This is a genomic window from Vibrio pectenicida (genome assembly GCA_024347015.1).
Lineage (GTDB): Bacteria > Pseudomonadota > Gammaproteobacteria > Enterobacterales > Vibrionaceae > Vibrio > Vibrio pectenicida.
Genome location: AP024889.1, coordinates 173,015 through 230,685, shown reverse-complemented (window position 1 = coordinate 230,685; position 57,671 = coordinate 173,015). Strand labels below are relative to the sequence as shown.

Sequence of the window (57,671 nt, the reverse complement as noted above, 5' to 3'; positions counted from 1 at the left end):
GGAGCTAAAATCATTTCCTCATTAAATGAAGTTCTCTTAATTCAACTTCACTTTTCTTCTGGGCATGATTTTGAACGACTAAAACAAGAAACATTGACAAGCCTTAAGCGTGCTCAACTCGACCCTCTTACCTATGAAGCCCAAGATGATCAACAAACACTGCGCCTAGCCTATACCTCAGAGATTGCTGGTGGCGCTCTAGAGTACCTACAAGATGCGGCTATCGAAGCTGAAATAAAGCTCAAAGAAGGCTTCTCTTTAGTCGCAGCGGTTGGCGCGGGGGTGACAAAAAATGCTAACCATTGCTACGGCTTCTATCAAAAACTCAAATCGGCACCTGTTGAATTTATCGCTGAGTCCCCATCAGGGCTGAGCCTTGTGGCTATATTGCGTAGCACCAACACATCAAACCTAGTCAAAGCCATTCATGGCCAACTCTTCCAAGCACATAAGCGAGTAGGTATAGCCCTGTGTGGCAAAGGAAATATTGGTTCAAGTTGGCTTGATCTATTTGCGAAACAAAAACATAAATTAGAAAAGCGCCATGGTATTAATTTTGAGCTGATTGCCATAGTAGGTAGTCAAAATTACTGGCTCAGCCCAGAAGGCATTGATCCCGCCGATGTCAGTCATCATTATGAAGAGGAAGCAATTGAATATCAGGAAGATGAATGGATTAAAAAACTCGGTGCTATACAAGGTTATGATGACGTAGTCGTACTAGATGTTACCGCAAGTCAGCAGCTTGCACAGTGCTATACTTATATTGCCGAACAAGGGATGCATCTCATATCAGCTAATAAAGTCGCAGGCTCTGCTTCAAGTCAATACTATCATCAAGTTCAAAGTGCATTTGCCAAGATTAATCGTCACTGGTTCTACAATGCAACTGTGGGTGCTGGTCTACCAATTAATCACACCGTCAAAGATCTTCGTGAGAGTGGTGATGATATTCATGCATTATCCGGTATCTTTTCCGGTACGTTATCATGGTTGTTCCAGCAATATGATGGCAGTGTTCCCTTTGCAGAGCTCGTTGATCTTGCTTGGCAGCAAGGCTTAACAGAGCCTGACCCTCGCCATGATCTCGATGGTTCAGATGTGATGCGCAAGCTCGTTATTCTGGCTCGTGAAGCGGGGCTAGAGCTTGAACCTGAGTCAGTCAACGTCGAGAGCCTAGTTCCAGAAGATCTGGCAAGATTAACACTTGATGACTTTCTCGATAGAGGCCAGCTATTAAGTGAAATAATGGCTGAACGGTTAGCAAAGGCACAAAACGAAGATAAAGTACTTCGCTATGTGGCTCGACTGGAGAAAAATGGCTTAGCGACTGTAGGTGTTGAAGCGTTGGATAAAAATCATGCGCTGGCCAATTTATTACCATGCGACAATATCTTTGCTATAGAAAGTAAATGGTATAAAGATAACCCTTTGGTCATTCGAGGACCTGGGGCAGGTAGAGAAGTGACAGCTGGAGCGATACAATCCGATCTCAACTTACTCGCAAGTTTACTTTAATCTTTTAGCGCAGCCATTGGCTGCGCTTTTATTATTCCATTTAGGGGGGGGTGCCGATTTAGATAAAAGCCAGCGGCCTATAATTGAAAAAGACTAATATCTGACTTGAAGAAAATTCATGATCTCATGGTTGACTTTAAATCGTATTCATCACATTCTTTAGACATATAGACGTCTAAACGTCAATTTGAAATTTAGCATTTTGTGGTCATGCTAAACCACACGGAGAAAGTAAAATGGGATACACACACGCTGGCCATATCGATGCCTTAAACCAGAACGTCGCGGAGCTTTCTGACAATATCAATGTGTCATTTGAGTTTTTTCCACCTAGCAGCAAAAAGATGGAAGAGACACTATGGAACTCAGTTCAAAGATTAAAGACGCTACAGCCAAAGTTTGTCTCAGTAACATACGGAGCCAACTCAGGAGAGCGCGACCGTACTCACTCCATAATTAAAGAAATTAAAACTCAAACAGGCTTAGTCGCTGCACCTCACTTAACATGTATCGATGCCTCCAGAGAAGAGCTGATTCACATTGCGGAAGATTACTGGGCCAATGGTATTCAAAGTATCGTCGCTCTGCGAGGTGATATACCACCAGGCGGTGGAAAACCTGATATGTATGCTTGCGATCTCGTTACTCTACTTAAAGAGCGTCATGACTTTGATATCTCTGTCGCAGCATTTCCAGAAGTTCACCCTGAAGCAAAAAGTGCTCAAGCTGATCTTCTAAATTTAAAACGCAAAGTAGAAGCAGGTGCAAATCGCGCAATTACTCAGTTTTTCTTTGATGTCGAAAGCTATTTAAGATTTCGTGATCGGTGTGTCGCAGCAGGAATTGATGTAGAAATCGTGCCGGGAATCCTGCCAGTCTCTAACTTTAAGCAAGCCTCTCGCTTTGCTGCGCAAAACAACGTAAAAGTACCAAGCTGGATGGCTAAACAGTTTGAAGGCTTAGATGATGACCCAACCACCAGGCAGTTAGTAGGCGCAAGCCAAGCAATAGATATGATTCGGATTTTAAGCCGTGAAGGCGTCAAAGATTTTCACTTTTACACACTCAACCGCGCCGAGATGACTTATGCACTTTGTCATACATTAGGTGTAAGGCCTAAGGTATAAGAGAATCAATAGCAATACACAATATTAAGTCATCAATAACGTACATAATAAAAAGGGTTGACCATGGTCAACCCTTTTTATTATACATTCGTCACTATTCGACTTCGTCCATTTTACCTAACAGGTTACGAATACGATCCTGCCAAGCAGAGTGCTCTTGTTGCATTTGTTCCGTCTTCTCTTCCATCTCTTCACGACTCGAACGCAACTCATCAGCCTCTACAGCAAGCTTCTGCTTTTCTTCTTTTAGCTCTTCGACTTCCATCTGCAGAAGTGCAATAGTATCAACTGCGGTTTGTATTTTTGTTTCTAGTTTTTCTAGTACTTCAAAAGACATCTTGGCCTACCTTGTATTATCCGATTATCGTGAAGCGCTATACTCCACCTTATGCTCTCATTCTACTCAGGCAGAGGGTGAGAAACACGCTCTATATTGTATTTTTTACACCATTCGATTAAAAAAACAGCATACCTTGACAATACACTGACGGAGAAGGACTCACCGCACATTTTTTATGTGTTTTTATCATACTTTTATGAAGTTAGATCTAGCTAACTTGCCAATAGTACAACTATACGGGTGAATTACAATATCGGTAAAAGTCAGCTTTATTGAGGTATAAACGGTTAAAACTTCATTTATGTTATAAGGTTCTTAGTACCTGCTGGTTTAATATCCTCATTCAGTCTACTTTTGCAAAGGCTTACATAAACCATGGAAAAGTACATTGGCCGCTAGACTGCCAGTAAAAATATTAACTAACACCAATAATACTTGCGTCAGGCTATGCAGGATATCTCGTGAGAAATGTTGGTTAGACAACCTCATGAACATTTCGATCGCTTCATTACTAGCAAGTAAAATATCTACAGAAGCAAATGTGCCAAGAAAAATTAACCCTAGCGCAGTGGCAATACATTCGCTTCTTTTTTTAGCAAGAGTTAAAGCCCACAGTAATCCACCAATTAGGCTGCTGTAGGCAAACAAAGCAAAAAACGGAAAGAACAAATAAACATCAAACAAGTATGCAGAGCAGAACAACACCACAAAAAGTAAAGCTGTGAAGATAAAAACCTGGCGAAATTGAAATTTTTCCATCACAAAACCTATCTCGATAAATATTACATTCTAAGACTAATTTAAATATCAGTCATTTGCACGCCACAACAAACAGGCAAGGGTTAACAATAGGGTTAGTCTAACATTTCTAGTTTGTGGGGTAATTTCAACTCTTATCTGACATTTTTAGCGCTTTTTTTACCAGATCCAACTATGCTAAAATTCGCTCAGATTACCCTTTTCTGCCCTACTTTTATTTGGAGCAAATATGAAACGTGATTTAGCGATGGCTTTTTCTCGCGTAACAGAAGGCGCAGCCTTAGCTGGTTACAAATGGTTGGGACGCGGTGATAAAAATGCTGCCGATGGTGCAGCCGTTGAAGCCATGCGCATTTTGTTAAACCAAACTGAAATAAATGGTCAGATAGTGATCGGAGAAGGGGAAATCGATGATGCACCCATGCTGTACATCGGCGAAACAGTGGGGCTAGGTGGCGAAGAGATTGATATTGCTGTCGATCCAATTGAAGGCACCCGAATGACAGCAATGGGGCAATCGAATGCATTAGCTGTGTTGGCCGCAGGAGAAAAAGGAAGCTTTCTCAAGGCACCTGATATGTACATGGAAAAACTGGTTGTTGGCCCCGGGGCTAAAGGCTGTATAGACCTCAATAAACCCCTTAAAGAAAATCTGGAAAATGTAGCACAAGCATTACACAAAACTCTCGATAGCTTGGTTGTTATTACCTTAGCCAAACCACGTCACGCAGAGGTTATTGATCAGATGCAATCTATGGGTGTGCGGGTTTTTGCTATACCGGATGGTGATGTTGCAGCATCGATTTTAACCTGTATGCCAGAGAGTGAAGTCGATGTCATGTATGGCATTGGCGGCGCTCCAGAAGGTGTCATTTCTGCCGCTGTGATTCGCTCTCTCGATGGAGATATGCACGGACGTTTACTACCCCGTCATCATGTGAAAGGTGATAGCGAAGAAAACCGCATTTACGGTGCCGATGAGCTAAATCGCTGCAAAGAAATGGGCGTTGAGGCTAACGTAGTCCTGGCTATGGAGGACATGGCTAAAAGTGATAATGTTATTTTTTCCGCCACAGGTATTACTAAGGGAGATCTACTGGAAGGGATCACTCGACAGGGCAATATGGCGACTACAGAAACACTGCTCATAAGAGGAAGATGTCGTACAATCAGGCGCATCAAATCGACCCACTACCTTGAACGAAAAGACCCACAATTAAGAGAAATTGTTTTATAAACAAAAAGATTTCATCTTAGGGTAATGGCTATATTTATAGATTTAATATGTTTATAGATTTACCATGTTTAAAGATATAAAAAAACGGAGACTCAGGTCTCCGTTTTTCATTCAGCTAAGTGATGAGGGCTTACATCATGCCGCCCATACCACCCATTCCGCCCATGCCGCCCATATCAGGCATCGCTGGTGCATCTTTTTGTGGCTTATCAGTCACCATAGCTTCTGTGGTGATCATAAGACCCGCGATAGATGCTGCGAATTGAAGCGCAGAGCGAGTCACTTTAGTTGGGTCTAGGATACCCATCTCTAGCATGTCTCCATATTCACCTGTTGCAGCATTATAACCGTAGCTACCCTCACCGCCTTTGACGTTATTCGCAACGACAGACTCTTCATCACCTGCATTTTGCGTGATTTGGCGAATTGGAGATTCCATTGCACGCAATGCAACACGAATTCCGACATTTTGCTCTTCATTGTCACCTTCAAGGTCAACAATTTTAGAAGCAGCGCGGATAAGTGCTACACCACCACCAGCAACAACACCTTCTTCAACAGCTGCGCGAGTCGCATGCAATGCATCCTCAACGCGGTCTTTCTTCTCTTTCATTTCAACTTCAGTCGCAGCGCCTACTTTGATCACAGCAACACCACCGGCAAGCTTAGCAACACGCTCTTGCAGCTTCTCTTTGTCGTAGTCAGAAGTTGCTTCTTCAACCTGCTGGCGAATTTGAGCAACACGACCTTGGATCATAGCTTCTTCACCTAGACCATCGATGATAGTGGTGTTTTCTTTAGTAATCGCAACACGCTTCGCTTGACCAAGATCTTCTAATACCACTTTCTCTAACTCAAGACCTACTTCTTCAGAGATAACCGTACCGCCAGTTAGGGTAGCGATATCTTGTAGCATAGCTTTACGACGATCACCAAAACCAGGCGCTTTAACTGCAGCAACTTTAACAATACCACGCATGTTGTTGACAACGAGTGTTGCTAACGCTTCACCTTCTACATCTTCCGCAATAATCAGAAGAGGGCGAGAGGCTTTCGCGACTGCTTCAAGAGTAGGAAGCAACTCACGGATGTTTGATATTTTCTTATCAATCAGCAAGATAAATGGATTTTCCAGCTCAACAGAACCAGATTCTTGATTGTTGATGAAGTACGGAGATAGATAACCACGATCGAACTGCATGCCTTCTACTACATCGAGTTCATCTTGAAGAGCTTGGCCTTCTTCAACAGTGATCACGCCATCTAGGCCAACTCGTTCCATTGCTTCAGCAATAATTTTACCTACGCTAGTATCTGAGTTTGCAGAAATAGTACCTACCTGCTCGATTTCTTTGCTGCCTTTACAGTCAACAGAAAGCTCACCAAGCGCTTTCACTGCCGCAATAACAGCTTTATCAATACCACGCTTAAGATCCATTGGGTTCATGCCTGCTGCAACCGCTTTCAAGCCTTCGTTAACAATGGATTGGGCAAGAACCGTCGCAGTAGTAGTACCGTCGCCAGCAGCATCATTTGCTTGAGAAGCGACTTCTTTAACCATTTGTGCACCCATGTTTTGGAACTTATCTTCAAGTTCAATTTCACGAGCTACCGATACACCATCTTTAGTAATAGTTGGTGCACCAAAAGATTTGTCTAGAACAACGTTACGGCCTTTAGGGCCTAGAGTTACTTTTACTGCGTCAGCTAGGACATTGACGCCCTCTAGCATTTTAATACGCGCATCATTACCAAATTTAACGTCTTTAGCAGCCATCTTTAGTTTCCTTTTCTAAAATTCTTTAGTTTTATTCGATTAACAGTTGAATCTGAGTAAAATTACTCAATGATTGCTAGTTTATTGCTCAACGATAGCCATGATGTCACTTTCAGACATAACTAGAACTTCTTTACCGTCGATTTTTTCAGTTTTCGTACCGTAACCCTCAGCGAAAATCACTGTGTCACCTACGTTAACATCGAGAGGCATAACTGTGCCATTCTCTAGAATGCGGCCTTTACCAATAGCCAAAATCACACCGCGAGTTGATTTCTCTGCAGCAGAACCAGTCAAAACAATACCACCTGCTGATTTTGACTCAACTTCTTGGCGTTCTACGATAACTCGGTCGTGTAATGGACGAATGTTCATCGGTCGTCTCTCCTGAGATTTTTATGTTGTTGGATAAATACCTAGTGCGATAACACAAGGCGTCAAAGTCTTGTGTTATCTATATGTGGGATGTCTTGAAGAAATCCAAGGTGGTGAAATAAAAAAATTGTGACTTAGGTTGGATTTAGAGGAAAGAAATGTATCAGTTTAGAAGGTGAGAGGCTGACTTAGAGTGACAACCTCTCTTGATTAACGCTAGCCAATTATTGGGTTTCTTCTTCACTGCGAAACGCAAAACGAACAAGAACGATGGCAATACCAAGCATGCCGCCCAGTAGCGCACCTAACACTGCGATCAACACACGTTTCGGTTTATCACGAGAGAGTGACTTTTCAACATTGTCTAGGAAGCGAAAAGTTTTGAACTGGATAGAGCGATCGACTTCTAACGTTTCTAGCATCGAGAGCTTAGCATTGATTTGTTGGAGACGCGGCTCAACAACATTGAGGTTTTTCACCGACTCTAACGCTTTTATTTTGGCGGCAAGCGCTTTTGCTCCGAAGCCAATACTAAAAATCTCATTGTTATTGATCTGTATAGGCTGATTCACGTCCGCCGCTTTAGCTATATCTAATGCATACTTTGCACGCTCAATTTCAACCATAATCTTATAGGCCGCTTGCGTTTCCAAGATTCTTTTCTGCTGGATTAACTCATCTCGTTTACCACCAACAATGGCTTGCAAATTATTCAGTGATTCTTGCTGTACTTGTTTAGCGATGATGTCAATATAGGCGTTTAACAAGCTAAAGCTACTATCTTTGGTTGCCGCTTGAAAACTTACCTCGTAAGCTGAATTTATTCCTTTCTTGTTTAAAAGTTGTGCTTTCACTTTTCCAAACCAGTCTACATATAAGCGGGACGTGGCGTCATCATCGTCATTGTCATTGTCATTCAACTTAGCTTTAAACGCTTGAAACTCTTGACTCGAATCTAAAAAAACCCTCTTATTGTTGCTCGAATTGAATGCATCAATAAAGCGACTGAAGAGCACCTCGGTATCCACTAGGTCATTCAGTTCTTTGCTAACTAGAACAGTGCCATCTTCTTGATAGATATCAAAAGCAGACTGGAACTGCTTTACTTGCTGCTGGTAAGCTGCAACATCATGAGGTTGAGCCTGAGATATGGTTCCCTCGGATGACCACCACTCTTGGGCAGTTAATGCATAAATTACTGCACTAGCCACAAAGGCAAGCGTTACCACGGCAATAGTAACCTTACCATCCCATAATGCTTTAAACAGCTCCCTCAAATCGATGCTATCACTGTTTTGAAGATGTACAGGAATTTGACGTATAGATGCTTCATTTATTGATGGTTGGTTTATCCCGCTCACACTGAATCCTTTTTCTAAGCCCCGTAAAAATGTGTATTTTAAAGCTCTTAAATTAAGGTTCGCAGTCTACCATAGCTTATGGTGTTGACCAACTTTATAAAGCTAGCAAATCTAATGTGCTCAAGCTAACGCCAATCTGCAAGAGGGATAATTTGTGCACAACTGATCTCTTCAGTTTCAACCGGGTCACCTTCAAGTACATCTTGAAACTTAACCATCTGAGAAACCAGCTCACGCATCAATACCACATTGGCATGATTGGGGTTTTTGCAGTTATCAACCACTCTATCTATATGACTTTGCTGGGCCCAGAGCCTACCCTGCATTTCTTCAGATGCAGACATAATCATCTCTTTACACATTTCATGTTTAAATTGAGCAAAGCCCTCAGGGTTGCTCTCTGCAAGATCGATAAGCTCATCGAAAGAAGGAAGAGTCTGATTAATTAGTGGTGAGTTCATAACGTCCCCAAGAAAATAACAAATCTATCAATTAAAATATAGACGGTATGCTTAGATTGTGCGAACTCGGATTATAGCGAATGGAAGATGATTTTTATGGGGTCAACATAGATAAAACTCTGGGTTAAAAAAAGAGCAATATGTGAACGAGTTACGTCATTCAAAGATAAATATATAGACTAAAGCCATTCTTTGCTTCGAGTTTAGGACTGAATATTTTTCATTATAATAAGAATCATCTACAATCTTTAATATATTTTTAACTATCCATGAAAAAGATATAGGACGACAAAAAAGTACGCTACCGACCTCGGATTAAGATCCCCCAAAAGGCTTATACTCTTACTAGTTTTCATTCATCATATATGTGATAAATTCTTATTATTCAGTTTCATATCTAATTATATAGATTGTCATATAATTAGAATAGATAAATAGTATCTATTTATCACTCATATAAGCATAGTTGTAATATCCATAATCGGAAGAGGCCCTCTTCTCAACAGCATTGAAAATCACTCCTTTCACATTGATCCCTGAATGCTCGAAGCGACTTCTAGCTGCTTCAATCTCTTTGACTGTATTCATGCCAAACCTTGTTACCATTAAAGTAGTACCCGCATGCATACCTACAATGCTTGGATCCGTTACGGCAAGAACCGGAGGCGTGTCTATAATGACTAGATCGTAGTTCTGAGATGCCCAATCAATTAATTCTTTAAACCTCTGATGCATCAGAAGCTCAGAAGGATTTGGTGGTATCCTACCCCGGGTAATAATATCAAGATTATCAAGATGTGTATTTTTTACTATTGACGAGCACTCCAGTGCACCTATCAAGTAATCAGACATACCATTTTCAGCTTTTAAACCAAATGGCAACTGTATGTATCCTTTGCGCATATCTGCATCGACTAATAATACTTTCTGGCCTGTTTTAGCCACAACCACCGCGAAGTTAGTCGATATAAAAGTTTTACCAACATTAGGAGCAGGACCTGAGATCATGAATACATTATTTTTCGCCTCAAGCATTGCGAAGTGCAAACTAGTCCGTAGCCCTCGTAAAGCCTCGATTGATAGATCTAGGGGATTACTTTCCGCTAGGAGCGTTTTTTCTGAAGTATCTTTACTTTTATACTTTCTGGTTTGTTTAGTAATGAAATCTGCTTTCAGTAAGGACTTTGGAATGCTTGCATATACAGACAGTCCAATATTTTCAATATCACTTGGGTTTTCAACACCCCGATCAAACACAGCTTTGAGTAAAATATAAGCAAAGCTTAACATTCCACCGAGTAGTGTTGCCATAACAACAATTAACGCTTTTTGGGGCTTTATGGCTTGCTCAAATGTTTGAGCTTTATCTAATACCCTAACGTTACCTACAGTACCTGCCTTAATAAGGCTTAACTCTTGAACTTTATTTAAAAGCTGAATATACATTTGTTGATTGACCTCAACATCACGAGTCATGCGAAGAATCTCCCGCTGAGTTCTAGGCAGTTTTTGCACTTGACTATTTAAACGCTGCTCTTCTTCAAGTAAAACTTGGCGCTGAACCAAAAGTGATTTGTAGGTAGGGTGATCTGTCGTAAATCGTTGACTAATCTCACTTTCTTTAAATGTCAGCTCATTAAGCTGCGCTTCAAGCTTTACCATCACCTCTAATGTTGATTTAGCTTCCAAACTTAGATCGATTGACTCATTCTCTTGGCGGTAAGTATTTAACTGATTTTCAGCGCTAATCAAGTCACTCTTGATTGAAGGCAGGTGACCTTTTATAAATGCCAAACTTTTCTCAGCTTCTGCAGAATTTCGTTGCACATTTTGCAAAAAGTAATTTTGGCTAATATCATTCAGTAGTGCTTGAATTTTCGATCTATTTTCACCGACAAATGACAGTTCGATGATACCTGTTTGCTTGCCTCGTTCGCTAACAGATAAACCACTTTTTAGCCATGCAATTGCTTCTAACGGACTTGTTTTGCCAGTATGGAAAGTAGTATTATTCATTGCATCTAATTCAGATATAAGCAGCTTATACTCGCCTGATTTAGCCACTTCGCCAACACGGCCCGAGAGAATGATACGGCCATCTTCACTAAATAATTGGTAAGACTGTTTATCAATATCAGTTACCACTATTCGATAAGAAAGTGCTTGATTGTGCTTTGGCACCTCAAACTGACTGACTTCAATACTAGGTTGAAACCCCATCAGGCGAGAAAAACCTTTGCCCACTACAGGAAAATACTCGGGCTTAACAACAGTGGTTAAGTTAAATTTATCAACAGTATTAATCAGTATCATTCGAGACTTGATGATCTCAATCTCAGTGGTCGCTGAGGAATCTTGTGCAAAAAAGTCTCCCATATCGCCAACCATGGCCGAAACACCACCTGAGCTTTTTTGCTCAATTTGAATAAGCGCATCTGCTTTGTAGATAGGTGTGGATAAAAGAGCAAATGCTACACCTGCAATCGCAAAGCTTATAGTTACAAATAGCACTATCCACTTACCATCAATAAGAAGGCCGAATAACTTGCTTAAATCAATCTCATCAGGAGCGGCATCCATGCGCTGCTTAGTCTGCTGTGTGGTCATTATCGATACCGCCCTAAAACCTACATGGAAGTTGAATTACTATAATTTTTTTGCCCAAGCTTGCGCAGCTTGTTCAATAAGCTGATAAGTATAATCAAATACTTCTTTACTTTTTCTATAAGGATCTGGGACATCTTTTTTACCTATCCACTGCCCAAACAGCATGGTCTTTCCACGTACTTCTGGTGCAATAGAAGTCATTAGTTCAATGTGCACTTTTTCCATCACCAATATCAAATCAAATTCAGCGCATACTGCCGAGCTTAACTGCTGTGAGCGATGGCTTGATAAATCTATACCATTTTCTTCGGCCACTAAAATAGCCTTATCATCAGCTGGCTTGCCAACCAGTCGACTCTTTTCTGCCGCCAATCCTGCTGATAAAACATTTGTACTTGGCAATAGCTTCTGCAAAGCTGCCTCACCGATTGGTGAACGACATATGTTTCCAACACACACAACAAGAATATTATTAAACATAAGTATTTATCATCTAAAACATAGAGGCTAAAATTAGCCTCTATAAAGGGTCACATTAATTTCTACGGCCAATTACGTATACGTAATACACCTTCGCTCAAATTATTAAAGCCGTTGATCGTTGGCAAGAACTGCCCTAACACACGATTCCATCGGCTAACTGGAGCTGCTGTAACATAAACGATATCATATGGATTAAGATCAAACTCTGTTCCCACCACTAATGCAGATGCATCTTGCATATTAAGTTGATATACATCAGCCATGCGTTCTGATTTATCATCAGAACTACGAATGACGAACACGCCTGTTGCATCAGCGGACAACTCACTTATCCCACCAGCGCTGCTCAAGGCTTCGGTAAGCGTCATACCAGCTCGATCCATTTTAAGTAGTTTCGGCTCATTGACTTCACCCATAACAAACACTTTTTGATTATCGTTGCGAGGGACATGAATGATATCGCCAGGTTGTAATAATTTATTTTGCATGAGATCCCCTTTCTGCATCAGCCCATACAGGGAAATGTGTTCTTCTACACCTTTTCTAGTCAAGGACACATTGCGCCAATCTGCATTTTCAGAAAGTCCACCTGAAAGATTTATCGCATCGAGCAAAGTCAGTGGGATGTTTGTGATCGGCTGCTGACCCGGCTTTGAAACTTCACCCGTGATATAGGTTTTTTTTGAGCGAAACGTGGCAACATTAACATCCACTTGTGGGCTTTCAATATATTTAGCTAACCGATTAGCAACATCTAAACGAATCTCACCAACTGTTTTGCCTACTACTTCTACAACGCCTATATATGGATAGAAAATCGTACCATCCGCATGAACCCAATTACCCGCCTCTGATGCACTGCGATAAGAACCCGCTGGTATTGTAAGCTCTGGATGATCCCAGATAGTGATGTTTAAAATATCTCCCACACCCACTTGATATTGATATTTGGCTATTTCTACATCAAGATCTGGATTAGATCGAGGGACCAAAATATCCTTTGTCTGATAGCTAGACACCGTTTGAGCAGTGAGCGGGTATAGATTCACGACGTCAGAGATCTCACCACTTTGATTATCAACAGAGTGAGATACTAGATTTTTTTTGCTGGTTGACAAATGAGAGCCAGGAATAGCACAACCAGTTAATAAAGCTGGGATCAACACAATTAAACAACGGTACATTTTAATCTTCATTGCGAACCAAATCGTATAAATAAGAACATGCTGTAAGATTTAGGTGCATTACTAATAGAACACAATGCCATACCAGTTAAGTTAGCAACCGACAACCAGTAACTCAATATAAACTACAGCACACCTTTAGATCTTACTGACATCTATTTTTATTGCACTAAAATAAGATAAAAACTTGAATCGCGCATACTATCTTTATTTATCTTAAATAACAAATAATATATCGGTCATTAAAAGCACTCAATTAATTTAAGCTTAAGTTAAATAATAAAAAATTTAATGTCAATAACATTATTTAGATTACAAATAAAATATCAAAAATGAGAAATAAGATAAAAAAAACCACAATAAACCTAATCTTTCATCACCAGAAGAAAGTAAAAAGCATAAAAAACAGACATATAACAAAAATCCGGGCAAGGGAAATCAAGGTACACTCATACATACATACACACTCAATAATAATGCAAATAAATTAAAAAAATGACATGATTTACCATCAGATCAATTGTTAGTGATGTTTAAAAATACAAAAACAGTCAAGTTAATTGTACTACGAATTCATTATCAACCTTTATTTTGCTAACATTAAATTTATAAACGTAATTCTTTTTACATCTTTGTAAGTATCTCATAGAATTATACTGAGTGTATTCATCAATACATATCACACATTCTTTTATATTTACTTTGGAGGGAATTCACAATGAGAAATGCCGCTCTAGCAATTATTTTTGCTCTTGGTATGTCTACAGATGTATTGGCTGCAGGCGAAGAAGCCACTACTTCATCTAGCTCAACTGGCGGCGCTGCAGGTGCTTCGGCAGCAACGACTGCGGCAACGGGCACAGTAACTGCTACGGCTGTCACTGTTGGTGCTGTAGCAATTACAGCTGTTGCTGTTGCTGCTGCTAACGGCAATGATGGTACTAGCAGTACAGACGGAACAGCAAAATAACCTCTTAGTCTAAAAAATACCCTGATCATATATCTCAGGGTATTTTATTCCCTCCAATAAGACTCACATTATATTTGAGTACAAAACAGTGCAGTTGCTATGAAGCATTTTCGTTTTCTAATTATTTTCCTTTTGACTATTGCTTCCGGCTGTAGCCAATACATAAAAGATACAGGCTCCACAATAAAAGAAGCCTTTACAGGCTTACCTGACACCGTTGTTACTGCAGAAAAGGTAACTTCCCTACCCTACGCAAGTATTTACGCAAGAGTGAATGATGGACCTAGAGTTTTTATGGTTTTGGCCTTTACAGAGCCCAATCCAAACACGGGTAGCATGAGGTTTAAATGGCTGTCATCTGATGGCGCTATGATTGCAACAGAAAATGGCCGTATAGTGAAAACCCTCCTCTTACCAAGCTATAACTTACTTAATTTCAGTGGTTCAAGCCCAAGACACGTATCAGGTTTGGAATCAATGTCTTGGCAAGCGTCCTATGACTGGCAGCCGGGCTACCATTTCAATCAGCAGGCAAGCATTCAATCAAGTGTTATTGGTGAAGAGTTAATCACTTCTCTCATTTGGCAGAAGGAAGCTCAAAAAATCGCAGAGACTGTAACAATTTCAAATACTAATAAAACTTATAAAAATATGTTCTGGATTGACCGACAAGGCATTGTTGTAAAAAGCAAGCAATGGGCCATCCCTGAACACTTAATGATTGAACTCGAAGTTCTCAAACCCTACAAAGGCTAAATACCATGACATCACGTATCCTAGCCACGCTAGCTTTGTTCTTATCCTTCAATACTCTCGCAGCTGCACTTGTTGTTCAAGTTCCCACCAAAAACGTATTATTTGAATACACTAAACCAGTGCGACTAAGTGAAGTTATTCAAGATATTAAAGACCACACCAACGACTATAGTGATGCCTTTTATATCGCCAATCAGCTTTTTGATAAAAACCAACAACAGAAAGCAATCGAATTAAAAACAAGTATTATCACAAGGCTCCATCGGTTAGATGGTCCAAATTCAGTACTTGCCAATACCATGATCAAACAAATCGAAGGCTGGAATATTGGCTATCGATTATTCATCCCCCTAGATCATGATGAAATTCTAATTCAAGACAAGTTTAATCCTATTCTATCAGGTCAATACGAGCTTATATTCCCAAAACGTAACCATGTTGCATACATTGAAGGCTTGGTAGAAACACCTTCCACTGTGGATGTTTCAAACTTCCCATTACTTTATGAAGCGGTTAATACAGTTAAGCGATTGACTGGAGCAAATAACAGTTTTGCTTGGGTTATTTACCCAGATGGACACACATCAAAGCTTGGCTACGCCTATTGGAATAATAACGGTACGCATTTGCCTTCAAACACCTCCGTCTTTGTCGGTTTTAACACCGACTCTACATTTATCAACTCCCTTGAAAAAGACATTGTCAAACTCATCAGCATGAGAAAAGCCAGCCAATGAACAAACGTTGTACTCTTAGCTTTGTTACTCTATTTAGCCTATTTTTATCATCTAACACATGGTCCGAACCGTCTGCTGATTGGAAAGTTTCTCAATCTGACTTTGGTGGCACCGGGTTAATGCAAACACCGACAGGAAGAATGGCCAAAGAAGGTGAGTTTAATGTCGGTATCACGGTCAATAACGATTACCAACACTATATGGTTTCTCTACAGTTAATGGACTGGTTAGAAACCACGCTTCGCTACACCAGAGTACCAGATGTTCTCTTTAGTAATGATGCAAATTATAGTGGGGATAACCTATACACAGACAGGGGCGTTGATTTTAAAATTAAGCTGCTAGATGAAAGCTACTACCTTCCTGAAACTTCTATTGGGGTGAGGGACTTTGCTGGTACGGGACTTTTTGATGGCGAATATCTCGCTGCAACAAAACGCTTTGGCAGTCTAGATTTTACTCTCGGTTTCGGTTGGGGATACCTTGGCCAAAGTGGAACTGTGACTAATCCAGCTTGTAAACTCAGTGATAGTTATTGTACTCGCCAAAGCGATTATAAAGGCAGTGGCGGTGAGTTTGATGTAGAACGATGGTTTAAAGGGCCTTCGGCGATATTCGGCGGTTTAGAATACCAAACACCTTATCAACCTCTGCGCCTTAAAGTTGAGTATGAAGGCAACGACTACTCTGAAGATTTTCCCAATACAAGAAATGCGTCTAAACCTATGGTGCAAAGTACGCCATGGAACTTTGGCATAAATTATCGGCTTGGAGATTGGGGAGATGCCAAAATAAGTTACCAACGCGGTAACACCCTAACTTTTGGCTTTAATCTAAACACTAACTTTAATGATATAAAACCAATCTGGCGTGATGAAGATAAGTTGTACTCCAAAGCCCAATTGCGTCCAACAGAAGAAAATACCGACTGGCAAAGCGTTGCTGGGCAAATTGAACAAAACGCAGGCTATAGCAATAATTTCATTTCCGTAGATAAAAACGTTGTGACACTCAAAGGTGAACAAGTTAAATATAGAGATCGAGTACAAGCGATTGATCGAGCTGCAACTATCCTTACTCACCATGCCAATGAATCTATTCAACTCATCCAAATCGTTGAACAAAAAAATGGTATGGACTTAACTCAAACCAATATAGACAGGAAAGGCTTTGTCGATGCATCCAATTACATTTCTCCAGATGCCAACGTTGAAGATAGCTTACCCTATTTAGAACCTGAAGAGACTCCAAGGGTAAGAATAGCCACCAGTAAAAACAATTGGGATTATGGTATCGACCCAGTATTACAACAAAGTATTGGTGGGCCTGAATCTTTTTATCTCTATAGTATCGGCTTAAGTGCCAAGTCTAATTACTGGCTAACCGATAACTTAGAATTAGGTGGCTCTTTATATTTCAACCTTGTCGATAATTACGACAAGTTCAATTATGTTGAAAATTCTCCTCACGTTAGGAATTACTCTACGCCAAGAGTTAGAACTATGTTCCGTGCCTATGTCGATGACAATCCTGTTAGGTTAGAAAACCTTCAGCTAACTTGGTTTGAGCAACCAATAGAAGAAGTTTACACCCAAATGTATGGCGGCTATTTGGAAATGATGTTTGCCGGCATTGGGGGAGAAACTCTCTACCGACCATTAAATACTAACTGGGCACTTGGAGTTGACCTCAATTTAGTCAGCCAAAGAGACCCAGATTCTTGGCTAGGTGTATATCAAGATGATTACTTCTTCTATGACGAAGCAAAGTGTGATTCTCGAATTCCTTCGTGCCAAGCTTATGTATTGAGTCGTGGTACTACGGGACACGTTACTGGCTACTATATGCCAACTTGGTCTTTCCTTGATAGCACTTTAATAAAAGTCAGTGCTGGTAAGTTCTTAGGAGGCGATGTAGGGGCTAGAATCGATCTTTCCAAGCAATTTGACACGGGTATTATCGTTGGCGCATACGCCACACTGACCAACTTAACCCCTGATGAATATGGTGAAGGAAGTTACAACAAAGGTTTCTACATATCAATCCCATTCGATATACTCACAGTCAAGCCAAGTACCAGCCGTGCGACCATAAGCTGGGAACCACTTACTCGAGATGGTGGGCAAATGTTACGTAAGAAACATTCCCTGTTTGATGAAACAGACGCACGCTCACCTTGGTACCAAAGGCCAAGCTCAGTTAACTAGGAAAATGCATACCTATACGGCTGATGTTCATACATCAGCCGTATTGCATTGCAACCAATGATTTTTTTTGACTGTAACGCTCAAACAATCCCTTGAGAGTATTCGGCAAAGAATCGGAACCAAGCGTGACAAACCCATGCCGCTGATAAAAGCTTTCAAGCTCTGTATAGGCGAAACAAAAGTCCCCACTTTGAAGCACATGCTGCTCACAATACTCCATCAACTTATGACCTAAGCCTTTGCCTCTAAAATCAGGAACAACAAGCATACCTGTCAACAATCGATACCGTTCGATAGCTTTAAAACGAACAATAGAAACAATTTTTCCATCAAAAGATCCGACAATAGTTAACTCGTCTTTCTTAGCCTTACCTGATGGGTAATAAGATTTGTACAAGCGAGAAACGAGGGGGAGTTTTATCGGATCTAATACTTGTATCTGAAATGGACTCATTATCACCAAACTGCAAATTAAGGTAGAATGAAGGCAGTTTAGATTACTCGATAAATCCAATGCAAATTTTAGCCAATGCTGACCTTAGTCGTTTTCATACATTCTCTATAGAGCAAACCTGTCAATACTTAGTGGAAGTGAAAACCGTTGACGATATTAAAGACGTTTATCAAAGTTCAAAATGGTCAGGCTTACCCAAATTAATACTAGGTAAAGGCAGTAATGTATTGTTCACTCAGCCATACCAAGGCGTGGTAGTTGTCAATCAACTGCTTGGAAAAAGCGTTACTGAAACGGATCATCATTGGCACTTGCACATAGCAGGTGGTGAAAACTGGCCTGATTTGGTGAAATGGAGCGTAGAAAAAGGCTACTTTGGACTTGAAAACCTAGCGCTTATACCCGGCTGTGCAGGCAGTGCGCCAATACAAAATATTGGTGCGTACGGAGTTGAATTTAAAGACTTATGTGATTATGTGGAAGTGCTTTGCTTAGACACTTTTACTATCAAGAGACTAAGTGCTCAGCAATGCCAATTTAGCTACCGAGATTCAATTTTCAAACATGAACTCTATAAGCAGGTGATCATAGTCGCTATAGGTATTAAGCTAACAAAAAATTGGCAAGCGAATATTGAATATGGCCCACTACAATCCTTAGCTACTGAGGGGATAACGGCCAAACAAATCTTTGAGCGAGTATGTCAGATTCGTGCAGAAAAACTTCCCGACCCAGTAAAAATAGGCAACGCTGGTAGCTTTTTCAAAAACCCTATCATCTCTGAGCAACACTTAAATCAACTGCAAAAAAAATATCCAGATATCGTCGCCTATGCAATCCCAGAGGGTGTAAAAATTGCGGCTGGCTGGTTGATTGACCAATGCCAACTAAAAGGTATCAGTATTGGAGGCGCCCAGGTCCATCAAAAACAAGCGCTAGTCCTGGTAAATAAGAATAATGCCACCAGCGAAGATGTTGTGGATTTAGCGGCCAAAGTTTATACCGAAGTATTAAAAAAATACCAGATCCCACTTGAACACGAAGTTCGCTTCATAGGCTCACAGGCTGAAACAAACCTTGCTAACTTGATAGAGAAGCAATGATGAAAGACCATTCAATCAAACTTACAATATTGAAATCATTATCTCAAGGTGGATTTCATTCAGGTGAAGAACTTGGTGAAAAACTTGGCATATCAAGGGCTGCAATCAGCAAACATATAAAAGGCATTCAAACTTGGGGGGTCGATATCTTTCGAGTCCAAGGTAAAGGGTATCAACTAGCCAAACCCATGCACTTGCTCAATCACGATATAATACAAACTCAAGCAAGCAATCATATCGAACTCATACCTATTATCGACTCTACCAATCAATACTTACTGGATAGAATCAATATTTTGGACTCTGGCTCCGTCTGCTTGTCTGAATATCAAATCAAAGGGCGCGGTCGACGAGGCAAGGAATGGATTTCCCCTTTTGGATCTAACTTGTATCTATCTATGTATTGGCGACTTGATGCTGGTATAGCTGCCGCAATGGGACTTAGCTTAGTAGTCGGCGTTGCTATAGTTGAAGCGTTAGAACAACTTAATCTCAAAGGCGTTAAGTTAAAATGGCCAAACGACCTCTACTACCAAGACCGTAAACTAGCAGGTATTTTAGTAGAGATGTCTGGACAAGCGGGAAGCGCAGCTAATCTTGTTATCGGTATGGGGCTCAACTTGATGATGACTGAGAAAACTGAAGGTATCACACAACCTTGGGCGAGCTTATCTGAAGTAGCAGGCAAACAGGAAATTGACCGCAACCAACTGGCGATAACCATGATCCAAACACTCAATAAAGCTTTACTTGATTACGAACTACAGGGCATGCAGGGGTTTGTAGAAAGATGGAATCGTTTAGATAACTTCATCCATCGTCCAGTTAGACTCATCATGGGCCAAAGGGACATTATTGGTATATCACATGGCATTAATGAACAAGGTGCAGTGTTACTTGAAACAGAAAATGGACTCGAAACTTACATTGGTGGTGAGATTAGCTTACGTCCTCACCACTGAATAGCAAGTTTTACAGTTGTGCAGCTAGAACTAAGAGCTGACCGCTAGGAACTACTAATACATTTTGCTACTATCCTCGTCCATTTTAAGTAAAGGCACTTAGTCCAACATGATGACTCAAAGGAATTTATTCGAACAACTTCCTACTTTGGCTCAAGATCCAACCCAACTGGAAACACTATTTTCAGCTAAAGACTTTCGAACTCGCTTAATTGAAGCGATTCGTCAGGCAAGTAAACGGATTTACCTTGTTGCACTTTACTTAGAAGATGATGAAGCAGGAAGAGAAATCTTAACCGAACTTTACCAAGCCAAACAAAATAACCCGGGACTTGAAATTAAAGTTTGTGTCGATTGGCATAGAGCACAGAGAGGGTTAATTGGCGCAGAACCTGGTGAAACCAATGCAACTATGTATAAAAATTTCGCTACGCAATACACTCATCAAATCCCTGTATTTGGCGTTCCAGTTAGAGGACGAGAAGTCTTTGGTGTATTGCATTTAAAAGGCTTTATCATTGATGACAAGGTTATCTATAGTGGCGCGAGTTTAAATAACATCTATCTACATTACCAAGAACGTTATCGCTTTGATCGTTATCAAGTGCTGCATAATAAAACACTTGCCAATACTATGGTCAGCTTCATTGAAAAAGAAATGATTGAGCATCCTGCCGTTCATGATCTAGCTTCGCCCACTCAACCCAGCACTAAGCAAATTAGAGTTCAAATACGTCAATTAAGAGCATCATTGGCCAAAGCGAGTTATCAGTACCCAACACAAACCATTTCGCGAGATCAAGTTGCATTAACACCTCTTGTTGGAGTGGGAAAAAAACGCAATAAGCTTAATCAGACAATAAATCAATTACTTGCAAAAGCAAAAGAAGAAATTTTCATCTGCACACCGTATTTTAACTTTCCACGTAGTATCGCCAGAGAAGTGAGAAAAGCGATCAGACGCGGAGTAAAAGTGACTATTGTCGTGGGTGATAAGACTGCTAATGATTTTTACATCTCCCCCGAAGAAGAATTTAAAACCATTGGTGGGCTACCCTACCTGTATGAACGCAATTTGCGCCTATTCGCTAAAGCAAATGAAGCGCATATAGCCAGTCGAAAACTATCTATTCATTTATGGAAACACGATAACAACAGTTTTCACCTCAAAGGAGTTTGGGTTGATAAGCGCTATATGCTGATCACTGGCAGTAACTTGAACCCAAGAGCTTGGAGTTTGGATCTAGAAAATGCCATTCTCATCCAAGATAAGCATTACCACCTCAAAGCACAATTTGAAAAAGAAGCAGAAAATATTCTTCAGAGCACTCAACTTATCTGTACCTACAGGCAGCTAGAGAAAGCTGAAGATTACCCAGAAGCCGCCCAAAAACTGATTCGCAAGATTACTCGTGTTAAAGCGGACAGGGTACTGAAGCAGATTTTGTAGACAATATAACCTCATTTGAGGCTATATTATTTCAGTGAATAACCGTATCTAAAGACTCATCTTTAAGAGTATGTGACTTTTTCCAAACAAGATCACCAATACCATCTGTAGGAGTAAATTCCGTCGGTGCTTCAATTAGCAGCTTCCTTATTTTTTCATGTTCAAAGTTGTGGCACGCACCATCAAGTGAATCTAGCAGTATGTCATATTCATCCATTGGCAAGTACCTTTCATTCGCCGTCATAATCCGTGGGTGTTCGGTTTGAGATACATTATCTCCAATTAGAAGCTCCTCAAAAAGCTTCTCTCCGGGACGAAGGCCGGAAAATTCAATCTCAATATCTCCATAAGGGTTGTTCTCATCTTTCAATTCTAACCCTGATAGCTGAATTAGGTTAACTGCCAAATCTGCAATTTTAACTGGCTCTCCCATATTAAGTACAAAAACATCACCGCCTTTCCCCATTGCTCCCGCCTGAATCACTAATTGAGCAGCCTCTGGAATGGTCATAAAGTAACGAATGATATCGGGATGGGTAACTGTCACAGGGCCACCACATGCAATTTGCTTTTTAAATAAAGGGATCACTGAGCCAGAAGAGCCTAAAACATTACCAAAACGAACCATGCAAAAACGGGTACTATTTTCTTTGTTCCCTTCCTGCTCCGCTAAAGCTTGCAAACCAAGCTCAGCCATTCGCTTGGTTGTTCCCATAATATTTGTCGGCCTGACCGCCTTATCTGTTGATATTAATACAAATGATTCAACGCCAGCTTCTATCGCCGCCTTAGCCGTGTAATATGTGCCGAACACATTATTTCGTACTCCTTCAACAACATTATACTCAACCAGAGGAACATGTTTATATGCAGCAGCATGATATACTGTATTAACGCCAAAGCTTTTCATCACAGTAGTCAGGCGGTTTAATGCTTGAACAGAGCCAAGTAGAGGAATCACTTCTACATCTATTTTTTCATTCTCTAATAAACCTGATAGTTCTCTGTCAATTTGATAAAGCGCAAACTCGGATAGCTCATATAAGACAAGAGTTTTTGGCTTCTGACGAATGATTTGCCGGCAAAGTTCAGAACCAATAGAGCCTCCAGCTCCAGTGACCATTACTACCTTGCTCTTGATATTGGATTCTATTAAACACTGCTCTGGTTCAACAGAATCTCTACCTAACAAGTCCTCTATCTCTACGTCTTTTAGTTCGTCGATTTTAGCCTTACCTTCGACAATATCTTTCATATCCGGAACAGTAAGTACCTCAGCAGAAAGGTGGACCAGCGAATCAAGAATCTCCTTGCGTCTTGCACGTGATGCACTAGGCACAGCAAGTAATATTTGGCTAACGGAGTGCTTAGTAATCAATACCTCGGCCTTATTAACCCCCGTAACTTTAAGTCCCAGAATAATGGTATTATTTAGAATTCTGTCTTCATCTATAAAACCGATAACTTTGTGAGTCTCTGAAGATCGTAAAGCGAGGGCTAGTTGCCTACCAGCAGCACCAGCTCCATAAATCAACACCCTCTTCATTCCCTTCCCATTAGATTGCATAACTAAGACCCGAACTATTAATCGAGACCCGCCACACAATAAGCACAGAAAAGATCCATAAATGATTGGGACAGAACGAGGCACTGGAGCATCAAAGTAAAAAGCTAAAACGGAAATAGAAACTGCTGAAATGACAGTGCCTATGCTAACAACAGCTAGAGCGTGAAATGTAAGAAATCTGAGGATTGCTCGATATAGCCCAAGTCTGGTAAAGGCAAGAACTGTTACTAGCAAGGTTCCAATTACTACGTACCAGGTCAAGTAACTTTCAAAGGGTGTCACATTCCCGATACGACTCCAATAAGCAGCATAAAAAGAAGCAACAACGAAAAAAGCGTCAATAGCAATACTTATTAAACGCTTATAAGCCCTAGGTAAATTCCAAATGTGGTTTAGACTAGCCATACTATACTCTTTTTATTGCTTAACTTATGTAAGAACCAATATTGTTGGAAAAACACTATTTAACCGCATCTCCATTACCACTTCCCGTAGCTGTCTTTATTATATACTTAAAGTAGTCTCTTAGATTAAGTGTGTCGATCATCTGTTTATCAACCTTTGCTAACAGTTCAGGTGTCGACATATCAATATTTTGAACTTGCGCTAAACCTGTAATACCGGGCAGTACATCGTAAACACCACGCGTATCACGCTCAACAATCAACTTCTGCTGATTAAATAAGTTAGGGCGAGGGCCAACTAGGCTCATTTCACCTTTTAATACATTGATCAGCTGTGGAAGCTCATCTATCTTTGTTTTACGTAAAAAGGCGCCAAACTTCGTGATTGACGCTGCACTAGCAAGGTGGCTTGCAACAGATTTAGTTTCAACAGACATTGTTCTAAATTTGATTAGCTTGAAAGGCTTCTTATTACGTCCTACGCGCTCTTGAACAAAAATTGGATAGCCTGTATCAAAAAAACCCAATAAAGTTACAAATATAAATATCGGCCAAAGTAATAGTAACCCCAGCAAAGCCGCAAAAAAATCTAACATTCGCATCATCAAGTTTATCCTATTACTTTAGTTTTTTTGTTTAGACACAACAATTTCAAGGAATCCTTCTTCTATACTTTGGGGAGGAGCCCAATCAAGCATATTTTTATTTTTAGAAATGTCAACATGAAGCGAGCCAACAAGTCTATTTACTATGTCTGACTTTCCAAGCATTTTCCCTACCAAAGTAAATAACCATATTGGAACTGGCACTTGCCATACTCTTTTACCCATACTCTGCCCCATTAAACGAACCATTTCTAACGTTGATAGGTCCTTTCCGTCTGAAACAAGAAAAACTTGATTAACAGCTCTAGGGTGCTCGATACAGGTAAAAATTAGATCGACTAAGTTACGCACAGAAACAAAACTACGCTTGTTATGCTTGATGCAACCAAACGGGAGGGGAATACCTCTTTCGACTAACTTGAGTAAAGCAGAAAAATTGGCCTTAACACCTGGCCCATACACTAATGTGGGTCGTATTATAACCACCTCTAGACCTGTGGCCTCAGCCAGCTTTAGCAGCTCAACCTCAGCTTCCGATTTAGATCGCCCATAATCATCTTCTGGTAAACGATTATCAAATACAGAAAAAGGTGCACAAGGCTGTGTCGACTCACCGTTGACTTTAATGGAACTTATAAAAATGAACCTCTTAACACCATTTTTAAATGCATGTTCAGCCAATCGAATAGTTGAGTCAACATTAGACTCCTTGTATAAGCTATACTTGGATTCAGAAGTATCATTCATGGCATGAACACGTGCCGCAGTATGTATTACAACCTCAGCATTTACAAATGCTGAGGTTGTAATAACTTCATCATGTAAGTCATACTCATAGTACTTTCCTTGAAACCCAACGGGTTTAGACCGCCCTAATATTACTGGCAAATATCTATCTGGCAATGATTGAAGTAAATACTTGCCCACAAAGCCGGTTGCTCCGGTAATTACGACTTTCAATAGCGCTTCTCTCTTACTCTATTTGTTAGTAGTTAACTTTATTACTCTTGGGACGAAAAATTAATTGCTTCACGTTCAATGACAACTTCTCCACCACGAACTTGTCGATGGATAGTGACTACATACTCTCCCAGAATACCAAAGTAAGTAAGCTGAACACCAAAAAGGAAAAACAAACCAACGATAAGAGTTGTGACTCCTTTTGGGGCATTGATATTACCAGACAGCGCAAGAAACAACACAAAAAGACCATACAGGAAACATGAAAGAGATATACCCATACCAATAATAATACTTAATCTTAAAGGTAAAGACGAAAATGAAAAGAAACCATTTAAAGCTTGGTCAAGCAAATTAAACAAAGAAAGCCGAGACTTACCTTTTTCTCTTTTTTTCCAATGATATGGTACGATGACCCTCTTAAAACCTACAGATGCTATCATCCCTCTAAGAAAGGGGTATTTGTCATCATATTGGAGAACTGCATTCGCTACTTTTCTGTCGATCAGTTGGAACTCACCAACTTTTTCTGGAACATCAAAGTCTGAGAAAGACTGGAGCATTTTATAGAAAATAGCTCTAGTTTTTTCCATAAGCCAAGACTCTTCACGAGTTTTTCTTGCACCTGCTACTATTTCATAGCCACTTTGCCACAACTGAACAAATTCAGGGATAAGTTCAGGTGGATCCTGTAGATCAACAGGTAAAAACGTCAATACGGCATCTCCACTAGAGCGAGACAAACCGTTATACATTGATCGAAAAGGGCCGAAGTTTCTGGAGTTGACTATGACCTTAATCCGAGAGTCTTCACGAGCTAGATCTTTCAATTTCTGAACGGTTGAATCTGTTGACGCATTATCACTAAAAATATGCTCATAATCATAATCAACCAACTCTTCTTCAAAGAGTTTTCGAATTTTAAACACACATTTAATAATAAGTTCTTCTTCATTGAAACAAGGAGTAACAATTGATATTTTTTTCTTAGCCATATTTATCTACATACTTTAAAAAGTTTATTAAAACAAAAATACGATATCACAGCCATAGGCATTATTAATATTAGTTGAGAAAAAATCGGGTTATCAATAGATCGTTCAAGTATTGTTAGTAAAACCAAATTTAAAAAATACAAAAACAAATAAATAAAAACAAATGGAAAAAACTTAGATTTAGAAACATTTCCGAAAACTAACGTTCCAGTCGTGAAAAAATTAAAGCTCGCCCCAATGATAAAAGAAAACAATAATGCAAGAGAATTATAAAGCCCAAGGCCTATACACATAATAAACACAAGATAACCAAAAATAGTATTCAACATACCAACAAATAGAAACTTAACAGGCTTTTTGGCAACCCTAAAATCCTTAGGCATCTTTTGAACTCTTTCTCCAAGCATCTATAACCCCTTCATGAAAGTTTATACTTTGTGGACTGTCATGACCAAGAACAGCTTTTTGGTAAAATATCTTCAGAGCGTCTACTCGAGGGTCTCTTATCCCTTTTTTAGGAATAACTCCAAATGGACTTGGTTCAACATATACAGGGTAGCCGTCAACCTTCAATTTAAATAAAGTAGCTTCAGATAATTTAAATTTACCTGAAAACATATCACTTGTTAAGGTTATGCATTCATTCGATATATCAATAGAATATGGCGATTCTGGCTTTAATCTTTTAAATAGTGCTATAAGGTGAACAAAATAAAACGATAGAATGCCCCCACCAGATTTTTCATTATGCTTCCAAGAACTTGGGTTGTTGACCTGACAGTGAAACCACTCTATATCTATATGTTTATTTTCACTAACAGCCTTATATAATTCATAAAACCAATCACAATATTCAAACAAATAAGGAATTGACCATCTTTCGTATTTATTAACTATAGGCAAAAGTCTACAAGCTGACTCTGGCGAGTTGCCTAATGGTTTCTCGATCACAATATTTCTAGAAAATCCATTATCAAGTAAAGTATTTAATAATTTAACATTGTCATTCGGCCTGCGTGCTAAACATACCAGATCAATATCTTCAACATTTTTTTCTGGCTCAGCAACGTAAACAATATTAGCTAAATATGGTTTTAGTTCAATTCTAGACAAAACCACTGACTTATAATCAAGCGGAAAATGCACCCTACAGCCTAGCTCAGAAAGAGCTACAGCATGGCCATAGAGTCCAAAGCCTCTGCCAAAAACAAGAGACTTGATCATCACTGCTTAATCCAAGCCTTAATTATTTTCCCTTTATACCCTTTCGAACGCATATAATGAGTAATCTCATCATGAATATGCCACGCCATATTAATTAATACAGGAGAATCTATACGATTGGCAAAAAATTCATTTTCATTTCGAATTGATATCGTCGTCCCTGGAATATAATTACCAATTTTGGGAGAAAGAGGTTTCTCATACGTAACATCGATCAATTTATCCGTAATACCAAAACGGTTGATGGTAATCGCAGCTCTGCCAGGAAATGCTTTTGCAGGTAATGGGCCATACTTTTTCGCTAAAATTTCAAGTTCTTCCATGAATTGTTCTGTGCCAGCTTGAATTATGGGCTCTAAAGATAAAAGATTGTCAAAGTCAGCTTTTTCATTAAGAGCTGGGAGTTCTATATTTTTTGAACTCCCCATAAAAATGCGAATATTTCCACTATAGCGTTCAGGAAATTCTACTTTCTCGATACTCAGTCCCAACTTACTAGCGATATACCTAAAAGATGTTAATGAGTAAGTCCGAGGATGTTCATGGTAAAACGTATCAAACTGCTGTAGTTTTGAAACAGCACCCATATAATGATTTTCAATAACAAGCTTAGTGTTTTTCCCAATAAGCAATTTCAAATTAGTCAGCAGTAAGTTTAAATTATTTATATGTGCAAAAACATTAGTAAAGGTAATAATATCAGGTTTATCATTTTTTTCGAGGAATGCTTCTACTGCCTCGTCATCAAAATACCCCTGATACTTCCAATAAACTGAGGAATTAATATCTTTAAACGCATCAGTTGGCTCAATCCCACATGTCACTGCACCTTCTCCAGAGAATATCGAAAGCAAACTACCATCGTTACACCCCACATCTAACACCGTCAAGCCAGATAAATTACCTATATGATTTTGTGTACTATTAACTAACTCTTTCATTCCATCGATAACATCTGCAGTCAGAGACGAACGGTAGTGATAGCTTTTAGGGAACAATAGCTCTCTCTCAACTTGTACCGCTTGATGAAAAGTAAAGCAAGTTGGACAAGCAAGAATTTCTAATGGGTAGGATCTGGGTTTTAATGGACTTCCTACAGGGACCAAGTCGTCGCACATTGGTTGTGAACCGAGGTCTAAAGCAGAAATTAGATTGTTGCTTCCGCATACTTCACAATTAGTAATTCGTCTCATTTCACTTCTCTTTCAGTTTTATCTATTTGCCTTTCAAATAGCGCAATATCATCATCACATAACTGGATAGCATTACTACCCTCGTGCAGTAACTTATACCAGTTAATAGTTCTGCCTACGGTTGTCTTAAAATTCCAGATTGGCCTCCAGTTAAGTTCAGCTGCAGCCTTAGAAATAGATAATGATAGTTTGTTCGCTTCATGCCTTTGAACTATTTGTGTCTCTAACTCTAACTTTCCAGGCCAAACAGAAAAAGCTATGTTTACCAAGTTCAAGACTGAAGTACATGATTCTTCACTAGGCCCAAAGTTAAATGAACTACCACTTGGTACTTTATCATCTTGCAACATTTGAGCTAAGGTCAAATAACCCTTTAAAGGTTCGAGAACGTGCTGCCATGGCCTTGTTGAATAGGGATTTCTCAACTTCAATGATCTGCAATTAATATTTGACTGAATCAGGTCAGGAACAATTCTGTCATTTGCCCAATCCCCTCCTCCTATAACATTTCCAGATCTTGCTGTAGCCATCCTAATATGCTTGTAGTTTTTGGCGAAAAACGAACTATTCCAACTATTAGCTAAAATTTCCTTTGCAGCCTTGCTAGCGGAATACGGATCATGTCCTCCTAACCTATCAATCTCACGATATGGGTAATCCCACTCTCTATTTTCATAAACCTTATCTGATGTGACAAGAACTATGGAGAGTTTAGCAACACTAAGGCTCTTTACAGCTTCAAGTAAATTAGCCGTACCAACTAAATTTGTCGACCAAGTTTCAAGAGGGTCGTCATAACTAGACCTAACCAAAGCTTGTGCAGCAAGATGAAATATGAACTCAGGTTTAAAACTATTCAACGAATTAGAGAGAGAATTAAAATCTCGTATATCCGCGAAAGTCTGATCGTCATTTCCAAAGTTTTTTAGTAAACCGTGCAAGATACACTCTTCTATCTGGGGTTTTGAATAGCCATGAACAACGGCCCCTTTCCTTTTCAACCAATGGCATAACCAAGACCCTTTAAAACCGGTATGTCCTGTGACAAAAACCCGCTTTCCTTTCCAATAGTCATTGCTTTTCATTACGTTATTTTCCAAGGCGCATTTCCAGAGTCCCACAATTCCTCAAGATAATTTTTATCACGCAAAGTATCCATCGCCGCCCAAAAACCGTTATGCCTACGCGCTTTTAATTGTCCCATCTTAGTTAACTCAAGCATTGGTTCTCTTTCCCAGATTGTTTGGTCACTTTCAATAAGGGAGAAAACTTCAGGTTCGCAAACAAAAAAGCCGCCGTTAATCCACCTATGGTCACCTACAGGCTTTTCTTCAAAGACTTTGACTGAATTATCTTCTATTTCTAGTGCACCAAACCTAGCACCTGGTTGTACTGAAGTTAATGTCACAAGGCCTTTCTCTCGTTTATGGAAGCTTAACAATTCAGTTAAATCTACATCCGAAACACCATCTCCGTAGGTCAAAAAAAATGTAGAGTCAATATACTCTGAGATGCGTTTAATACGTCCGCCAGTTTGAGTTTGCTCTCCCGTATCTATAAGCGTAACCTTCCAAGGTTCAGAATTTTTTTTGTGCGTTGTTATAGAGTTCTCAGCCAAGTCGATCGTTACATCCGAGCGATGTAGAGCATAATTTGCAAAATACTCTTTTATTACGTACCCTTTATACCCACAACATACAATGAAATCAGTTATGCCATGGGAGTAATACGTATTCATAATATGCCAAAGGATTGGTCGCCCACCAATCTCAATCATTGGTTTGGGCTTTAAGTGAGTCTCTTCGGCAATTCGGGTTCCTAACCCACCAGCTAAAATCACTGCCTTCATTTCACCATCCTATTAGAATTCAATACATTGCGGAGAGCATTTTTATTAAACATTCAAAATATACCTGATAAGCTTCTACGTGTTGCAATCCAAAATATCAAAACTATCATTATATAAACTACTGATTATAACAAAGGTTTTATTGGTATCATAGCAAAGTCTCTTTTTATTAACTTCACTTATTCTTAAGCTCATATTTTCTTCAGTAAATCGAGAATAACCATACCCATTTTTCAAATTTGTTATTCCGTGGTAGAGAGGAACTCCTGTAACCGAGTAGATCAGCAAACCTCTTGCCCATGGTTCTACGTTATAATGAACCAGCTCACTCTCAAAGGCTTCCTTTGTCACCAATAACAAGGTATTGCTTGCGTTTAGTTTTTTGACTTCCAAGAGGGCGACCAAGTTTTTGTTTAAAACTTTCAATTGGGCAGTTTCTACAGCAGAACTTTTATTCTTCAAAATAAGCAAGTCATCTAGAGATTTACTTCCCCCCACCCTTTCCAATAAAAAAAGCGAAGTAAGAGAAACTATAGACACACCAAATAAAACCATAGCTTTATCAAACAGATTATATTCATCAATATCATAAAATACAGTCTGAACCAATAATACTAAAATTAGTAACATTAGTGATGAGTTGAAGTAAAAAACATCAGTAACATTTAGACCAAGAGGTAAAACTGATAAAGAAAATATAAACAGCGATACAAAAAAGAATGACACAGAAAGCTTAAACATTAAGATCTTCTGCCTTAAAGCCGAAAACAACAGAAGACACAGAAGCATACAATATATAAGGGTTTGTGTTTTGAAAAAAAACAACTCTTCTCCAGATATAAAATCCACTGGAGATAGTAAAGCTTTAATAGGGTTATGTACCATCAAATAACTATAAGCATTAGAGAATAAAACACTAGCATCAAAGTTTGAATTCAAATTACTAGGTGCACTTGAGTCGAAAGTTCGAAACATATACCACTGAAAGAAAATGATCAGCAACCAGATACTCCCCCAGAAGTAGATTTTCGTATTCCTAAAGTTTGTAGAAAGAGAATAGACACCTATAAAGCTAAGAAAAACAAAGCCAGAAGACACTTTAGCTAATACTAGAGCAAGCCCAACAATAGTAAGCACGAGATAATCAACGTTACTCCAACACTCCTCTTTAACCAATACTGAAAAAATCTTACTGGATAACAAAATAAAAAACAGGCTAGGATAAAACAAAGAGTGCGAACCTACAACATGCCAAGTATATAAAATAGCCGGAGATATAATTAAAGACAAAACTATTAGAAGATTCCTTTCCTTAATTGTTCGAATTAGAAATAACTGTACAGATGCAACTAATACAATCATCTTCATCGACATAATTAATGCGTAATCTTCGAAAGGGTCTAGACTTAATATTAAACTTAGCCCTGCATCAAAGTAATGGGACAAATAATGATAATGAATATATTGATTACCATCTTGGCCAATACTTGTGTAGCCAAAATTCATAATACTCTTAATTAACGCAATATGGAATAACGTATCATGATGTAGTTTTCCCCCAGCCTCTAAAGATTCATATGGGAAAGCATTAAAGTAAGGGAGGAAATCATTGGGAAATGTCGCCAAAAGTGCGATGCTAATAATTACCAACAATACAGAATTTACTATTGCTTTACAATAAAGCTCACTATCATAGTGTAGCTGTTCACGATGAGCCACGAACATTAGTAAAAAAGAAAACATTGATAACTTCAAGCTAGAGTAAAAATCAAAAAAATACCCAAGTGATAAAAATGATAAAAAAAACACTAGTAATAAATAGACAAATGAGATATTTTTGTTTTCTAATGACATTATTTACTCTTCAATTATTGTTAAAAAATTTCACCCGAATCCAACTTCGAAGTGCGATACTGTCTAATATTAAGCGGCCATTAGTATTTCTTTAGAAATAACAGTAGACTGTTTGAACCCTAAATAATTCTTAGGATAGTTATTAAGCATTGATTGAGCAAACTCAATATCGTCATCCGTTACCACTCTCAAGTCCGTTCCTTGCTTCATATAATTCCTCAACAAACCATTGGCGCTTTTGCACCCCAGAGCTAAACATTTAGACAAAATACCATTGGCATCCAGCGCTTCTGCAGCCCCTGATGACCTGTAAAGTCTCTGCTACTGTCCTCGGTAATCGTGTTTAGGTAATCCCTTTATAGAATTAGTATTTTAATTGCCACACTCGTCACTCAATTTGCCTGATTTGAAGGTACTAACCAATAGAACAGCTTTTTTCGGTCCAAGGCGAACAGTATAACACCAGTGCTGTGCCAGTCGATTTCCCAATCTTCAAATCATTCTCGCCCATCGGCACTCCGTTACACGGCGACATTCCACCTTTAAGCAATTTCAGAGATTGAAAATGCTTGTTCCAAAAGAGTAAAAATCTAATATCTCTTACCATCAACCAACTGTTGATAACTCATGGCGGCACTGCTTGTTTCTTGCCGAGAAGAGAGTACCTCTTTCAGCAGTTGGCTTCCTCTTTTCAAGAATACCGTACTCATTATATGGAATCGAGGGTAACTTCATTAATCTAAAGCCAATTATTTACTTGTATATATCGATTTTTCGATGGTTTTTTCAAGCTGCTTAGCTGCAGATTGAACAGAAAAATGTTCTTTAAGCACGTTATGTGCCTTTTCTCCAAATTCGAGACGTAGCTTCTCTTGATTCAAGAGTACTTTAGCTGCACGAATTAGTTTATCATCTTCACCATTAACAAATACGAAACCAGCACCTGTATCTCGAATAAAGTAAATCAGATCATTGCCTCCGTTTACGCTCCCAAGGATGGGTAGCGACTGAACCATATAACCCAGTAGTTTTCCAGGAAAGTTGTGAGCCTTGTGAGTTTTAGCCAAAGAAAACAATCCAATATCAACTTGAGTTAAAACCTCTTTGTACTGGTTCTGGCTTATTGAGGGCAATATAGTCACATTGTCTAGCCCTTCCGCTTCTTTCACATCATGGACCAGATTTACCTCGTCGCCTTGTCCAATAAATAGAAAATGAGCTTCGGGATAAGGCTTCATTCCTTTGGCTAATCTCAATAAATTCCTCATATCTTGAGCATGACCAATATTCCCACCGTAAAAGAAAATGATTTTTTCTTGCAGCTGGCACTGATTACGAACATCTATTTCGTTGGTTGAGAATGAGATTGGCTTTACATCAGACCAATTTTTTAAGACTTGTAGGTTTTTATATCTTGGATTAAGTTCAGAAAAATAATCAACATTCGCTTGAGACATCAAACCTATACAGTCAGATGCTTTATAGTTTATATGTTCAAATAAACGGAAGTATTTTGTGATCGGTGACAATTCTGACACGAGGCCTTCATCCACTATCCATTGGGGAAACATATCCCTTAAAATCAGATAGTTATAAGTGCCATGCCGCTTTTTAAACCACCATAGTAATGGACCAAAAAAAATCGTTGGAGAATAGTTTATACAAGCATCAAACGCATTTTTGGAGGCCATCTTCTTGAGCGCCCAAAAAGCACTCAAGGATAACAGTGATTCACTAATTACTCTTTGAATCTTTCCTTTCCCCCTCATAGGAGGGTTTTTAAATCTCCAAACTTCTACTCCATCAAAGAAATCAATGACTAAACGTCTATCTTGTCGACCATGACTAGGAGTTATCACTACTGGTTCATGACCTAAACGTTTCAACTCTAAGGCTAGCTCATGAAACATCTTAGCATGAACCAGAGTACTGTTCGGTAGGTAATCATCTGGAAGCAAAGCAATTCGCACGATTTAATATTCCTTCCAAACAACTCGCTTAACATAGTCGGTATAAGAATGGATAATCCTAACAATCTTGTCAGAGACGTTAGGCATTGAGTAATCATAAACTTGGCAGAGTAGTCGCTCTTCTCCTGCTGGTTGAGACTCAAGCACTTGCAATGCTTGCATAACTCTCTCAACACCTAGTCCTACCATCATTACTGATGCTTCCTCCATTCCCTCTGGTCTCTCATGAGCTTCACGCAGATTCAATGCAGGAAAGTTCATGATGGACGATTCTTCATTGATTGTGCCGCTATCAGATAGGACCGCTTTGGCGTTTTTCTGTAAATGGTTATAGTCGTGAAAACCTAAGGGCTTTAAAAGTCGAATTTTAGGGTGGAAGTCTAGGCCTTGAGCTTCAATCCTATTTCGTGTTCTTGGGTGTGTAGACACTATCACTGGCATGTCATGTTGCTCAGCAACTGTGTTCAACGTTTCAGCTAATTTTTCTAGCTGCTTAGGAGAATCTACATTTTCTTCTCGGTGAGCACTGACCACAAAAAACTGCTTTCTAGTAAGTCCAAGTCGAGAAAGAACATCTGATGAATCAATTTGCATCATATAATGATTGAGTACTTCAAACATTGGGCTACCCGTTTTGATTACACGATCAGCTGGTAAGCCTTCTGCTAGCAAGTAGTCTCTAGCGATAGAACTGTAGGTCAAATTGATATCAGCAGTATGGTCAACAATTCGTCGGTTTGTCTCTTCTGGTACTCTTTGATCGAAACATCGGTTACCCGCTTCCATATGAAAGATCGGTATTTTACGTCGCTTCGCTGGTAAAGCTGATATACATGAGTTGGTATCACCCAGAACCAACATTGCTTCTGGGTTAACTTGCTCTAAAACCTGATCCACTTTGATGATCACCTGCCCAATCGTTTCTGCTGCGTTTTTACCAGCAGCGTTCAGAAAGTAGTCAGGCTTTCTTACACCTAAATCATTAAAGAAAACTTCGTTCAGTTCGAAATCATAGTTTTGTCCCGTGTGCACCAAAATATGCTCACAATGTTCATCGAGCTTCGCAAAAACCCTGGAAAGGCGAATTATTTCTGGACGTGTTCCAACCACCGACATTACTTTCATTTTTTTCATTTTAACTTTTCTCAAGTTCTGACAGTGGATAGGTAAAGGTATCAGGAAGATCACGGTCGAAAATTTCATTTGCCCACAGTATAACTATCATCTCTTCTTCACCAATGTTGGTGATATCGTGAGACCAGCCTGGAACAGTTTCAACAATTTTCAAATCACGGCTATCGGTGCAAATTTCGTACTGCTCAGCAGTCACTATATGCTTAAACTTAAACCGTGCGTTACCTTTTACAACTAGGAACTTCTCATTTTTACTGTGGTGATAGTGTCCACCTCGGGTCACACCTGGGTGGGCAGTAAAGAATGACATCTGGCCCGCTTGTTTTGTTTTCAGAATTTCACTGAAAATGCCTCTCTCATCAGCATAACGGGGTATTGAGTAACTAAACTGGTCGGGTATCATATAACTTAGGTATGTAGAGTAAAGAGCTCTGGGCAATCCTACTCCTACATCCTCTGTTGTCAGATTGTGTCGGCTTGCTTTAAACGCACGTAAAAGATCAGCAACTTCACCAACTGTTGTAGGATAAGTGGGAGTCACCTCCTGATAACCAGACTGATCCTCATCTTCTATAAGTGAAATTAAACTACGGCAAACATCATCAATGTAAACTAGTCTTACTGGTGCGCTAGAGTCATTAACTGTCACTGCAATATCATTTAGAATGTTGTAGCAGAAAGTAGCAACAAAAGAGTTGTAGTTTGGTCGACACCATTTACCAAACACATTAGGTAAACGATAAATATAGTACGCGGATCCAGTTGTAGATCCATAATTTTCTACAAGTTGTTCCGCAGCACGCTTGCTTTGACCATAAGGGTTATTTTGTTCGACCTGAATAGATGAACTCACGACTAAAGGGACTTTTCGTTGCGATTCGGCTAGTATCTCTGTCACGAACTGTGTCAAGTCTTCGTTGCCTTGTTGAAACTCTATATCGTCTTTGGGACGATTAACTCCCGCCAAATGATAAACAAAGTCAGCTGAGGCCAATTGCTTTGCAAGATGTTCACGACTAGTTTCACGATCAACTTCAACGAGATCAGAGTACCCATTTTCTCTGAGCATCACACAAAGGTTTTTGCCTATAAAGCCTTTCGCCCCAGTAACGACGATTTTCATTTACACGCCCCCAGGTACATTGACACTTCCTGCTTCAATATCTCTGATAAAATCCAGTTTATGCAATAACCCGATCATACCTTCAACATTCAACCGTTCCGTATTATGAGAGTTGTAATCTTCAACCAAAGAAAGATCTTTATCGCCATCTTCATGATACTTAGAGTAATTAAGATCTCTGTTATCTGAAGGAATACGATAGTAGTCACCCTGATCTACAGCAACAAACATTTCTTCACGACTACAAAGTGCTTCATAAAGCTTTTCACCATGACGGGTACCAATGATGTTAACCAAATGATCTGGTTTGCTTGTAATTTTTAGCAAAGCTTTTACCAACACCTCAATCGTTGCTGCTGGTGCCTTCTGTACAAAAATGTCTCCATTTTCCCCATATTGGAACGCATGCAGAACCAAATTTACAGCATCATCTAGCGTCATCATGAAGCGAGTCATATTGGGGTCTGTAATTGTAATTGGATCACCACCCATGATCTGTCTAAGGAACAGGGGAATGACCGAGCCTCTTGAGGCCATAACATTACCATAGCGAGTACCACAAATAACGGTATTAGTTTCATCAAGGTTCCTTGATTTCGCTACCATTACTTTTTCCATCATGGCCTTAGAAATACCCATCGCATTGATAGGATAGACAGCTTTGTCTGTACTTAGACACACAACTCTAGACACTTGGTTAGTAATTGCGGCTTCTAACACATTCTCTGTACCTTGGATATTCGTATTTACAGCTTCCATCGGGTAAAACTCACAAGATGGAACTTGTTTGAGAGCCGCCGCATGAAAAATATAATCAACCCCACGAGTCGCGTTTAAGACACTGTGGTAGTCACGAACATCACCGATATAAAACTTAAGTTTAGGATGCTGGTATTGCTTGCGCATATCATCTTGCTTTTTCTCATCGCGAGAAAAAATGCGAATTTCTTTAATATCTGTATCTAAAAATCTTTTTAATACAGCGTTGCCAAATGAGCCTGTTCCACCTGTGATTAATAATATTTTGTTGTTGAACACCGTTTAACTCCGTTATCGCCTAAATTGAAACTTGCTTGCTTAAATTGGCTTTCTCTTGTTTAGTTGGGTAACTAATCAGAACCGCTCTGTATTTTCCTTTAAAGACAAACAAACTACCTGCTGCAACACCAACAACACCACATTCTTGAACCAGTTTCTCTAGGTCAGGCATACTGCCAGCTCCCCCAAGGAAAGTAACAGGAATATGCATTTGTTCTTTGATTTTCTTTGACAGTTCTAGATCATACCCTGTCATCATGCCATCTAAATCGACAGAATTAATAACAAGCTCACCAGCCCCATGTTCTTCTACTGTTTTTGCCAACGCAAATATATCAACTTTATGAACTTGAGTAGCATTATGCGTAACAACTTGATAACCATTAGAAAAAATACCTTTTTTCTTTTGCACATCAGCAACAATTACAACACTTTGGCTACCAATGCTACCCGATATTTCACCAATTAAGTTGGGATTTGCAATCACAGCAGAGCTTAATGCCACTTTCTCTACACCAAGATCAATTATGCGAGAAGCTTGAGCTGCTGTTTTGATGCCACCACCATAACAGAGCGGCATCCTACACTCGGCAGCTAACTTAGCAATGAGATCATAGTCGGGTTCTGCTCCATTTGTGGTGGCATCAATATCAATCACCATTAACTCGTCGGATTCTTTCTCATTAAAAATCTTAACTGCATTAATTGGGTCACCAACATATTTTGGAGAACCAAATTTTTGAGTTTTAACAAGCCCACCTTGGTGGATTAAAAGACAAGGGATAACTCGTGGTCTTAACATAGCCCTATAGCTCCGAAAAATTCTTAAGAATAGTTTCACCGAATTGATGGCTTTTTTCTGGATGGCACTGTATACCGTAAACGTTCCCAGAACTTACGATACAGTCAAAATTCAATCCATAACTTGCCTTAGCTAAGCTATTTTCTTCATTATCACAGTCAAAAAAGTATGAATGTAAAAAATAGAATTCCGGGTCATCAGGAAATTCGTTGAAAAGTGGCGATGACTGAGAAAAATCCACCGTATTCCAACCCATGTGAGGCATAGGTAAACCTTCGCTTAGGGGACAATTACGAAAAGATCGAACTCGACCGGGAATCCAATTTAAACCAGTTAAAACCCCTTCTTCACTGCTGGTCGCTAACATTTGCATTCCCACACAAATACCGAGAACAGGAACCTTTTTAATTTGAACAAGTTCTTCTACTTTTTCTCGTAACCCAGACTCTGAGAAGCGGGCCATAGCATAGTCGAATGAACCAACCCCAGGTAATATAAGATGCGTAACACCCACTAAATCTTCTATACAGCGAGCTCTCTTACAGGGTAGCCCAAGCCGTTTATACACATTTAGAAACGCTTGAATATTACCGACTCCGTAATCGATGATATGTACCACTAAAAGTTCCTCTTTTCATTACCCAATTTCCGCAGCAACGATGCACCAAATTGGATAAGCCAACGCTTGTTTTTGTAGTCTCGGTAAGTTTTCTTGGGTGCATCAAATAATACTTGTAGCTCGTCAACTGTTAGATCTAACTTATGTGCTACATATTCGAACTCTCTTGCCAAAAAGTGCTCATCCATTTCAGGCTTTGCAATTCTCTCTAAAGCAGCTTCTCGGGTCATTTGTCCAGTATGAATCAAACTCGAAAAATGGGCACGGCGTTTTTGAAAACCAAAACGTCTCGGTAGCCAGTAGTCTTCGTAAAAACGAGTAAAGCGCGACTCGTGATGCTTGTGCTGGAACTTTTCCCAACCAAACTTGCCATTAAGCTCCTGTTCTGCCTCTCCTTTAATAAAAGACACTAGGTTCAGAGGGTAATGCACTTTCATACCTGGATAAATTTTATATAACACTTTGTATAACAAGATATCTACAAGCGGAAAATCAGTAAGCTTTGTTTTGCTACCGAATTTGCTATGGATATCATTAAATAGTGTCGAGTCAACGCCCAAATATCCACCCCATTCTTCTGGCTCACGGCAACATTCAGTAGAAAAATTTGAGCCTGTTAATATATGCTTAACTTTGTGCTTTCGAGCAAAACGGTACAGTCCAGAAAAAAATGCGGCGTCTTGAACTAAATCCTGATCTGGTATTCCTGCCTTTAAAAAAGCGACTTGAAGATCTTTAATTTCTTGCCAATTAACTACCTCAGTGAAGAGTTCGACATTTAACCCTTTGATAAGTTTTTCAATATTCCCAACAGCCTGATCGGTGTTCCAACCTGCGTCAACATGGAATAACAATGGCCTAAGTCCCATAACCTCTTTAGCTATGTATGCTGCATAAGAACTATCTAGACCTCCAGACAATCCGATAATACAATCAAAGTCCTTTCCTATACCGTCTTTCTTGATCACCTCCGCCATATTCATCAACTGCTTAAAGCCACGCTCATCGGTATGCCAACTCGGATATATTACAGTTTCAAAGTTATTACAATGACTACAAACACCTTCTTCATCAAAAGAAATGCTTGGATCTGATGTATCCATGATACATCTACTACATATCTGATAGCTCATTATTTAATCTCGTTTTCGAATCCTAATTGAGAGAAAAGTGGTGAAGGTTATCAAAACAAACAACGACCACCCATTGGCCATACCTATAACGCTGTATATCGGCGAAAATAGCATATTAACAGCTATAAATGTGAACCACAATTTATGGCTGATAGTACAGTTTCCCAGCTTGCTAGTTAAATAGCCGAAAAACAAACCAATAACAGCTCCAGATATTAAACCACCAAAATATCCAAAATCTATGTAAAGAGCACCTGGAAAAGTCAGATATACTCCACTCTGCAAGATCGACTCACTCCCAACTTGGAAAAGGCTACTTCCTGTAATAAAATCTACTATTCGAGCTATAATGTAGAAATTATAACCTCCTAAAAGATGAGGCGAATATGACAATTGAAAATAATCATCCAAATATGTAAATGAATGAGTGATATAAAACGAAAGATAAACCAATACTGAATATATCGGTTGATAAACTGATGACATAAAATCGATTCGATAAATTGATATGTCATACTCTCTTTCCAAATAGTCCAACATGCGGCTTACATCTAAGCCTTGGACCTCAAATCTCTCCAAAAATATATTCAATGAGTACACGATCCCTAGAAAAACGACTAGTGACATCAATATAAGTTTAATTCTATTTTTTGAAATTTTATTATGTTTATTAAAAAAAACAAACTTAACAAGTAGGCAGTAAAGTAGACTGATAAAAAATGCATTTCTTCCTCCAGATAAAAACATAGCCAAAAAACCCAAAAAAACTAGAACTATGCTAGCCATTTTCATTTTTCTGCTTCTATAAGGAACAAACATACAAATAGACATAAAAAGAGGAGGAATACCAGAAAGAAATACATTAAACATGCCGATGATAGAATCTCTAGGCCCAGTTAGGTGCTCTAACTCTCGTTGCTCGACTATTCCATCTAAAGTAGCATTCTTTACGATAAAAAAATCAAAGTAGGCGAAAAATACATATACTAACATTAGAAACAAGAAAATAGACCTGATTTGAAAAATCAGTCCTCTATTCGACCAAATATAGCGTTCATGATCTGAATAAGATCCATCACTCTGAATAAAGAAACCTATTAGATAAGATAAATATGTAATGGAAACAAAAAATATCAGATAACAAATCAAATCTAGACTTACATTAACATGTGTTATTGGGCCAAAGACTCTAGTAAATGACACAACAAACCATGGAAATAGTATTATGAACGTACCAAATAAGCATGATTTAAGCTTATTATCATAAAACCTAGTACTCATCTATAACTCTCTCCAAGAAAATATTTATACAAGAAATTTGACGTGATAGCTAACATCAAAAATCTAATGATCACAGTGATTTCAATGAAAGTTGATAGTTCTAATTCTTTATAGACCCCATACAAAAATGCAAAGGCAATAAAAATCAAAGATAGAAATGTTAAATTCCTAGCAAGCTTTTCCTTGGACAAGCTAAGAAGGACCCAATCACTAATAAAGAGTAGAAATGAAACCACACATAATACGTATACATCAGTAAGCATCGAAAGTGTACTACTAGAATAATAAGACCAGAAGTATGATTCAATGATGATGGGAGCAATAAAGTAAAAAAGCGGATAAATAACTATGGATGCAATAATAACAGAGACGAACAACATTATAACCATATTCATAAAATGGCGCTTGCCTTCTTCCTGATGGCTGATATTAATTAGTCTTGGGCCCAAAGCATTCATTAATATTCCACTACCCAACACACTACCTTGATATAAAATCATCAGGAATGAATACAGGCCAAGACTAGACATACCAAACAAAATAGAGACTATATACCTTTCAAAACTAACTGACAAATTCCTTAACATAGTCGCCATACAAAAAGGGAAACCCTCAGTGATCACCACTTTAATTTTGCACTTGATACCTTCAAAGACTCTTGAACTCTTGAGTTCAGCGCGGTTAATAATAAAACAAACAATAGAAATGGCTAATAATGAGCTAGCCTCTGATATTATCGCACCATAAAAGCCATAGTCTTCCACAAAAATATACAGGAAAAATAGTACCAATAGTGATTTAAAAAATAGCATCGATGAGAAGCTAATTATCTTCTGACTAGATCTATAAAATGACTCAAAAATATTATAAGGTTGGGCACAACATGCTAAAATCACCATGCTAATGATTAAATTTGTCAAATCAACATCACCTATTATATATGAAGACATAAGAAGAATTGATGATAAAATTATAACTCCCAGAATACTATAACTGAGGGAAATATTACGAACGCTTATGCGCTGAGAGTCATTTTGAGCTGCAGAACCAACTTTCAACATATATTCATTGGAACCCATACTTCCTATATAACCTATATAAATATAGGAAATAATAACGAGTGAGTATTTCCCAAACTCAATGGGTTCCAATAAACTTGCTAAATAGCCAAGCTTAAAAAAAGATAAGCAAGCGCCTCCTATAGAAAAAAATAGATAACAGATATGATTCAAGCTCATCATTTATCCATTTCATTTTTAATATATTTTGCAAGAGAAGCAGATAAGGTTTTCATATTTTCAAGATCATCATAATTCTTCTCATCCCAAGTGCCATCGACTCTAAGTTGTCCACTATCAAGACCACTCAGCAGATGACGAACTAACTCATGTTTATCGCTATTAGATAATTCAGAATAGCCATCAATATAATTAGCAATTTCTTGAGAATGGGAATTTATAGAAATTTTCTTGTAAAATCGTTCATCTGGAAAGTAATATATTGGAGAGAGACTCAACACCGGTTTACTTCTTAAAGCAACCTCAAACCCTACACTTCCAGTCCAAACCATCGTAGCATCATAATAATCAATTAGCAGATTAGAAGGCGTCTGAGTTGGACAAATTGTTACATTTATTTTAGACCCTAAAATGTTATACAATTTTGGATTACGATAACCAATTACATTAGGATGTTCTTTAATAAGGAAATGAAGGTCCTTATGTGAATCAATAAAATCTATTAATACTTCATCATAGTTGATAACTTCGGATGACTCACACCAATAATCAACTGTCGCTTCAGGGATCATCTGAAGAGGTATATATATTATTTTACTATCTACCCGCTTAATTTCATCTTTCCATTCAATATTTCCAATTTCAAAAAGGGGAAATAGATGTGCCCATTCCTTGGATATAATTACTGATTGCCAATAATGATAGTTAAAATAATCTCCAGACGTTATTCTTTTTAAAGAAAAATATGGAATTTTTATAAGATTTCTTATCCATTTAGTTATAATTTTCTTTTTAGTACCAACTTTATCCTTTTTTACAAATCCTGGTAAATATGCTTTATCTTCAAGTAATTTCAATACTTTTTCTACTTCTTCATCAGGAACATCTCTTATAAAGTTATATTCACCTCTAGCAGAGATTCTAAAATAGCCGTTTACAAAAACAGTCACCAGACCTACGAAAGGAACTCCTCTAGATTTACATTCGAAGTAGAGAAGATCCATTATATATGAATCAATTGTTTCGGATAAAACTATATCAGGATCATATCTATCAAAAACATCTATAATGGCATTCTTCATAGCATTCAAGTGTAGAAGAGCGTCATTTTTATTGATACTACGTAGTAATCTACACCTAACTATAATATCTTCATCTATGGGAGATGAGGGGAAATGATTATTTTTAAGAGCATCTAGTTGTTTATAGTAAATAGACCAAAGTCCAGATCTATCAACGGATTTATGTGCACTTAAAATCATATTTTCGTTATCATTGGAAATTTCTTTTACAATGTGTTGAAGATATTTGTCAGACCAAGGGCCTGCATGAGATAAAAATTTCATTAAATGACCATTATGAGTATTTCATTCGTAATTTAGCTATAATTGAAACTTAACTGCAGCCTTAACTCTCGCTGCGAGCGACTATAATCCTTTTCTGAGGTCTGAATTAGCTTTAACAAGCTCTTCTTTCCTACCGATATCAATCCAATATCCCCTAATTTGGAAACAGTGACAGTCATCGCCATTACTAGCCATTTTTTTAAATAAGCTTGGCATGTCGTAGAATTGGTCTTCAGGAATCATTTCTATAGTTTTAGGGCTTAAAACATAAATACCTGCATTCACATCAAAACTAATACTAGGTTTTTCTTCGATTCCTATAATTTTACCACCTTGCTTTTTGATTACACCAAATGGCACTTCATGGCAATATTCACGTACCGCCATTGTAGCTAATGCATCTTTATCTATATGGTAATCTAATAGTTCATCAAAACTTAAATTGGTAAGAACATCTGCATTAACTACAAAAAAAGGTTGCTCAAACTTATTTTTTATCAAGCTTAATGCGCCGGCTGTTCCCATCCTTTTTTCTTCTACGATATATTCAATATCTACAGAAAATTTACTGCCGTCGCCAAAATACTCTTGAATAAGCTCTTTTTTATAATTGAGGCATAGGATAAATTTCCTAAAACCCTGCTCTCTAAACTGCTCAACCAAATGTAGTAACATAGGTTGTTCACCAACATGTAACATTGGTTTTGGAGTATCTTTAGTCAGTTTTCCTAATCGAGAACCTAGTCCTCCTGCCATAATAACAACTGTATTAGGCCTAGAGACAAAGTCGATATCATCTAATGAAAAGATTGAAATAAATTTATTATTATCATCAACTAGCGGCATGTGCCTTCTATGAAGGTACTTTAGGCTAGCGATAACTTCAGATTTAGATGAAGTTGAAGCCATTTTTATAGGTTCAAAATTAATTAGATCCTTTACATTTTCTAGATTATTGAGAATTCCTCTCCTCAAATCTCCATCGGTCAAAATCCCCACAAGATTGTTTTCACTATCTACAAATGAGACCAAACCAATTCCGCTTTCATCTAAAGCCTTAACTACCTCCTTTATTGTTAATTCCTCATTATAAAGAAGTACATGATTCATTACTTTTCCTCATTAAAAATTCAGCGTAATCAAAATCTTCTTGCGTATCTATGTCAACAGATCTCGATCTTGGCATTTTATAGGCAAAAGTATGATCTGAAAAATATTCCCTACGTTCAATTAGAGATTGTTTGAAAACAAAGATGGCACCATTAGGATAGTAAGACTCCCGATACTTTTGTCTATTTTCTATAACTTCATCAGAAAATATACATGTCAGCCTAGAGTCTTCCTCAATGTACTTATGCCACATAACTGGGTGATGTTCTACACAATAGCTGACTACAGAGTCTGCGCTTTTGCTGTAAAATAGCTCTATAGATCCATCTATATCTTGTGTTTTCCTTAGTGGAGAAGTTGGTTGTAGCACAATGAACGAACTAAGATCCTTACCGAACTCATCATTCAATCGCTGAACAGTATAGATGTAATTGTCAATTGCAAGAGATTCATCTCTCGCCAACTCTTTAGGACGTAAAAAAGACTTAATCGCCCCATAAGAGAGAGCTACATCATATGTTTCCTGATCATCGGTAGATACTACCACATCAGTTATATACTTAGAATTCAGAGCTGCTTCAATCGTATAAGCGATCATAGGTTTGCCAAACAAAGATTTAATATTTTTCCCAGGCAAACCTTTAGATCCCCCCCTCGCAGGAACGATAGCAATCATTAAACCAAATCCTCTTTAATTAAAATGTGGTCAAACTTTAAGTCTTTATTGACCTTCATCCCTACAATAAACCCAGACATTTCTGGCTTGATTCCATTACCAGGGCGTTTATAGTCGAGATCTTGCTCAGTGATCACTTCACCTTTTTTCATTGCACGATTAATAACAATGCTTCTGCGAAACTCAGCTTTTTTCTCATCAGATTCAGTTGCCTGAATACGGAAACTTCCCAACGCATCATTGATTCTAGAGGTACCTTTAACAATAGCTTCTAGCTCCTCTTTATTTGCTGATACTTTATGATCCCAACCTTCCATATCTTTATCTAGAGTAAAGTGCTTCTCAATGAGGCTGGCTCCCATAGCTGCAGAAGCTAATGGAATCTCAATTCCTATCGTATGATCAGAAAAGCCAACACAGTAATCAGGATAAGTCTCCATAAGTGTTTTCATATTGTTTAAGTTTACGTCTGAATCAACAGGTGGATAAGTTGATACACAATGAAGAATACAGATTTGAGTATTACCAGCTTCTTCGATGACTCTGATTGCCTTGTCTATTTCATGTAGCTCACTTAAACCAGTAGAAATGACTATTGGTAAGCCTTTACTAGCAATGTATGTGAGAAATGGATAGTTATTTAAGTCCATTGATGCAACTTTGATAAAAGGTGACTTCAATTTATCAACTAAGAAATCAACTTCTTGTTTACTGAACGGAGTAGATGAGCAATCTATACCAATATTATCAGCATAAGCTTTCATATCCAAAAGTTCTTGCTCGGAAATTGAGTATTCTTCTACAATTTCCTCTAATGTGTAGTCCGTTCTATCACGATAGTCATCTGCAATAAAATAGTTATCTTCATATTTTTTCTTAGCAAATACTGAATCTTTGGTCCAACTCTGGAACTTAACACAGTCAGCACCTGCTTCCTTAGCCTCCACAATCAGTTTCTTAGCTAGCTCCATATCACCGTTATGATTTGCACCTAGTTCAGCAATAATATACGGTTTACTAAAATTTTTTAACGTAAAGCACTCTGTAATTTTCATAGTATTCTCTTAATCTATTTCCCACCAAAACGGGTTTTTCTTATCTCTACTTACATTTTGCAATTTATTATCTCGCACTCTATCTATTAAAATATCATTATAGATTATGCAGTTACGATACTCTGTATGGCCTAAATCAAGCATAGCTTGAAAATGGATCTTCCTTATATTCAAAATGTTAATTAAATCAATTTTTGAATATGTACCAATTCCAACGAGATTATTTTCATGTTGTCGATAAAATGTAATGCACTTATTTGTAAATATCGCTTTAAGATCTAAAAGTAGTAATTGTGAATAAATATACCAATCTAAAGCGACTAAATGACTAGGAAATGGAAGCTTAATTTTATTTAAGGCATTTTTTTTCATTGCTGTATTGGATAGACCAAATATATTTGATTCTTTAATCATATCTATTTTTATTTTTTGTCTATCTTCTAGATATTCAGAGAAATAGAAACTATCAATACTAATGTTTGACATAAATGTGGAAACATCATTAATAACTATATCAGCTTCACACAAATATTTCTGAACCACCTCAACTCTATTCTCAGAAAATTTATCATCACTATCTGCAAAGATAATAGTTTCATACTGATTCTGTATTGCAAAACTAACTAATCTTTCTCTATTTTCTATTGGTGTATCTCCAGCCTTAAGGACAATACATTTGAAGTTCGCATACTCATTTATGAGAGGGTCTAAATTATCAAATAAATCATTAACGATTACAAGCTCAAAATCAGAGATGGACTGAGCAGATAGTGACCTAAAGAAATCAACAACATACTCCTTTGGCATGGGGAATATTGTAGTCAGGATACAAGTAGAAGCTGAATTTTTCATCTTATTTTTTTTGCTGGTATTCCGAAATAAATTGCTTGATTAACAGTATCTTTTCTTACCAATGAATTAGCGCCAATTAGACTTTCTTCACCTAGTGTAATTTTCTTATTCGTATTTCCTTCTAATATCGTTGCACCTACACCAATCATGCAAAGATTTTCAACTACAACATTACCAGAAATATTGACAGATGGCATAACTGATACAAAATCACCTATGACACAATCATGTCCTACAGTTGAGTTCAAATTAAAAATGCCAAAATCACCAATTTTTATATTCGTAGTAAACCGAACACCAGCAGTAATAATATTACCAACTTGAGACTCTATTTTAGACTTTTGATTACGCCCGAACGTCGCAGAAGGGTGAATCAAATTTGGATATATTAAATGTGGATACAGTTCTCTTATTTTTTTTCTCGTATGACCATCTCCAACTCCAATAGCAAAATGAAAACCTTTGTTGTTGATTTCTTCAATTTCACTCTCTCTGATTACGTTCAGGCCATTAATTGGTAAACAATCATCTAAATGTGTAAGTAAAACAATTTCGTTATATCCTAGTATTTCACAAATATCCGCTACTTCTTGAGCAAAACCTGAAGTGCCAAAAATTGCAATTCTGTTAGTAATCATAAAAACCCTTTTTCGTTTTCCTACCAAGCCATCCCGCCCGAACATACTGTCTTAACAACGAATGAGCTCGGTATTTTGGATCTCCAGTTTCATAATGTAAAGTTTCCATAATAGATAAACAAACATCATTGCCAATTAGATCAGCAAGAGCCAAAGGCCCTAGAGGATGGTGAGCACCAAGTTTCATCGCTTGATCTATATCTAACTCGCTAGCAACATTCTCTGCTAAAATCGCAATAGCTTCATTAATCATAGGTATCAACATTCTATTCACTACAAAACCAGGAGACTCATTGACAACAATAGGTTTTTTATTCAAAAGATTTGCTAACTTCACAGTTTTTTCGATGATTTCCTCAGAAGTATTTAATCCTTTCACAACCTCAATCAATTCCATTACAGATGTGGGATTAAAAAAGTGCATTCCAATCAGCTTATCTGGGTGGAATGTATGCATTGACAGTGCTGTAATAGAAAAAGAAGAAGTATTGGTCGCTAAAACACAATCTTCTGGCAATTTCTCAGAAACAAATCCTAACAAAGATGCTTTTTCATCAAAGTGTTCTGAGATAGCTTCAATACAAAATGAGACCGAATCTACAGATTCAAAATCATTGACGAGCTTTAATTTTCCATACATCTGCTCAGGTTCAATTGAGTTTAGTTTACCATAGCGGCGCAGATCACGATTTAATTTTCGGTTAGCCGTTTCTTCATGTGTATCAGAACGCCCCCACCAAATAACCTCGCTTACCTCTGCTGTAGCTAATAACAGTGCAGTTATACCACTACCCATTTGACCAGTGCCCAAAACTAAGACCTTCATGTTTTCTCCTAAACAACAGGTGAACTTGGTAAATTTACAAGACAAGATTCCATTTTTTCTGAAACAGTCAAATCGCCACGTACTGCATTTTCAAACATAGGCAACCTATGCATGAGCTGCCAAATCGGTCGAGTCATCACACCAGAACCATTTGTTCCAGCAAGCACCTCTTCACGACTTTCTTTATCTGGGCAAATGACTGCATTTAGCCAGTAGTTTGACTGCGCATATTCTGGTTCAGTGACAAACTTAAAGCCTGTTCCGTTGAAGAAACTCTGGTAGCTTTCTGCAAGTAGTCTCTTCTTTTTCAGATACTGTTCGATGACTTCCATCTGCGCACATCCCAGAGCCGCATTTAAGTTAGGCATACGGTAGTTGAAGCCGGGTTCATCATGGAAGAACTCATAGGGATGAGGAACTTTTGATGTCGTCGTGACATGCTTAGTACGCGCACCTAATTTTTGAGTCTTACATAACACCATACCACCACCACCAGTGGTAATGATCTTATTGCCATTGAAGCTAACAGCACCAAAATCACCAATTGTACCAGTGTGCCTGCCCTTGTAAAACGAACCCAGACTTTCTGCAGCATCTTCAACCAACGCAATGTTCCATTTCAAGCAAACAGCAATCAGTTCATCAAGCTCTACAGGGTGACCAAATGTATGCATTGGTACAACTGCCTTGATCCTTCTACCTGTGTGTCTATGGATACAACCATCGTCTGTGACTTCAGCATTCTCTTCTAGGAATGTATACACAGCCTTAGGGCAAAGTCCTAAGCTCACTGGCGATACATCCAGAAAAATTGGCTCAGCCCCCATATGATATAGGGCATTACAGGTGGCAACAAAGGTCAAAGCTTGTGTGATGACAAAATCGCCTCTTTGAACATCAGCCATATACAACGCAGCATGTAATGCCGCCGTGCCATTAACCGTCGCTACTGCTTTAGCCGTACCAGTGTAAGCCTCAATTTTTTTCTCAAAATCATCAACAAACTTACCAACGCTGGAAACAAACGTACTTTCAATCGTTTCCATTACATAAGCTTTTTCGTTGCCATCAAACTTTGGTGCATGCAAGGGAATAAATTCGTCAGTTTTGTAAGTATCTCTCACAAATTCAACTATCGATGTCGCTTTCATTAAATGCCCCACCTACATCTTGCCATCGAGGTATTTACCAGTTTCTTTGTGCCCAAAATCAGGAATCATGGTAAAAAACAATTTTACAATTTGCTCCTTAGTCCAAGCTCGCTCACCTTTCATCTTAGAAACACTGTTTTCAAACAAAGTTAGAAGGTCTTGTTCATAAAGAGGCTCATTTTTGATGATGCCTAGATTTTCGAATCGAGACATGTCCAACTCTTCTTCGTCTGTAAAAAATTCTTCAAAGTCTTTTTCACCGGTAGTATCACTTACGGTAAATAAGCATGGCCATCTCCCTTGCTCTGGAAGCGTATGTGCAAGCTTACGAGCTTCTTCTTCCGTTTCACATAAGTAAGGTTCATAGCCAAGCTGCTCTATGTATTTCACCGCAATATCCGCAAATGAAACAAGGTGCAAAGCTTCACTCAGCTTCGGGAAGAAAATGTCACGATTTTCGCCAAAGATGCAAGACATCAAACATAGCTCACCTGATTCTTGAGGAGTCACAAAATAGCGCTTAATATCATTTGGCGCAACTATAGGTTGACGCTTTTGAATGCGCTGGTTAAATCCATGCAGAAGTGAACCATCAGAAAACGCGACATTTGCAAATCGAGCAGTTGATATTGCCATTTGCTCACTTTTACGCATCAGGAACATTTCCATAATACGCTTTGATGCTCCCATCATATTGACTGGATTTGCAGCTTTATCAGTTGAAACACAGAAGTACTTTCTCGCACCCGCATCAATAGATTGCTGGATCGTTTTATCTGTATTAAAAATGTTCACATCAATCATGCGCATCAATGTATATGGGTCTTTTTCACTCCTCACATGCTTGAGCGCTGAAAGGTTTAACACATAATCAAACTGCCCATCCGTTTTGATAAACGCATCATACTCTAGAGAGCCTATATCCAAAGCAAAGGTCTGAAAATCACCATCAATGTAGCCAAATGAGCTACGAATATCTCGAACCAATTCAACCATGTTGTTTTCACTAATGTCAACAACATGTAGCTTTTTCGGATTACGTCTAAAAATTTCTTTGGTCACAGCCTGACCAATCGACCCTGCACCACCAAGAACTAAAAAACTTGACCTCGAAACAACATGTGACAGCTCTGCCTCATGATTTTCAATATCTAGTGTAAATAAGGCATCACTGCGACCAATTAGAGGTAGAACATTACTCATTAAAAAATTCCAAATAGTAGCTCAAGCGCTTTAATTCAACAATTTTAACTCATGCCCACTAAATAATCGACTCCAAACTCGACTCACATTATCGTACTCGCTGATCTATTCGCGTAGTAACTATTGCATGATATACTGGCATCAGTTTAATTGCTTACTGGACTGGGATATATTTATGATCATCGTAACTGGCGGAGCTGGCATGATTGGCAGCAACATCGTAAAAGCGCTTAACGAACAGGGTATTAATGACATCTTAGTTGTCGATAATTTAAAAAATGGAAAAAAGTTTCAAAACTTAGTCGACCTTGATATCGCCGATTACATGGATCGTGATGACTTCTTAGCTCAAATAATGGCTGGTGATGATTTAGGCACTATCGAAGCCATCTTCCACGAAGGTGCATGCTCTGCAACTACAGAGTGGGATGGTAAGTATATTATGCTCAACAACTATGAATATTCAAAAGAAATTCTTCATTACTGCCTTGAACGTGAAATCCCTTTCCTATACGCTTCTTCTGCCGCAACTTACGGCGATACTGATACTTTTATCGAAGAGAAGAAGTATGAAGGTGCATTAAACGTATACGGTTACTCAAAACAGCAGTTTGATAACTATGTTCGCCGCATTTGGCAAGATGCTGATGAGCACGGAGAAAAACTATCTCAAGTCACAGGGTTTCGCTACTTCAACGTTTATGGACCTCGCGAACAGCATAAAGGCTCTATGGCTTCAGTAGCATTCCACTTAAACAACCAAATGAACGCGGGCGAAAACCCGAAATTATTTGCAGGTAGCGAAACCTTCAAACGTGATTTTGTCTATGTTGGTGATGTGGCAGCAGTCAATCTCTGGTTTATGCAAAGCGGTGTGTCAGGCATTTTCAATTTAGGATCTGGCAATGCTGAGTCTTTTGAAGAAGTAGCCAAAGCAGTAATCAAGTACCACGAACAAGGTGCTATCGAAACTATCCCGTTCCCTGAACACTTAAAAGGCGCTTATCAAGAATATACTCAAGCTGATCTTACTAAACTGCGCGCAGCTGGCTGTGAGCAAAAGTTTAAAACAGTGTCGGAAGGAGTAACAGAGTACATGCAATTAATAAACAAATAGCTGCAAGTTTCTTGAAGCTCTATCTCAGAGAGGATGTTTAACTACTCCTAGTTTTTAAAACTATTTCCAATTAAAGGTATAAACTTGACAAAGTCAGCAATTCTTCATGTATGCCTTTCTAAAGGCTGGGGTGGGCTAGAAATGTACCCCATCAGAACAGGCAAAGAATTTATCAAACGGGGTCATCATGTGTATGGGCTTTGTACATCTGGAAGCCAAGTTGCCAAAGGTATGCAGGATGCAGGAATTGAAATATTTGAAGTAGAAAGTAAAGGTCAATTAATTTCATCGCAACTAATAAAGTTGAACAAATGGTTGAAAAAGAAAGATGTTAAAATTGTCCATTGCCATAAATCTGGCGATATCCTAGTTTCCGCGCTGCTTAGCCTTCTCACAAAAAGAAAGACCTTTTTTACTGAGCATATGGGTGTAACACGCCCTAAAAAAGACTTATATCATAAATGGGCATACTCCCACTTAGAAAAAGTCTTTTCAATCAGTAATGAAACCTATCGAAGGAATATCAATGCACTCCCCATCCCAAAACATAAAATAGATCGGCTATGGCTTGGTACTGATATACCTCTGACCCCAATTGAAGATAGCGAGGCTATTCGCTTAATTAAAGAAGAAATGGGAATTGATAATAAATCGACCATTGTAGGAAATGTGGGGAGAGTTTGTCCGGGAAAAGGACAAATGGAGCTGCTAGAAGCATTTGCTTTAATCTACCAAAAACACCCTAGACTTAAATTGTTATTTGTTGGAGGCTTAGATGTATCTAATGGTTCAGACAATGACTTTGTAGGCAAACTTAAAGATCGCATTGCTGAGCTTGCTCTAGAAAGCAGGGTACATTTAATCGGATTTCGAAAAGATACAGAGCGCATGCTAGCAATAATGGATATAGTCTGCTTACCCAATCACAATGAAGCATTTGGATTAACCGCCATTGAGGCAATGGCTTCTAAAAAAGCCATTATTGGAGCCAATACAGGAGCTCTTCCGGAAATACTACAGCCAGTCGCAATTCTCGCTAACCCTCACAAGCCTATCGAAATAGCTAATAGTATAGAAATCTATCTCAATGACACCTCTCTTAAAGAAAACAACGCTAATGCCGCCTACGACAGAGCAAAAGCAGAATTTTCAATGGAAAACCATATTAAAAAGCTACGAAACTATTACCAGAATCAAGACTGTAACAAAGATATGCCTATCAACCTAATCACTAGACTTAGGAATAAATTTCGAGTTCAAGGGAAAAGTCACACTATTAAACTATCCCCATCAGCCAAGATTCGTCGGTGTTCGATCTTAATTAAAGGTCAAAACAACACATTAATAATTGAAGACAATGTTAACATTCGAGATTGCCAAATTGAAATTGATGGCGATAACTGCATGATTAATATTAAAAAACACACCATAATTGGACACAATAGCTATCTATCTGCTAGAGAAAATGGGACAAAGCTATCTATTGGCGAAGACTGCATGCTATCGAGGAATGTTAAAATAATGACCAGCGATGGACATGATATTTTAAAGAATAGCACTCGTATAAATCCATCTAAAGATATAAATATTGGAAATCATGTTTGGTTAGCGGACAATGTCACCGTATTAAAAGGAACGTCTATTGGAGATTCCTCGATATTAGGAATAAACTCAACATTAACAAAATCAATTCCCAACAATAGCATTGCAGTAGGCAACCCTGCCAAAGTAATAATTGGTGAAGTTAACTGGAGACATAAGCTAACATTCTAGTATACATTTCAAGCTTAAAGCTTAATCTTCAATGAGCTTTAAACTACCAACCAAGAAACCAAACAAGTATACTGTATGTGTATGATGAAATGGAACATCAGAAAGTCCAGATATTAAAATTAGCCCGCTACATATTATGATCAACCTACGGCTATCTCTATTATCTTCACCCACAATTCCGCTAATGACCCATACAATCAAAAAAACCAAACCAACAGAGCCATACCTTGATAGAGTATCAAGATACTGATTATGGATATGTGGCTGACCGTATGCGAGCTGGTTAGGTATTTGCTTTATTGCTGATTCTAACTTCTCATCACCCACGCCTAATAGCGGTGATTCTAACCATAGATTGATTGCACATCCCCATAAATCGATTCTCGCACCAATCGAAGTTTGGTGATCACCCTCTAAGATTTTATGTATCTCAACAGATGTACTGTCAATTCTCGACTCTAATTCAGCATTAAAAGTAAAAAACAACAGAATAGCCGATGGTATTATAAATAATACTAATTTTCGTTTAGGAGTTTTCTCAAAAAACAGCACAAGCACATAAAGCATGGCTATTGGATATCCTAGCCAAACGCCTCGAGCTTCAGTTAATATTAGCGCTCCCAATGAAAGAAAGGACCCAACCAAAATCAAAAGCTTATTCAACTTACCCTGATAAACACTAACCAAATATAGTGCAGACAATGACAAAAAGGCACAATAAAAAGCATAAGGAATAGGATTCGTGGCAAAACCAACTCTCTGCATCCCCAGCACTAAGTGCTCATACATAGCATTAAAGCCACATATATATGAAGCTATAATAATAGTGTTGAATATCCATTTTTTTGAAAACTTATCCCATGGAATTACGATTAGATATAATAGACATGTTATTAAAGTTCTTGGAAATCCAAAATTATCACCTCTCCATAAATGCATTATTGAAAGATAAATAAATAGAATAAGACTCGAAGAAATAAAAAAAGCAATTGTCTTTTTATTAATACTAGATTTTAAATAATCCTTGTACCTAAAAATACAGTAAATAATAACCAAAACAGATAACCGTGACACCAATGACTTAGTATCTGAGAAGTTAAATATAGAACAAAAGACAACAAAAATAGGAGAGAATATGAATAGTCTCTCAAGCAATAGAGATGTTTTTTTCATCGATATTTTTTATTCATTTGGCTCATTTTAAACTTCCTATACAAGCTATATAGTTCTCGAGTAGGCTTTCTATACCATTCAGCTCGCCTTTCCTCTCCAAGCTGAATAGTGGTATCAAACTCTTGCGGGTTCTCAACTAGGGTAGGGGACAATATGTATGATGGCATATTATGTAAATACACTGAGCCAATATAATTATCAACTGGCATACACCAACGCTCTGAGTCTTTTATAAGCTTTTTTGCAGCAGTTGGGGATATTGCATAACAACGAAGACCGCCGAAATTATCTGTTAGAAATGAAATTTGATAATTCTCACCAGCTTCTTTAGGTATTGCCTCACCTTTATCGTTCTTAGACTCCAACCTCAAAAAACCATAACTATGTACTTTCTCTTCTATCAAAGAAATATAGTCGCTAAATATCGGTTGTATTGCTGCATCGTCTTCAAAAACAATGATAGCTTCGTTAAGCTCTACCGATTTAAGCCAAAGAAGGTAGTGGCTACCATATACACCCAACTCACCTTTCGACGGCACACGACCACTCGTTAGCCACAAGCGCTTGGCATAATTGTAGTTATCAAACAAAGGATGAGGAGGCTCAGCCCTACCATCAACGGCATCGAAAAACTCAAATTCAATGTTCAAGTCATCCAACTGCCTTTTTATGTATCGCCTTCTCTCCGGACTTCGCTTGAGACTAATGACAAATACTTTCACTAAAAGGACTCTCTAAAAATTGAAGCGGTATTAGACCATAGATTGGCCATAAAAAGAAATAAGTTAACACGCTTTAAATCTACATTGACCTGATTTTTACATATCGAATATACCAGGTTGGGTTCCTAATCGATGCTCTCATGTGTTACCCTTAGCATCAAGGCTCCACTTCAACTATTTACATGAAAACCCTCATTATTGGCCCATCATGGGTAGGCGACATGGTTATGTCGCAAAGCTTATACACCACTTTAAAAGCTAAATATCCACATTGTGAGATTGACGTACTTGCCCCCGATTGGTGTAAACCAATTTTACAGCGTATGCCTGAAGTCAACCAAGCAATTGAAATGCCTATTAGACACGGTGAGTTTAACCTGTTGGGTAGACGAGCCTTAGGGAAAATATTGAGCAAAAACCACTACACTCACGCTTATGTGTTACCAAACTCAGCCAAATCTGCTTTGATTCCCTGGTTTGCCAAGATTCCCAATCGCATTGGCTGGAAAGGTGAATTTCGCTATGGCCTTTTGACAGACCTTCGCACTAATAAGCGTGTTTTTCAATATATGGTCGAGAGGTATGTCGCCTTAGTTTCAGGTAGAAGCGAAATGAAAGGTGATGTGTCTTTACAAAGCTGCCCTAAGCCAAAACTGCTTGTCGATCGTAACACCCAAAATTCTGCTTTGCTGAGGCTGGGCTTAGATAAATCACGCCCGATTATAGGGCTATGCCCCGGAGCAGAATTTGGACCAGCCAAGCGCTGGCCAGACAGACACTATGCTAAATTAGCAAAATATCTTATCAATCAAGGTCAACAAGTTTGGCTATTTGGTTCTGTAAAAGACAAACAAGTCACACAACAAATCAAATCCGCTCTAACCATGGAAGAACAGCAGCATTGCTTTGACTTAGCAGGTGAAACATCACTTATTGAAGCGGTCGATTTGCTGGCGGCTTGCCATACTGTGGTATCTAACGATTCTGGGCTGATGCACGTATCTGCTGCTGTTGGCTGTAACATTGTAGCCATTTATGGTTCAAGCTCACCGAAATACACACCACCGCTGACAACAAAATTAGAAATGGTGCATAATGACATTGAGTGTCGCCCATGCTTTAAACGTGAGTGTCCGTTAGGACATCAGGATTGCCTAAACAAGCTCACACCA

The 57,671-nt window shown here is 38.5% G+C and carries 54 protein-coding genes and 1 pseudogene (2 of these 55 running past the window's edge); 14 read left to right on the top strand and 41 right to left on the bottom strand.

Annotated features, from left to right (window positions below; genetic code table 11):
- Both OCV27_RS01080 and metF read left to right on the top strand, forming a co-directional pair.
- Positions 1-1,518, top strand: partial view of a bifunctional aspartate kinase/homoserine dehydrogenase II gene (locus tag OCV27_RS01080; protein WP_125319317.1) — the 3' portion only. 894 nt of this gene lie to the left of the window's left edge; 1,518 of the gene's 2,412 nt are visible here — the last part of the coding sequence; its start codon lies off the left edge, out of view; its stop codon occupies positions 1,516-1,518.
- Between the two features lie 236 nt (positions 1,519-1,754).
- Entirely contained in the window at positions 1,755-2,645 is an 891-nt protein-coding gene (metF, locus tag OCV27_RS01075; protein ID WP_125319316.1) for a methylenetetrahydrofolate reductase, read from the top strand.
- 94 nt (positions 2,646-2,739) lie between these two features.
- Here metF and zapB read toward each other — a convergent pair whose 3' ends face one another.
- On the bottom strand, positions 2,740-2,982 hold the full coding sequence (gene zapB / locus OCV27_RS01070; RefSeq protein ID WP_125319315.1) for a cell division protein ZapB: 243 nt from the start codon (positions 2,980-2,982) through the stop codon (positions 2,740-2,742).
- A 351-nt stretch (positions 2,983-3,333) separates the two neighbouring features.
- On the bottom strand, positions 3,334-3,744 hold the full coding sequence (locus OCV27_RS01065) for a hypothetical protein (RefSeq protein ID WP_125319314.1): 411 nt from the start codon (positions 3,742-3,744) through the stop codon (positions 3,334-3,336).
- Between the two features lie 229 nt (positions 3,745-3,973).
- Between OCV27_RS01065 and glpX the strand changes: the two genes are divergently transcribed.
- The gene (gene glpX / locus OCV27_RS01060) at positions 3,974-4,981 is read left to right on the top strand and encodes a class II fructose-bisphosphatase (RefSeq protein ID WP_125319313.1); all 1,008 of its coding nucleotides are present in this window, start codon (positions 3,974-3,976) and stop codon (positions 4,979-4,981) included.
- Positions 4,982-5,111: 130 nt separating this feature from the next.
- Here the strand turns inward: glpX and groL are convergent, their stop codons facing one another.
- The 7 genes from groL to OCV27_RS01025 all read right to left on the bottom strand — a co-directional run bounded on the left by groL (position 5,112) and on the right by OCV27_RS01025 (position 13,241).
- A complete protein-coding gene (groL, locus tag OCV27_RS01055) occupies positions 5,112-6,758 on the bottom strand; it encodes a chaperonin GroEL (RefSeq protein ID WP_125319273.1) in 1,647 nt (548 codons plus the stop codon).
- A gap of 81 nt (positions 6,759-6,839) precedes the next feature.
- Complete coding sequence (locus tag OCV27_RS01050) at positions 6,840-7,133, bottom strand: co-chaperone GroES (protein WP_125319272.1); 294 nt, start codon at positions 7,131-7,133, stop codon at positions 6,840-6,842.
- Between the two features lie 224 nt (positions 7,134-7,357).
- On the bottom strand, positions 7,358-8,494 hold the full coding sequence (locus OCV27_RS01045; RefSeq protein ID WP_125319271.1) for a Wzz/FepE/Etk N-terminal domain-containing protein: 1,137 nt from the start codon (positions 8,492-8,494) through the stop codon (positions 7,358-7,360).
- 125 nt (positions 8,495-8,619) lie between these two features.
- Positions 8,620-8,955, bottom strand: a complete 336-nt coding sequence (locus OCV27_RS01040; protein WP_125319270.1) for a DUF3135 domain-containing protein — start codon at positions 8,953-8,955, stop codon at positions 8,620-8,622.
- Between the two features lie 441 nt (positions 8,956-9,396).
- On the bottom strand, positions 9,397-11,562 hold the full coding sequence (locus tag OCV27_RS01035; protein ID WP_125319269.1) for a polysaccharide biosynthesis tyrosine autokinase: 2,166 nt from the start codon (positions 11,560-11,562) through the stop codon (positions 9,397-9,399).
- Positions 11,563-11,601: 39 nt separating this feature from the next.
- The gene (locus tag OCV27_RS01030; protein ID WP_125319268.1) at positions 11,602-12,042 is read right to left on the bottom strand and encodes a low molecular weight protein-tyrosine-phosphatase; all 441 of its coding nucleotides are present in this window, start codon (positions 12,040-12,042) and stop codon (positions 11,602-11,604) included.
- Between the two features lie 62 nt (positions 12,043-12,104).
- Positions 12,105-13,241 carry a polysaccharide export protein gene (locus OCV27_RS01025; protein WP_125319267.1) on the bottom strand — a complete coding sequence of 379 codons (1,137 nt, stop codon included), beginning with the start codon at positions 13,239-13,241 and terminating at the stop codon, positions 12,105-12,107.
- Between the two features lie 706 nt (positions 13,242-13,947).
- On the opposite strand from OCV27_RS01025, the gene OCV27_RS01020 reads away from it, so the two are divergent.
- From OCV27_RS01020 to OCV27_RS01005, 4 genes are all read left to right on the top strand, one after another.
- On the top strand, positions 13,948-14,199 hold the full coding sequence (locus OCV27_RS01020) for a hypothetical protein (protein ID WP_125322914.1): 252 nt from the start codon (positions 13,948-13,950) through the stop codon (positions 14,197-14,199).
- A gap of 99 nt (positions 14,200-14,298) precedes the next feature.
- On the top strand, positions 14,299-14,955 hold the full coding sequence (locus OCV27_RS01015; protein ID WP_125322913.1) for a YjbF family lipoprotein: 657 nt from the start codon (positions 14,299-14,301) through the stop codon (positions 14,953-14,955).
- A 5-nt stretch (positions 14,956-14,960) separates the two neighbouring features.
- On the top strand, positions 14,961-15,692 hold the full coding sequence (locus OCV27_RS01010) for a capsule biosynthesis GfcC D2 domain-containing protein (protein WP_125322912.1): 732 nt from the start codon (positions 14,961-14,963) through the stop codon (positions 15,690-15,692).
- The gene (locus OCV27_RS01005) at positions 15,689-17,899 is read left to right on the top strand and encodes a YjbH domain-containing protein (protein ID WP_125322911.1); all 2,211 of its coding nucleotides are present in this window, start codon (positions 15,689-15,691) and stop codon (positions 17,897-17,899) included. Before OCV27_RS01010 ends, OCV27_RS01005 begins: the two co-directional genes overlap by 4 nt.
- A gap of 34 nt (positions 17,900-17,933) precedes the next feature.
- On the opposite strand, the gene OCV27_RS01000 is transcribed toward OCV27_RS01005, so the two are convergent.
- Positions 17,934-18,353, bottom strand: coding sequence for a GNAT family N-acetyltransferase (locus OCV27_RS01000; protein WP_125322910.1), 420 nt, complete (start codon positions 18,351-18,353; stop codon positions 17,934-17,936).
- 59 nt (positions 18,354-18,412) lie between these two features.
- Here OCV27_RS01000 and murB point away from each other — a divergent pair, with 59 nt between their 5' ends.
- From murB to pssA, 3 genes are all read left to right on the top strand, one after another.
- Positions 18,413-19,456: a UDP-N-acetylmuramate dehydrogenase gene (gene murB, locus OCV27_RS00995; RefSeq protein WP_125322909.1), complete on the top strand. Its 1,044-nt coding sequence runs from the start codon at positions 18,413-18,415 to the stop codon at positions 19,454-19,456.
- Positions 19,456-20,418, top strand: coding sequence for a bifunctional biotin--[acetyl-CoA-carboxylase] ligase/biotin operon repressor BirA (gene birA / locus OCV27_RS00990; RefSeq protein WP_125322915.1), 963 nt, complete (start codon positions 19,456-19,458; stop codon positions 20,416-20,418). Before murB ends, birA begins: the two co-directional genes overlap by 1 nt.
- Before the next feature lie 109 nt (positions 20,419-20,527).
- Complete coding sequence (pssA, locus tag OCV27_RS00985) at positions 20,528-21,868, top strand: CDP-diacylglycerol--serine O-phosphatidyltransferase (RefSeq protein WP_125322908.1); 1,341 nt, start codon at positions 20,528-20,530, stop codon at positions 21,866-21,868.
- Between the two features lie 31 nt (positions 21,869-21,899).
- Here the strand turns inward: pssA and OCV27_RS00980 are convergent, their stop codons facing one another.
- From OCV27_RS00980 to OCV27_RS00845, 29 genes are all read right to left on the bottom strand, one after another.
- Positions 21,900-23,840, bottom strand: a complete 1,941-nt coding sequence (locus OCV27_RS00980) for a polysaccharide biosynthesis protein (protein WP_125322907.1) — start codon at positions 23,838-23,840, stop codon at positions 21,900-21,902.
- Positions 23,841-23,895: 55 nt separating this feature from the next.
- Complete coding sequence (locus OCV27_RS00975) at positions 23,896-24,444, bottom strand: sugar transferase (RefSeq protein ID WP_125322906.1); 549 nt, start codon at positions 24,442-24,444, stop codon at positions 23,896-23,898.
- An 18-nt stretch (positions 24,445-24,462) separates the two neighbouring features.
- A complete protein-coding gene (locus tag OCV27_RS00970; RefSeq protein WP_125322905.1) occupies positions 24,463-25,404 on the bottom strand; it encodes a UDP-glucose 4-epimerase family protein in 942 nt (313 codons plus the stop codon).
- 41 nt (positions 25,405-25,445) lie between these two features.
- Positions 25,446-26,399, bottom strand: a complete 954-nt coding sequence (locus OCV27_RS00965; protein WP_125322904.1) for a glycosyltransferase family 2 protein — start codon at positions 26,397-26,399, stop codon at positions 25,446-25,448.
- Between the two features lie 2 nt (positions 26,400-26,401).
- Positions 26,402-26,692 carry a GtrA family protein gene (locus tag OCV27_RS20840; protein ID WP_420919478.1) on the bottom strand — a complete coding sequence of 97 codons (291 nt, stop codon included), beginning with the start codon at positions 26,690-26,692 and terminating at the stop codon, positions 26,402-26,404.
- Positions 26,693-26,774: 82 nt separating this feature from the next.
- Positions 26,775-27,626 (bottom strand): Gfo/Idh/MocA family oxidoreductase, encoded by an 852-nt coding sequence (locus OCV27_RS00960; protein WP_337969261.1) that lies wholly within the window; start codon positions 27,624-27,626, stop codon positions 26,775-26,777.
- On the bottom strand, positions 27,623-28,816 hold the full coding sequence (locus tag OCV27_RS00955; RefSeq protein WP_337969260.1) for a class I SAM-dependent methyltransferase: 1,194 nt from the start codon (positions 28,814-28,816) through the stop codon (positions 27,623-27,625). The genes OCV27_RS00960 and OCV27_RS00955 overlap by 4 nt, the downstream gene beginning before the upstream one ends.
- Positions 28,813-29,901, bottom strand: coding sequence for a CDP-glucose 4,6-dehydratase (gene rfbG, locus OCV27_RS00950; RefSeq protein WP_125323451.1), 1,089 nt, complete (start codon positions 29,899-29,901; stop codon positions 28,813-28,815). The genes OCV27_RS00955 and rfbG overlap by 4 nt, the downstream gene beginning before the upstream one ends.
- The gene (rfbF, locus tag OCV27_RS00945) at positions 29,901-30,665 is read right to left on the bottom strand and encodes a glucose-1-phosphate cytidylyltransferase (protein ID WP_125323450.1); all 765 of its coding nucleotides are present in this window, start codon (positions 30,663-30,665) and stop codon (positions 29,901-29,903) included. Before rfbF ends, rfbG begins: the two co-directional genes overlap by 1 nt.
- 75 nt (positions 30,666-30,740) lie before the next feature.
- Positions 30,741-32,519, bottom strand: a complete 1,779-nt coding sequence (locus OCV27_RS00940) for a hypothetical protein (protein WP_337969259.1) — start codon at positions 32,517-32,519, stop codon at positions 30,741-30,743.
- Between the two features lie 69 nt (positions 32,520-32,588).
- Positions 32,589-32,729, bottom strand: a complete 141-nt coding sequence (locus OCV27_RS00935; RefSeq protein WP_185759839.1) for a hypothetical protein — start codon at positions 32,727-32,729, stop codon at positions 32,589-32,591.
- 539 nt (positions 32,730-33,268) lie between these two features.
- The gene (locus tag OCV27_RS00930; protein WP_125323126.1) at positions 33,269-34,489 is read right to left on the bottom strand and encodes a glycosyltransferase family 4 protein; all 1,221 of its coding nucleotides are present in this window, start codon (positions 34,487-34,489) and stop codon (positions 33,269-33,271) included.
- Between the two features lie 3 nt (positions 34,490-34,492).
- Complete coding sequence (gene wecB / locus OCV27_RS00925; RefSeq protein ID WP_125323125.1) at positions 34,493-35,623, bottom strand: non-hydrolyzing UDP-N-acetylglucosamine 2-epimerase; 1,131 nt, start codon at positions 35,621-35,623, stop codon at positions 34,493-34,495.
- A 1-nt stretch (position 35,624) separates the two neighbouring features.
- Entirely contained in the window at positions 35,625-36,746 is a 1,122-nt protein-coding gene (gene wbjC / locus OCV27_RS00920) for a UDP-2-acetamido-2,6-beta-L-arabino-hexul-4-ose reductase (RefSeq protein ID WP_125323124.1), read from the bottom strand.
- Positions 36,747-37,784, bottom strand: coding sequence for a polysaccharide biosynthesis protein (locus tag OCV27_RS00915; protein WP_125323123.1), 1,038 nt, complete (start codon positions 37,782-37,784; stop codon positions 36,747-36,749). It abuts the gene before it with no gap.
- Positions 37,785-37,803: 19 nt separating this feature from the next.
- A complete protein-coding gene (locus tag OCV27_RS00910) occupies positions 37,804-38,586 on the bottom strand; it encodes an AglZ/HisF2 family acetamidino modification protein (protein ID WP_125323122.1) in 783 nt (260 codons plus the stop codon).
- Positions 38,587-38,590: 4 nt separating this feature from the next.
- Entirely contained in the window at positions 38,591-39,205 is a 615-nt protein-coding gene (gene hisH / locus OCV27_RS00905) for an imidazole glycerol phosphate synthase subunit HisH (protein ID WP_125323121.1), read from the bottom strand.
- The gene (locus OCV27_RS00900) at positions 39,205-40,308 is read right to left on the bottom strand and encodes an N-acetyl sugar amidotransferase (protein ID WP_245986852.1); all 1,104 of its coding nucleotides are present in this window, start codon (positions 40,306-40,308) and stop codon (positions 39,205-39,207) included. Before OCV27_RS00900 ends, hisH begins: the two co-directional genes overlap by 1 nt.
- 33 nt (positions 40,309-40,341) lie before the next feature.
- Positions 40,342-41,331: an O-antigen polymerase gene (locus OCV27_RS00895; RefSeq protein ID WP_337969258.1), complete on the bottom strand. Its 990-nt coding sequence runs from the start codon at positions 41,329-41,331 to the stop codon at positions 40,342-40,344.
- 284 nt (positions 41,332-41,615) lie between these two features.
- On the bottom strand, positions 41,616-42,860 hold the full coding sequence (locus OCV27_RS00890; RefSeq protein ID WP_125323118.1) for an oligosaccharide flippase family protein: 1,245 nt from the start codon (positions 42,858-42,860) through the stop codon (positions 41,616-41,618).
- Entirely contained in the window at positions 42,857-44,203 is a 1,347-nt protein-coding gene (locus tag OCV27_RS00885) for a capsular polysaccharide export protein, LipB/KpsS family (RefSeq protein WP_337969257.1), read from the bottom strand. The genes OCV27_RS00890 and OCV27_RS00885 overlap by 4 nt, the downstream gene beginning before the upstream one ends.
- 81 nt (positions 44,204-44,284) lie before the next feature.
- The gene (locus tag OCV27_RS00880; RefSeq protein WP_125323405.1) at positions 44,285-45,313 is read right to left on the bottom strand and encodes a nucleotidyltransferase family protein; all 1,029 of its coding nucleotides are present in this window, start codon (positions 45,311-45,313) and stop codon (positions 44,285-44,287) included.
- Positions 45,291-45,989: an acylneuraminate cytidylyltransferase family protein gene (locus tag OCV27_RS00875; protein ID WP_125323406.1), complete on the bottom strand. Its 699-nt coding sequence runs from the start codon at positions 45,987-45,989 to the stop codon at positions 45,291-45,293. Before OCV27_RS00875 ends, OCV27_RS00880 begins: the two co-directional genes overlap by 23 nt.
- Entirely contained in the window at positions 45,989-47,044 is a 1,056-nt protein-coding gene (locus OCV27_RS00870; RefSeq protein ID WP_125323407.1) for an N-acetylneuraminate synthase family protein, read from the bottom strand. The genes OCV27_RS00875 and OCV27_RS00870 overlap by 1 nt, the downstream gene beginning before the upstream one ends.
- A gap of 9 nt (positions 47,045-47,053) precedes the next feature.
- Positions 47,054-47,896 (bottom strand): glycosyltransferase, encoded by an 843-nt coding sequence (locus OCV27_RS00865; protein ID WP_337969256.1) that lies wholly within the window; start codon positions 47,894-47,896, stop codon positions 47,054-47,056.
- On the bottom strand, positions 47,893-48,534 hold the full coding sequence (locus OCV27_RS00860) for a PglD-related sugar-binding protein (RefSeq protein ID WP_185759742.1): 642 nt from the start codon (positions 48,532-48,534) through the stop codon (positions 47,893-47,895). The genes OCV27_RS00865 and OCV27_RS00860 overlap by 4 nt, the downstream gene beginning before the upstream one ends.
- The gene (locus OCV27_RS00855) at positions 48,524-49,345 is read right to left on the bottom strand and encodes a 3-hydroxyacyl-CoA dehydrogenase NAD-binding domain-containing protein (RefSeq protein ID WP_337969255.1); all 822 of its coding nucleotides are present in this window, start codon (positions 49,343-49,345) and stop codon (positions 48,524-48,526) included. The genes OCV27_RS00860 and OCV27_RS00855 overlap by 11 nt, the downstream gene beginning before the upstream one ends.
- A gap of 23 nt (positions 49,346-49,368) precedes the next feature.
- On the bottom strand, positions 49,369-50,511 hold the full coding sequence (locus OCV27_RS00850; RefSeq protein WP_185759743.1) for a LegC family aminotransferase: 1,143 nt from the start codon (positions 50,509-50,511) through the stop codon (positions 49,369-49,371).
- Between the two features lie 12 nt (positions 50,512-50,523).
- Positions 50,524-51,714: a UDP-N-acetylglucosamine 4,6-dehydratase gene (locus OCV27_RS00845; RefSeq protein WP_125320258.1), complete on the bottom strand. Its 1,191-nt coding sequence runs from the start codon at positions 51,712-51,714 to the stop codon at positions 50,524-50,526.
- Positions 51,715-51,889: 175 nt separating this feature from the next.
- Between OCV27_RS00845 and rfaD the strand changes: the two genes are divergently transcribed.
- From rfaD to OCV27_RS00830, 3 genes and pseudogenes are all read left to right on the top strand, one after another.
- Positions 51,890-52,831, top strand: coding sequence for an ADP-glyceromanno-heptose 6-epimerase (rfaD, locus tag OCV27_RS00840; protein WP_125320259.1), 942 nt, complete (start codon positions 51,890-51,892; stop codon positions 52,829-52,831).
- Between the two features lie 141 nt (positions 52,832-52,972).
- Positions 52,973-53,902, top strand: a pseudogene (locus OCV27_RS00835) (glycosyltransferase family 4 protein); the annotation flags it as partial.
- A 141-nt stretch (positions 53,903-54,043) separates the two neighbouring features.
- On the top strand, positions 54,044-54,604 hold the full coding sequence (locus tag OCV27_RS00830) for an acyltransferase (protein ID WP_125320297.1): 561 nt from the start codon (positions 54,044-54,046) through the stop codon (positions 54,602-54,604).
- 21 nt (positions 54,605-54,625) lie between these two features.
- Here OCV27_RS00830 and OCV27_RS00825 read toward each other — a convergent pair whose 3' ends face one another.
- Both OCV27_RS00825 and OCV27_RS00820 read right to left on the bottom strand, forming a co-directional pair.
- Positions 54,626-55,777 carry an O-antigen ligase family protein gene (locus tag OCV27_RS00825; RefSeq protein WP_125320260.1) on the bottom strand — a complete coding sequence of 384 codons (1,152 nt, stop codon included), beginning with the start codon at positions 55,775-55,777 and terminating at the stop codon, positions 54,626-54,628.
- On the bottom strand, positions 55,774-56,499 hold the full coding sequence (locus tag OCV27_RS00820; protein WP_125320261.1) for a glycosyltransferase family 25 protein: 726 nt from the start codon (positions 56,497-56,499) through the stop codon (positions 55,774-55,776). Before OCV27_RS00820 ends, OCV27_RS00825 begins: the two co-directional genes overlap by 4 nt.
- A 182-nt stretch (positions 56,500-56,681) precedes the next feature.
- Here OCV27_RS00820 and waaF point away from each other — a divergent pair, with 182 nt between their 5' ends.
- On the top strand, positions 56,682-57,671 hold the 5' portion of the coding sequence (gene waaF / locus OCV27_RS00815; protein WP_125320262.1) for a lipopolysaccharide heptosyltransferase II. 48 nt of this gene lie beyond the right edge of the window; only the first 990 of its 1,038 coding nucleotides appear in the window; the start codon lies at positions 56,682-56,684; the stop codon falls past the right edge of the window.

What these genes read in the sequence shown, in the direction of transcription:
- metF (WP_125319316.1), top strand. Translation starts at nt 1,755, where the DNA reads ATGGGATACACACACGCTGGCCATATCGATGCCTTAAACCAGAACGTC.
- zapB (WP_125319315.1), bottom strand. Translation starts at nt 2,982, where the DNA reads ATGTCTTTTGAAGTACTAGAAAAACTAGAAACAAAAATACAAACCGCA.
- OCV27_RS01065 (WP_125319314.1), bottom strand. Translation starts at nt 3,744, where the DNA reads ATGGAAAAATTTCAATTTCGCCAGGTTTTTATCTTCACAGCTTTACTT.
- glpX (WP_125319313.1), top strand. Translation starts at nt 3,974, where the DNA reads ATGAAACGTGATTTAGCGATGGCTTTTTCTCGCGTAACAGAAGGCGCA.
- groL (WP_125319273.1), bottom strand. Translation starts at nt 6,758, where the DNA reads ATGGCTGCTAAAGACGTTAAATTTGGTAATGATGCGCGTATTAAAATG.
- OCV27_RS01050 (WP_125319272.1), bottom strand. Translation starts at nt 7,133, where the DNA reads ATGAACATTCGTCCATTACACGACCGAGTTATCGTAGAACGCCAAGAA.
- OCV27_RS01040 (WP_125319270.1), bottom strand. Translation starts at nt 8,955, where the DNA reads ATGAACTCACCACTAATTAATCAGACTCTTCCTTCTTTCGATGAGCTT.
- OCV27_RS01035 (WP_125319269.1), bottom strand. Translation starts at nt 11,562, where the DNA reads ATGACCACACAGCAGACTAAGCAGCGCATGGATGCCGCTCCTGATGAG.
- OCV27_RS01030 (WP_125319268.1), bottom strand. Translation starts at nt 12,042, where the DNA reads ATGTTTAATAATATTCTTGTTGTGTGTGTTGGAAACATATGTCGTTCA.
- OCV27_RS01025 (WP_125319267.1), bottom strand. Translation starts at nt 13,241, where the DNA reads ATGAAGATTAAAATGTACCGTTGTTTAATTGTGTTGATCCCAGCTTTA.
- OCV27_RS01020 (WP_125322914.1), top strand. Translation starts at nt 13,948, where the DNA reads ATGAGAAATGCCGCTCTAGCAATTATTTTTGCTCTTGGTATGTCTACA.
- OCV27_RS01015 (WP_125322913.1), top strand. Translation starts at nt 14,299, where the DNA reads ATGAAGCATTTTCGTTTTCTAATTATTTTCCTTTTGACTATTGCTTCC.
- OCV27_RS01010 (WP_125322912.1), top strand. Translation starts at nt 14,961, where the DNA reads ATGACATCACGTATCCTAGCCACGCTAGCTTTGTTCTTATCCTTCAAT.
- OCV27_RS01005 (WP_125322911.1), top strand. Translation starts at nt 15,689, where the DNA reads ATGAACAAACGTTGTACTCTTAGCTTTGTTACTCTATTTAGCCTATTT.
- OCV27_RS01000 (WP_125322910.1), bottom strand. Translation starts at nt 18,353, where the DNA reads ATGAGTCCATTTCAGATACAAGTATTAGATCCGATAAAACTCCCCCTC.
- murB (WP_125322909.1), top strand. Translation starts at nt 18,413, where the DNA reads ATGCAAATTTTAGCCAATGCTGACCTTAGTCGTTTTCATACATTCTCT.
- birA (WP_125322915.1), top strand. Translation starts at nt 19,456, where the DNA reads ATGAAAGACCATTCAATCAAACTTACAATATTGAAATCATTATCTCAA.
- pssA (WP_125322908.1), top strand. Translation starts at nt 20,528, where the DNA reads ATGATGACTCAAAGGAATTTATTCGAACAACTTCCTACTTTGGCTCAA.
- OCV27_RS00980 (WP_125322907.1), bottom strand. Translation starts at nt 23,840, where the DNA reads ATGGCTAGTCTAAACCACATTTGGAATTTACCTAGGGCTTATAAGCGT.
- OCV27_RS00975 (WP_125322906.1), bottom strand. Translation starts at nt 24,444, where the DNA reads ATGATGCGAATGTTAGATTTTTTTGCGGCTTTGCTGGGGTTACTATTA.
- OCV27_RS00965 (WP_125322904.1), bottom strand. Translation starts at nt 26,399, where the DNA reads ATGGCTAAGAAAAAAATATCAATTGTTACTCCTTGTTTCAATGAAGAA.
- OCV27_RS20840 (WP_420919478.1), bottom strand. Translation starts at nt 26,692, where the DNA reads ATGTGTATAGGCCTTGGGCTTTATAATTCTCTTGCATTATTGTTTTCT.
- OCV27_RS00955 (WP_337969260.1), bottom strand. Translation starts at nt 28,816, where the DNA reads ATGAGACGAATTACTAATTGTGAAGTATGCGGAAGCAACAATCTAATT.
- rfbG (WP_125323451.1), bottom strand. Translation starts at nt 29,901, where the DNA reads ATGAAAAGCAATGACTATTGGAAAGGAAAGCGGGTTTTTGTCACAGGA.
- rfbF (WP_125323450.1), bottom strand. Translation starts at nt 30,665, where the DNA reads ATGAAGGCAGTGATTTTAGCTGGTGGGTTAGGAACCCGAATTGCCGAA.
- OCV27_RS00940 (WP_337969259.1), bottom strand. Translation starts at nt 32,519, where the DNA reads ATGTCATTAGAAAACAAAAATATCTCATTTGTCTATTTATTACTAGTG.
- OCV27_RS00935 (WP_185759839.1), bottom strand. Translation starts at nt 32,729, where the DNA reads ATGAAGCAAGGAACGGACTTGAGAGTGGTAACGGATGACGATATTGAG.
- wecB (WP_125323125.1), bottom strand. Translation starts at nt 35,623, where the DNA reads ATGAAAAAAATGAAAGTAATGTCGGTGGTTGGAACACGTCCAGAAATA.
- wbjC (WP_125323124.1), bottom strand. Translation starts at nt 36,746, where the DNA reads ATGAAAATCGTCGTTACTGGGGCGAAAGGCTTTATAGGCAAAAACCTT.
- OCV27_RS00910 (WP_125323122.1), bottom strand. Translation starts at nt 38,586, where the DNA reads ATGTTAAGACCACGAGTTATCCCTTGTCTTTTAATCCACCAAGGTGGG.
- OCV27_RS00900 (WP_245986852.1), bottom strand. Translation starts at nt 40,308, where the DNA reads ATGGATACATCAGATCCAAGCATTTCTTTTGATGAAGAAGGTGTTTGT.
- OCV27_RS00895 (WP_337969258.1), bottom strand. Translation starts at nt 41,331, where the DNA reads ATGTTAGTATATGTATTTTTCGCCTACTTTGATTTTTTTATCGTAAAG.
- OCV27_RS00890 (WP_125323118.1), bottom strand. Translation starts at nt 42,860, where the DNA reads ATGATGAGCTTGAATCATATCTGTTATCTATTTTTTTCTATAGGAGGC.
- OCV27_RS00885 (WP_337969257.1), bottom strand. Translation starts at nt 44,203, where the DNA reads ATGAAATTTTTATCTCATGCAGGCCCTTGGTCTGACAAATATCTTCAA.
- OCV27_RS00880 (WP_125323405.1), bottom strand. Translation starts at nt 45,313, where the DNA reads ATGAATCATGTACTTCTTTATAATGAGGAATTAACAATAAAGGAGGTA.
- OCV27_RS00875 (WP_125323406.1), bottom strand. Translation starts at nt 45,989, where the DNA reads ATGATTGCTATCGTTCCTGCGAGGGGGGGATCTAAAGGTTTGCCTGGG.
- OCV27_RS00870 (WP_125323407.1), bottom strand. Translation starts at nt 47,044, where the DNA reads ATGAAAATTACAGAGTGCTTTACGTTAAAAAATTTTAGTAAACCGTAT.
- OCV27_RS00865 (WP_337969256.1), bottom strand. Translation starts at nt 47,896, where the DNA reads ATGAAAAATTCAGCTTCTACTTGTATCCTGACTACAATATTCCCCATG.
- OCV27_RS00860 (WP_185759742.1), bottom strand. Translation starts at nt 48,534, where the DNA reads ATGATTACTAACAGAATTGCAATTTTTGGCACTTCAGGTTTTGCTCAA.
- OCV27_RS00850 (WP_185759743.1), bottom strand. Translation starts at nt 50,511, where the DNA reads ATGAAAGCGACATCGATAGTTGAATTTGTGAGAGATACTTACAAAACT.
- OCV27_RS00845 (WP_125320258.1), bottom strand. Translation starts at nt 51,714, where the DNA reads ATGAGTAATGTTCTACCTCTAATTGGTCGCAGTGATGCCTTATTTACA.
- rfaD (WP_125320259.1), top strand. Translation starts at nt 51,890, where the DNA reads ATGATCATCGTAACTGGCGGAGCTGGCATGATTGGCAGCAACATCGTA.
- OCV27_RS00830 (WP_125320297.1), top strand. Translation starts at nt 54,044, where the DNA reads ATGCCTATCAACCTAATCACTAGACTTAGGAATAAATTTCGAGTTCAA.
- OCV27_RS00825 (WP_125320260.1), bottom strand. Translation starts at nt 55,777, where the DNA reads ATGAAAAAAACATCTCTATTGCTTGAGAGACTATTCATATTCTCTCCT.